Here is a 57,671-nt window from a genome sequence, read left to right on the forward strand (position 1 = left end):
GCGTGCGTCGACCGATTTCCTCCAGGGATGGAGACGCGTACCGGGGCTTCCCGGAGCTTCAAACGGAGTTGACGGCCGATGAGTCTCTCGATCGATTCGCTCAGCGTTCCCGCCCTCGACCTGAAGGCCCAATACCAGTCGATTCGTGACGAGATCGATCGAGCGCTCCGCGAGGTCGTCGAGAGTCAATACTTCATCCTCGGGCCCGAGGTCTCCAAGCTCGAGGCCGAAGTCGCGCAGTACAGCCAGGTGGCCCACGGGATCGGCTGTGCGTCGGGATCCGACGCGCTCCTCCTCCCGCTGCTCGCCCTCGGCGTCGGGCCCGGCGACGAAGTGGTGACGACCCCGTACTCGTTCTTCGCCACCGCCGGCGCCATCTGGCGTACGGGTGCCCGGCCGGTGTTCGTCGACATCGACCCCGTCTCGTACAATATCGACCCGACCCTGCTCGAGGCGGCGATCACCGACCAGACCAAGGTGATCATCCCGGTCCACCTCTACGGCCAGACGGCCGACATGGACCCGATCAACGCGATCGCGGCGAAGCACGGGCTCGCAGTCGTGGAGGACGCTGCGCAAGCCATCGGGGCCGCGTATCAGGGGAAGAGGGCCGGAGGACTCGGCCACGCCGCCGCGTTCAGCTTCTACCCCTCGAAGAACCTCGGCGGGTTCGGCGACGGCGGGATGGTCACGAGCAACGACTCGGACTTCGCGGCCAAGGTCGGCAGGCTCCGCGTCCACGGGATGGAGCCGAAGTACCACCACCACGAGGTCGGCTTCAACTCGCGACTCGACGCGATCCAGGCCGCCGTGCTCCGGGTCAAACTCCGACACCTCGACGCCTGGACCGAAGGCCGTCGGGCGGCCGCCGAACGTTATCGCGGACTCTTCGAGTCGAAGGACTTCGTCGGCGACGTCGTCCTGCCGACCGAACAGTCGGGATACTTTCACGTCTACAACCAATTCGTGATCCGCGTCCCGGCGGCGTCTCGCGATGCCCTCCGCACCTACCTCACGGCTCGTCGCGTCGGCACCGAGATTTATTACCCGATCCCGCTCCACCTCCAGGTCTGCTTCGCCTCGCTCGGACACGCCCCCGGCGACTTCCCCCACGCCGAGGCCGCCTCCCACGAGACCATCGCCCTGCCGATGTACCCCGAGCTCGCCGAAGCGGCGCAGCAGCACGTCGTCCGGTCGATCTCGCAGTTCTTCGAGGAACAGGCGAAGGCGGGTGAGCGGGCCGCCTGAAGGGATTATTCCTTCTAGGCCTTCGGCTGGCGTGAATCGCGAGGCGACGCGTCCCTTTATGGGACATGAGGCGTCCTCCGTACGCCCGAACCATTCCGACGAGACTCGCCCTCCCGACCGAGGGCGAGTCCCGAGCCTCGTCGCGGGGACGGTGTTTCGTTGGGCCGGAAAAAAGCCAGCGCAGCCGACGCGAAGTCTTCGTCCACGGGCCCCCCTGACGACGGCCCCGACCTCAACCCGAAATGGGTCGAGCGGATCCGCGAACGCCTCGTCGCCTGGTACGAGCACGCGCACCGGCCGCTCCCCTGGCGGGCCGATCGCGACCCTTACCGGGTCCTCGTCTCCGAAATGATGTTGGTCCAGACGACCGTCACCGCCGTGGTCCCTTATTTCGAACGGTTCCTCGCCCGCTTCCCAACGGTCAAGGCGCTTGCAGATGCGGACGACGAGGCCGTGCTCAAGGCCTGGGAAGGGCTCGGCTACTATCGCAGGGCACGACAGCTCCACGCGGCCGCTCGCGCCATCGTCCACGATCACGGCGGGACGTTCCCGGTCGATCCCGAATCAATCCGCGCCCTTCCGGGCGTCGGCCGCTACATCGCAGGGGCCATCCAGTCGTTCGCATTCGATCAGCCCGCCCCGATCGTCGAGGCGAACACCCAGCGCGTCCTCGCGCGCTGGTTGGCCTGGCGTGAGGACTTGAAGTCGACCCGGACCCAGGCGAGGCTCTGGGAGGCCGCCGGGCGACTGGTCCCTCCTCGTGGATCCGGGACGTTCAATCAGGCCTTCATGGAGCTCGGGGCCATCGTCTGCACGCCGAGGACGCCGATGTGCCTCGTCTGTCCGGTCGCCTCGGATTGTCGAGCCCGAGGGCTCGGGATCCAAGATGAGCTCCCGGTCCTCGCGCCGAAGCCGCCTCCGCTGGCGGTCTCCGAAGCGTGTGCCCTGGTCGTGCGTGGGAGCCAGATCCTGATCGTCCAACGAGGGGTAGGGGGGCTCTGGGAGCGATTTTGGGAGTTCCCGACCATCCATCTGGCCGGGGCCGACCCGGCCGGGCGATCGTTCGGAAGGCCCGTCACCCTGGAAGATGGGGTCCGACTCCTGACCGGCCTCGAAGTCCGCGGAGGCCCGATCGTCCAGACAATCCGATTCGGGGTCACCAAGCATCGCGTCCAGCTCGATGCTCATCGGGCCCGGGCCATCGGGGGCGAGTTGGAACCAGGTCCTGGGCTCGCCCGAGTCGTATGGGCCGACCTTAAGGATCTCGAGAAATATCCGTTCGGCTCCGCGAGTCGTCGCCTTTCGACCTGGGTCGCGACTCAGGGAGCCGGGCGGGAAACCGACACCGATGACGTCTCGTAGGCACAATCCTTGTCACCGGGCAAGGCTTTTCGCGTTACAGAAGGGTTCGTGTCGCTGAATTCGGGGATTCGCGATACGTTCATCGTCTCCAACGCATTTCACGGGGATTTGCGGAAACTAGGTAAAGAAAATGGGCCGGAATACCGCCGACCAGATCTCTGGGAAACGCTGAGGAGATTCCCTCCGGCCGCCTTGCTTGAGGTCGATTCGTATTTTAGAATGAGTCAGTTGGCGGACGGCGAGGGAGCGCAGGGATCTCTTCAAAGCCGGTGGATTCGGATGATGTTTCTCGATCGTTCGTTGGGGAAATGAAGCGCTCCTCCTGGTGAGGTTGCCATCAGAACTTTCCCCCACAATTCTTGACGTTTCCAATCATCCGAGCGTTCCACAGTTCGCTTGAGCCCGGCATTCGACACGTACCGTGCGGCGGCCTCTGCGCCGACGGGGTCTCTGCCCCATCGAGGGACGAAAGGACCAGGCATGCCATCGGGTAAGGACATCACGGGTGGTGGCTCGTCGGGCGGCGGGAAGCGAGGCGGCGGAGGCGGGAATGCGCCCTCGGGAACGACCGGTGGGTCGAAGAAGAACGCCTACTGCTCCTTCTGCCGCAAGAGCTATCGCGACGTCGGCCCGCTCGTGGAAGGCCCCGGCGATGTCTACATCTGCGGCGAATGTATCGAGCTCTGCCAATCGATCCTCGACCAGGAGCGGCGGCGACGCGGGGTCCCCAAGACCCTCTTCACCGACATCCCGACCCCTCGCGAGATCAAGGAACAGCTCGACGCCTACGTCATCGCCCAGGACCGCGCCAAAAAGGTCCTCTCCGTCGCCGTCCACAACCATTACAAGCGGCTCGTGGCCGGTGAGGACTCCGAGAGCTCGGTCGAGCTCGACAAGTCGAACATCCTCCTGATCGGCCCGACCGGCTGCGGCAAGACGCTCCTGGCACGCACGCTCGCCAGGATCCTCAACGTCCCCTTCGCGATCGGCGACGCCACCACGCTAACCGAGGCCGGCTACGTCGGCGAGGACGTCGAGAACATCCTCTTGAAGCTCCTGCACGCCGCGGACTTCGACCTCGAAAGCGCCCAGCGTGGCATCATTTACATCGACGAAATCGATAAGATCGGCAAGACCAACCACAACGTCTCGATCACCCGCGACGTCTCGGGCGAAGGGGTCCAGCAGGCCCTCTTGAAGATGCTCGAAGGGACCGTCGCGAATGTACCGCCGCAAGGGGGACGCAAGCACCCCGAGCAGCAGTACATCCAAATGGACACAACTAACATTCTGTTCATCTGTGGCGGGACGTTCGTCGGCCTCGACAACCTGATCGCCCGCCGCGTCGGCCGCAAGACGATCGGTTTTGGGAGCCAGACCGATGTCGAGCACGACGGCGAAATCGGGGCGCTGCTCGACCGCGTCACCTCGGACGACATCCTCGAGTTCGGGATGATCCCCGAGTTCGTCGGACGACTCCCCGTCACGTGTCCGCTCATGCCGCTGGACACCGACGCACTCGTTCAGATCATGACCGAGCCGCGCAACGCCCTGGTCAAGCAGTATCGCAAGTTCTTCGAGATGGAGGGCGCCGACCTCGAGTTCCTCCCCGAGGCCCTCCAGGAGATCGCCAAACGGGCCAAGGCCAAGGACACCGGCGCCCGCGGCCTCCGGTCGATCGTCGAGGAGATCATGCTCGACATCATGTACGAGCTCCCCGACCGCTCCGACAAAGAGAAGGGACGCTTCGTCGTCACCCCCGAAATCGTGAGGAAGGAAAAGAGCCTCTTCGACACGCCCCCCCTCCCGCTCACGCCCACCAAGGCCGAGCGGAAGAAGGAAAGCGCCTGAGCCTGATTGAGTCTGGAGTTCGAAACCCGGCTTTTTCTTCAAAGCCGGGTTTCTCACGCTCTCAGCGCCGACATCCCCTCCTGTTGGGTCGCCAACCCCCGCAACGGCCCGGTTCTTCACGAAATTGCTCGTCAACTCCGGCGGTGAAAAGTCCCGACCTACTTCGAGGGGAGGGCAACTCCTTGAGTACCATCGATCGACCGGACCATCGCATACTGCCTCCGCTCGAGGAAGGGCAACGTCTCGGCCAGCCCCTCTTCCACGAGCGTTACGAGGCGATGCCCCTCGGTACTTGGGCAGAGCTCATCGGAGGCGTGGTCTACATGCCCTCGCCACTGGGATATAAACATAGTTGTGTCGACAGGATATTGGGCTTCTGGCTTTGCCAATACGAGCAAGCGACGCCCGGCCTGACTGGGGCAGCCAATCTCTCCACCATTCTCGGGCCAGATTGCGAAGTCCAGCCCGATCAGCAACTCCAGATTCCACCGGCATGCGGTGGCCTCGCCCGTATCGTCGACGATTACGCCCATGGTCCTCCCGAATTGGTTATTGAGATCTCTCGATCGAGTCGGAAGCTTGATCTCGGGAAGAAGAAAGACAGCTACTTGAAAGCGGGTGTCCCGGAATACCTCGTCGTCTCGCTCGAGCCTGAAGAGATCTTCTGGTTCCTCCTTCGCGACGAGCAATACATGCGGACGGAGCCCGGTCCCGACGGCTGGTACCGATCCGAGCGCTTCCCCGGCCTCTGGCTCGATCCCCAGGCTCTTTTCCGCGAGGACATCGACGCGTTGATCGCGGGCCTCGAAGCGGGACTCGCCACTCCCGAGCATGCGGAATTCACAGCCAGAATCGCTGCAACTGCAAATCCTCGGGGCTAAAGCCTGCAACGTCAAGCGGACGTACGCGAAGTCGCTGGTGTCTTCGCCAAGTCGCGGAGAACGTCGAGCCCTCGCGCCAGGGTCGCGTCGTCGACGGCGTACGAGATCCGGAAGTGGGTGTCCTGTCGGCTGAAGACGTTTCCGGGGATGATCAGCAGGTTCCTGCGGATCGCCTCGGCGACGAACTCGGTGCCGGTGCCCCAGGGGGCTTTCGGGAACGCATAGAAGGCCCCTTCGGGGGCGGCCAGCTCGAAGCAGTCGCCCAGGGCTTCGACCACCGCGTCCCGCTTGCGGCGGTAGGCTTCGACCTGAGCGCGGAGATCCTGGTCCAGGGCGACGACGCCCGCGTACTGGACGTGGCTCGGGGCGCACACGAAGCTGAACTGCTGGAGCTTCGCCATCTCCTGGATCAGCCGGGAGGGCCCGTGGGCGAATCCGAGCCGCCAGCCGGTCATCCCGTAAGCCTTGCTGAAGCCGTCGACGACCATGACCTCGTCGTTCCAGGTCGTCGGCGTCGCGAAGGGATGGTCGTAGCAGAAGGACCGGTAGACCTCGTCGCTGATGAGCAAAACACCTCGTTCCTTGCAAAGCAGCGCCAACGCCTTCATCTGCTCGGCCGACGCGACGACGCCCGTCGGGTTGCCCGGCGAGTTGACCAGGATGCACTTGGTCCTCGGGGTGATCGCGGCGGCGACCCGCTCGACGTCGATCCGGAACTCGGGATAGGTGTCGACCAGGACGGTCGTCCCGCCCGCCAGGGCCACGAGGTTGCCGTACATGACGAAGTACGGGTCGAAGATGATCACCTCGTCGCCGGGATTCACCACCGAGCAGAGGGCCAAAAGCAGGCCGCCCGAGGTCCCCGACGTGATCAGGACCTGGCGATCGGAGTGGTGGAATTCTTCGTCGACGGCGGCCTGGAGCTTCCCCCTCAGCTCGGGGATCCCCTGGGTGACCGTGTAGGCGTTGCGGCCTTCCTCGATCGCGCGGATGGCCACGGCCTTGACCGGTTCGGGCACGTCGAAGTCGGGGAGCCCGATCGAGAGGTTGATCGGATCCTTCATGGCCTTGGCCATGTCGAACGCCTTGCGGATCCCCGAGGCTTCGATCAGGCGCATCCGGTCGGCGATCCAGGCGTCGTTCACTGTCGAACTCCGGCAACTTCGGCTTGGTTGGTTTCTGGGCCCCATCCTCGCACGGGGCGAAGGGTCGATTGTAACACGCCGGGTCGCCGGGCGCGGAGGGAAGCCAAGTTGTCAGGCATGAGGAGCTTCGCGTACCCTAGAGCGGTCTTCGTCGACGCCTCGCCCCGCCTCGAAACTCCGCCGAGTGGACTCCATGCTCCGAGCGTTCATGATCTTCGCCTCCACGGCCGGCTTGCTCCTTGCCGTCGCACTCGCGATCGGCCTCTCGGGGAGCGAGACCATGTCGGGTCGAGGGCGTTCCTTGCTCGGGCCCGATAGCTCGACCTCGGCTCTCTTGATGCTCCCGACGATTGGAACCCACGGCTTCGCTCAGTTCGGCTCGGCCATCATGACACGTCGAATCCTGAGGATGATGAGGGGGCATGACCTGCCCGACTGGATCGGGCCACATGCCTTCAAGAACGCTCGCAAGGCGATCCCATTCACCTGCGCGGCGACGGTCCTCACGGCACTATCGGCGTTCCTGGTCGCTGCCCGAGGGTTTGACACGTCCGGGGTCGTGGGTTTGGTCTCGGCCACGGTCTCATTCAATCTGGGAGCCTTCCTCGCCGAGTACGCGGCGATGGCGTCGCAGTCGCGTCTCCTGCGCGAGGTCAGGGCCTCGTCGAGACAACCGTGGGTCGTGGGCCCCAACGCCGGGGCTTTGGTTGCGGCGAAGTTGCCGATGGGGGAGGGCCGCTGATGTCGCCGCTCGGGGTTATCGTCTCGATCGTCCTGGTGGATCTGCTCGGGTTCAGCATCGTCATGCCCTTGCTCGCGCCATTCGCGGAGCAATATGGGATGAAACCCTGGCAGATCGGGTTGCTCTACGCGGCCTACCCGATGTGCCAGCTTGTCGCGGGCCCGATCCTGGGGAGGCTTAGCGACCGTTATGGCCGTCGCCCGCTCCTGATCGTGAGCCAGGCAGGGACCGCACTTTCGTTCGTGGGTCTCGGATTGTCGTCGGACTTCACGGTCATGCTCCTCTTCCGGATGCTCGACGGGGCGTCGGGGGGGAACATCCTGGTCGCGCAGGCCTACGTCGCCGACGTCACGACGCCCGAGAACCGTTCCCGAGGGATGGGACTCATCGGCATGGCGTTCGGCCTCGGGTTCGTGCTCGGGCCGTTGCTAGGAGGATTGATCCTCACGCTGCCGATCGACCCGAACCTGCGGCTCAAGCTCCCGTTCTTGGTCGCGGCCGCCTTCTCGACGGTGGCTTGGATCCTGGCCTATACGCGGCTTCCCGAATCACTCCCCGCGGACTCCGAGGCCCGGCAGGCGGCCCGGGTCGTGAGCTGGCGGGGGATCGTCGGCACCGTGTCACTGCCAGGGGTCGGCCGCCTGGTGATCCTCGCGTCGCTCGTCGTCCTGGGCTTCTCGGCCCTTGAGGGGACCTACAGCCTCTTCCTCCACCAACGGCTCCACTGGAGCCCGAGCGGGGCCGCGTTCGCGTTCGCGTTCCTGGGCCTCGTGAGCGCGGTCGTCCAGGGGGGGATGATCCGCCGCCTCGTCCCGCGCTACGGGGAGCCCCGGCTCATCGTCATCGGGGTCGCGGCCCTGTCGGTCGGACTGGCGGCCCTCGCGTTCGCCTCGAACGGCCCAGCACTCCTAGGGGCAACGCTGATCGTCGGCATCGGCCAAGGCCTGGCCAGCCCCACGATCTCGGGCCTCCTCTCGAGGATCACTCCGGCCGGCGAACAAGGTGCCGTCTTCGGCGTCGTCTCGATGGTCCAGACCTTCGCGAGGATGTCGAACTACATCGCGGCCAACCTTCTCCTCGCCCGCTCCGGCCCCTCCGCCCCGTTCCTGGAAGGGGCGGCCGTCGCCGCGATCGCGCTCGGCCTCGCGTTCGCGGTTCAGAAGAACGGCTCGATCCATGGCGAAGCCAACGCCCTCACGACCGAGGACGACGATCCGCGTCGAACGAGCAACGACACCGAGAGGCTCGAGGTCCGCTGAATGCCGCAGCTTCGAGACCCGGTGTTTTCTTCAACACCGGGTCTCGAAAGACGGGCTCAATCACGAGCCGGCGTTGGAGTTTCGAACCGACCGGGCGGGTCGGGGAGATCCCGGTCAAGGTATCCGCCGATCATGCTCGGGTCGGTGTAGGGGTACCGGCCGAGGACGGCCCGGACGGCATCGGGGTGGGTGATCAGGATCTCGACGGCATCGACGATCGACTGGGGCTTGGCGTACAGAAGCCGTTCGCTGAAGTTGCCCCCGGCTTGATCCGGCCGGTCGAATCGTTTCATGATGGCCAGGAGCCTGGCCTCGTCGGAGCCCTCGGCGACAGGCTTTCGCTCGGCGAGGGTTCGAGCCGCCACTCGAAGTCGATCAGGGGCCCTCTTTGCCCAGTCGAAGCTAGGCTCGTAGACCTTCCGCAGGGGGACCTTCGTCAAGCCCTGGCCCCAGAACCGGCCGAGCCAGGGAGCATTCTCGCGGACCCATCCCGGCACATCATCCGGGGGAAGCGGCCACTCCTCGCCCCACTCGACGAGCATCTGGAGCGCCCAGGCACGCGAGACGGCCACCGGGTCGGCTACCGTGGCTAGTCGCACGCCATCGAGTTGCTTCGGCTCGAGCGCGTACCACGGCTTCATGTCGAACAAGAGTCGGGTGATCGTCCAGGCCTTGGAGTCCTGGGTCAGGAGCCATGCGTAGGCGAGCTCATCCCACTTCGTCGAGCCGAGTTGGACGTCCCCCCGGAGCTTTCCCATCGCGTGCAGGTCTCCGAAAGTCGGAGGCATGCTCTTTTGGTTGTAGAAGTCGACGGCCGCTCCCTTGGGGAATTTGTGGTTGAGTGCGTCGAGCGTCTGGTCGTTGAACGCGTCGTACCAGTACGACAACTCGAACCCGGCCTTCCAGGCCCCCTTGGCCCCGCCGATCAGCTCGTTGTAGTACGAGAGCTCGAAGGGATGGACCTTCACGAGTTGCCACCCCGCCGAGCCGAGGACGAGGGTCGCGAAGACCGCTCGCGTCCAGCCGGGTCGCCCTCGGACGAGTCGGGCGAGGCCGTCGGCCACCCAGACGAGCCCCCACCCCGCGAACGCCGCCAGGAAGAAGAAGGTCGGCAGGAAGAGGCGGACTCCGTCGTGCGCGGGGGTCGCCAGCATCCGGAGCGCGGGGAGGGTCAGGAAGTGGGCGAGGAAGTAGATCGGGAGCCGATCCTGCCGCGCGTGGCGCAAGGTGTAGACGAGCCCGGCCACGCCCGCGAAGAGGATCCCCGCGGGGACCGTGATCGCCAGGAGGATCCAGGCGTTGTGCCAGGGGAGGCTATATTCGTAGATCTGCCCGAGATAAAGAATCTGGATGTCGGGCAAGGCCCCGCGCCTGGCGGTGCTCAGCATGTAGTAGTGCGCCAGCCTCGGCAATGCCTCGCGCCACCAGGCCGGGTTGCCGAGCCAGCCGACGATCGGGGCAAACGCCAGGATCGCCGTGAAGGTTTCGAGCGCAGGCCGCTCGGCTCCCCAAATCGGGCTCGATCGAAAGACTCGGCCGAGGAGTCGACGACCGACCCAAACGACCAACGGGAGCACCAAGATCCCCCCCGGCAGGTCGCTCGGGACCTTGGCAAAGAACAGGTTCGTCTGGCCGGGGGGCGGGAGTTGCCGGGCGATGCGGAGGATCTCGCGAAAGGCCACTCCCAACGGGATGAGCATAGCCCCCGTCGTCAGCACCCCGTCGACCCAGTCCGCCTTCCCGCCTCGCCTCGAGAACGTCCGGGGCAGGTGGCCCACGACCATCCAGGCAAAGAGCGGGAGAATGACGATCACGGCCGCCATCTTCTCGAGGAAGGCCAGGCCCAGCAGGATCCCCACGAGGACCCGCCAACGCCTCCCTTTGGCGTCGTGGAGCCCTTTCCAAAAGGCAACCGTCGTGGCCGCCCAGAGGAACAGGCCCGGCGTGTCGGTCGCCGCGATGTGGCCGTCCCCATAGACCCGGGGCATCAGGAGGAGCGAGCCCGCGAAGACGCCGGCAACCCAGGCGCCGTACCGCCTGGCGAGAAACCCGAATCCGATCGTGATCGTGAGCACGTACTCGAGGACCGTCGCCAGTCGCCTCGAGGGGGTGTCCTGCCACCAACGCCCGACGAGCGCGTGAGTCGCCAGGTTCATCTGCCCCGCGAAAGGCGGATGGAAATTGATGCCGTGGCGGCCGTACGGCCAGTAGTAGAGCAACGCATCCGGCTCGAGATAGGGGGAGGCGTCGTCCCAGGAACGCGCCGAGGCCAGGCCCTCCCACCACTGCGCCGACATCTCCTGGCTGTACCGATAGGCCGGCTCATCCCAGGTCAGGCCGATGTCCCCCGTCGTCGGCAAGGTCGCCGCGAGTGAGGCCGCGAACACCAAGGTACACGCGCCCCACCAGGCACGACCAGTCAGGCCTCGCATTGCCGGATCGGCATCAGTGTGAGTCATTCCAGAGTCGCTCGGGGAGGATGCCGAACCGGCCTTCTGATCCATGTCGCCCTCGTTGCTCACCAAATTTAAACTCAATCCAATTATCCCACTTACCCTATCTTAAAAAAGGGTTGCCTGTTGTTGACGGAATCTTTAACCTATCCTGTGGGCGGGCATTCATATTGCTCAAAGTGAGGACCATTTCCACTGGCTCCTCGGTTGGACCGCCTCAGATTGACCACTTTGACACTGGAGTCCTTCGAATGCGACGTTTCCTGACGACCTTTGCCCTGGCGGCTCTTTGCGGTGGTTTCCTGCTCTCGAGCGACGCCTCGGCGTCCTGCTTCAAGAAGAAGGCGCTCTGCGTGAAGTCGGCCCCGGTTTGCGCCCCCGCCCCGGTGGTCTGCGCCCCCGCTCCGGTTTGTGCCCCCGAGCCGGTCTGCGCCCCCGCCCCGGTCTGCGAGCCGGCTCCCAAGAAGTGCTGCGGCAAGAAGCTCTTCGCCGGCTTCTTCAAGAAGAAGCACTGCGCCCCCACGGTCGTGACCTGCGCCCCGGTCTCCACCTACGCCCCGGTCTATGCCCCGGTGGTCGTTCCCTCGGCCCAGGTCCTGCCGACCGGACAGGGCTCCTGAACCAAGCCCCAACACGGCGAGGAGTGGCCTTCTCTCCGAGGCCACTCACCGTCGCCCCGTCGATTGTGTCCGATCTCTCGCGGGCGATCCATCACCCGCTCCCTCCGAACCATCCCACCTCTGCAGGGCTGGTGACCTTCGCTCCGGGTCACCCAGGCACGGAAGCGACCCGACGACGCGGGGCCCACGGGCCTGTCAGGCAAGCACTTTCTTCAGGACGCGTCCGGCGACGTCGGTCAGACGTTCGTCGCGACCGTTGTGGAGGACGGTGAGCCTCTTGTGGTCGAGGCCCATCAGGTGCAGGATCGTGGCGTGGATGTCGTTGACGTGCGCCCGGTCTTCGATCGCGTTGAGGCCGATCTCGTCGGTCGCGCCGACGGTCGTCCCTCCTTTGACGCCCCCACCGGCCATCCACATCGTGAACCCGGTCGCATTATGGTCGCGCCCGCGTCCCCCCTTCTGACTGACGGGGGTCCGGCCGAACTCCGCTCCCCAGATGACGAGCGTCTCCTCGAGCAGGCCCCGCCGTTTGAGGTCGGTGAGGAGGGCCGCGACCGGCTGATCCGTCAGGCCGCACATCTTCTGGTGATTGGCGTCGATGTCGTCGTGGGCGTCCCACTGCATGGCGACCGGCCCGCCGCCGGAATAGAGCTGGACGAAGCGGACCCCGCGCTCGACAAGGCGTCGGGCGAGCAGGCAGCGTGTACCGAACTCGGCCGTTCGGGGGTTATCCAGGCCGTACAGCGACTTGGTCTCGGCGGTTTCACGCGACAGGTCGACCGCATCGGGCGCGGCGCTCTGCATCCGGAAGGCGAGCTCGTACGACTGGATCCGCGCCGAGAGCTCGGAGTCGGAGGGGTCGAAGCCCTCCTGGTTCATCGTGTTGAGCAGGTCCAGGGTCGCCCGCTGCTCGGCCGAGGAGAACTCGGCGGAGGGCCGCAGATTGACGATCGGGGTGGGGCCGTTGCGGAAGAGGGTCCCCTGGTATTGCGCCGGGAGCAGGCCGGCCCCCCAGCACGGGGCTCCGCCTTCGGGGGTCCCCTCGGGCTGCGTCATCACCACGTAGGAGGGCAGATCCTCGCTCTCAGAGCCGAGGCCGTAGGTGACCCAGCTCCCCAGGCTCGGATAACCCATGAAGATCCGGCCCGTGTTCATCTGATACATCGCCGGGGCGTGGACCACGCTATCGGCGACGCACGAACGGATCAGCGCAATCTCGTCGGCGTGCTGGTGCATGTGCGGCACGAGGTCCGACATATCCATCCCGGACTCGCCGTACTTGCCGAACTTGCGATGGCTCCCCAGGCAGAGAGGGTCATCCTCGAGGAATTCGCTATGGACCTTCCCGAAGCTCGGGGGCAAATGCTGCCCGTCGAGCTTGTTCAACGCCGGCTTCGGGTCGAACATGTCCATCTGGCTCGGGCCGCCAGTCATGAACAGGAAGATGCAGCGCTTCGCCTTCGCCGGGAAATGCCCCGCCTTCTCCGCCATGGGGTTCGGGTTCGGGTTCGGGCCCGGGCTCGAGCCCAGGGCCTGTCCCTCCGACTGGAGCAGGTGGGCCAGTCCGAGCATCCCGAATCCATTCCCCGCGCGTTTCAGAAACTCGCGACGGCTCGTCGGCATCCACCCGAACGGACCGGGACAGCTCGTGGGTCGCATCGGAATGATTCCGTGAGGAATGGAGGACGGGGTTTCACCAGAAATTTTCTTCAAGGCACATACATGAATTCGTTGCGATTGAGCATGGCGAGGGCGAAGTCGACCAGCGCCGCGGTGTCGGGATTTGCCAGGGCCTTCGAGCAAAGCAGGGCGGACTGGACGTCGAGGAAGGCGAGGGCCTGCTCGAGTTCCTTCGGCTTCGGCTCGCGGGCGAGGACGATCCGATAGGCCCGGCGCACTTCCTCATCCTTGCGTCCGGCCGACTCTCGGGCGACCCGCGCGGCGAGGGCCTTGGCCCGTTGGGCGGAGAAGTCGCTGTTGAAGAGGACCAGGGCCTGGAGCGCGTGGGTGCTCACGCCGCGTTGGGCACAGGCGGTCTGGGTGTCGGGGGCGTCGAACGCGTCGAACAAGGGGTAGCGGACGTTTCGCTTGCGGAAGAGGTAGAGAGAGCGCCGGAGGTGCTCCGTGGGATCGGGGGTCTCAGGCCAGAGGTCGATGACCTCGTGCTCGGTGAAGATCAGGTCCTCGACTTCCTTCTCGATCGGAGCGAGGACGCTCGGCCCTCCCATCTTGGGGTTGAGCTCACCCGAGGCGACGAGCATCGCGTCGCGGAGGCTCTCGGCTTCGAGCCGGCGCCGATTCATCCGCCAGAGCATCGCGTTGTCGGGATCCTCCGCCGATAGCTTGGGATCCGGCTCGCTCGACTGCCGGTAGGTGGCCGAGGTCACCATCAGCCGGTGGATCGGCTTAAGCTTCCAGCCCTGGGCAACGAGTTCGGTGGCCAGCCAGTCGAGGAGTTCGGGATGCGACGGGGCCTCGCCTCGGACGCCGAAATCGCTCGAGGTGGCGACGATCCCTCGGCCGAAGTGATTCAGCCAGAGCCGGTTGACCATGACTCGGGCCGTCAGCGGGTTGTCCGAACGAGTCAGCCAGCGGACCAGGGCCTGCCGCCTCCCGGAGGTTGAGGTGGTCGGGCGGATCGAGTCGGGGACGAAGGCATCGCTCGGTTGCGAGGCCAAAACCACGCCTGGGGGCCTCGGCTCAACGACTGGGCCGAGGTTCTTGATGTCGCCCCGCTTGGCGACCCGCGTCTCGGGGGCCTCGACCTTCTCGTCGAAGAGTGCCATGGCTTCCGCCGGCGGCCTCGGGAGCGTGACCTCGATCGCGTGGATTTCTCGCTTCAGTTGCTCCCGGACGGGGAAGTCGGTCGGATTGGCGGCGACGGCCGCGACGACATCCTCCCAGGGGACGGTCAACGTCTGGGCGATCCCCTCGGCCAGTCGCTTCTGCACGGGCGTCCGGTCTTTCTCGGGGATCGCCAGGATCGCCTTCTCGGCTTCGGTGAGCTTGCTGGTCCTCGCCTCGAGCAGCACCTTGCGATACGGGGCCTCGATGGCCGCCATCTTGGCCTGGAGGGGAGCGACCTTCGCGGCGATGTCCTTCTTCGTCGCCTCGAAGGCGTCGCGGTCGGCCTTGGAGGCGATCGGCTTGTCGACCATGTTCGCGCCGGCGAAGAACGCCTGGAGGCGGTAATAGTCGGTCGTCGGGAGCGCGTCGAACTTGTGGTCGTGGCACCGGCAGCAGCCGACCGTGAGGCCGAGGAAGACCGATCCGACCGTACCGGTGATCTCCGTCAGCTCCGATTGCCGTTTAACTTTCGGGTCAATGTTCCCCGCCACGATCTCGCGAGGTCCGCAGCGCCCGAAGCCCGTGGCGATGAGTGCAGAGGAGTCACCCGGGGCGACCTCGTCGCCGGCGAGCTGCAAGGCGATGAATCGGTCGTAGGGCATGTCGGCGTTCAGGGCGTCGACGACCCAGTCACGATAGCGCCAGGCGTCAGGCCGCTCGGCGTCGAGCTCGAACCCGTTCGACTCGGCGAAGTGGGCGAGATCAAGCCAGTGCTGGGCCCAGCGCTCTCCATATCGAGGGCTGCCGAGGAGGCGATCCACGACCCGTTCATAGGCCTCGGGCTTCGTATCCTCAAGGAAGGCATCCACCTCCGTCGGAGTCGGCGGCAAGCCCGTCAGGTCGAAGGTGACGCGTCGGATCAGGGCGATGCGGTCGGCCTCGGGCGAGTGCCGAAAGCCCATCTCCTCGAGCCCGGCGAGCACAAACCGGTCGATCGTGTTCTTGATCCAGCCTTCTTCCTTGACCGAAGGCGTCTCGGGACGTTTCGGGATCTGGTAGGCCCAGTGCGAACGCTGGTCGTCCTTGAATGTCTCGAGGGGGGCGATCGGCCCGACTTCGGAACGGCCGGGACCGGGGTCGGCGGCGAGGGCCGCCGACACGATCAACAGGCCGACGGCCGAGAACGGGACGAGCCATTTCCGGTAGTCACGAGCCATGAGAACGTCGCTCCCCGAATGGAGGACCGGCTGATTTCGAAATCGATTGGAAAACGGAGGGCGATCCCCACTTCGGAGAGGGCGTGGGGAGGCGGCCCCTGCGGGCCGGAGGGTCGTCGAACTCCCCATCATACTACGCCGACCGACCGGGGAAAGGAATCGAAATCGGCATAGAACCGATACGTGCTCCGTCCGGGCGGGGTTCAGATCAACTCGCGGATCGGCCTGCCATCGGCGTTGATCTGGATCGGGCGGCCATCGGGGGTCAGGTGGGTCGTGTCGAGCGGGATTCCGAGGCAATGGTAGAGTGTCGCCGCAAGATCCTCGGTGTAGTAGGGGGCTTCGGTCGGTTGTTCGCCGAGGGCGTTCGTCTGCCCGACGATCGTCCCCGGTCGGATCCCACCCCCGGCCAGAAGCGCGATCCCGGCGCTCGCCCAGTGGTCGCGCCCGGCCGAGGGGTTGACCTTCGGCGTCCGGCCGAAGTCGCTCATCATGACGACCAGGGTCGTCTCGAGCATCCCGCGGTCGGAAAGGTCCTGGAGTAACGCGGAGAAGGACGAGTCGAACCGGGGCAGCAAGGTGTTCTTGAGCGAAGGGAAGTTGTTGGCGTGCGTATCCCAGCCGCCGTCGGTCACCGTGACGAACCGGACGCCCGCCTCGACGAGCCGGCGGGCCAGGAGGCACCCCTGGCCCAAGGCGTGCGGCCCGTAACGATCGCGGATCCGAGGGTCTTCGCGGCCGATGTCGAAGGCGCGCTTCGCCTGGGGGGCCGTGATCAGGTTATACGCTTTCTGGTAGAACGTCCCCGCGGCCTCGAGCGCCGAGGAGTCCGACTCGACCTGGGCCTGCCACGTGTCGACGGTCTCGAGGACCTTCATCCGCCGGCCGAACCGCTCGCGATCGACCCCACCGGGCAAGCTCACGTCGCGGACGGTGAAGTTGGGGCTCGAGGGGTCGCCGGGGAGGACGAACGGGTTGTACTGATCCCCCAGGTATCCGGCCACGCCGCCGCCGAACCGCTGATCGACGTTGATGCCGACCTGGACGTACGGGGGCATGCTCGCCCGATCCCCCTTCTCGCGGGAGACGACCGAGCCGTACGCGGGATAGACGATCGACGGGTTGAACGCATGCCCGGAGAGCATGTAGGCGTCGGCCGTCCCGTGCGAGCCGTTCCTCGGGTTCAGCGACCGCAGGATCGAAAACTTGTCCTGGTGTCGCGCGAGCTTCGGCAGCGGGTCGCAGACCCTGATCCCCGGGACGTTCGTGTCGATCACGCCGAACTCGCCGCGGATCTCGGAGGGGGCCTCGGGCTTCGGGTCGAAGCTGTCGACGTGGCTGATCCCGCCCTGCAGCCACACCAGGATGCACGAGATGTCCTTCCCCTTCGACTCCGCCTTCGCCCGCCCACTCAACAGGTCCGGCAAGCCGAGCCCCAGGGCACCGAGAGACCCGACCCGCAGCATGTCGCGTCGAGTCACCCCGTCGCAGCTCCGGTTCGACCCATGGGCTAGCTCGAACATCGGGATCATCTCCCTTGGCAGGCTTCGTCGATATTCGGGCACCGACGATACCCCGGACGCTGTGCGCGGGCTATCGTCGTCCGATCCAAAGAAAGTTTAACATCAGATCGGCGGTCGGATCAAGGACGATGCCCAAGCATCTCTCGCGGGTCTCTCCGTGTTCAAGAATTGCAGCCGTCACGAGCCCCGCGCCTTTTTGAAGTCCAGAACGACCGGTGCGTCGAGGACGATAGGCCGGTTGCGGTTGGCCTTAAGGGCCGCGAGCAGGGCGTCGCTGAATGAGCGCCGGAAGGTCATGGGGGCGGCGAGGCCAGGAATCCTCCCCATGCGATGCCGAGAGCCTCGCCAGATGCCCAGGGCGACCGACTGCGGATTGGCACCGGCGGCCATCAACCGAGACCAGTACCTCAGTTCACGGAGGCTCGGGTCCCGACCGAAGTCGCGAAAGAGCGTCGAGACGAATGCGTCGCGGCCCCTGCCGAACCCTGACACCAGAGGAACGCCCGCCGGCGCCCGTTCAGAAACGCCCGCGTTGGGGTTGGTCGTCACTCGGGAAGGCGGGGATGCGGGGGGCGTAGGCTGGGGAGGATTTCCCGACGGCGACCCGGGATTGGTAGCGACCGCGTCGAGTAGGATCGAACTCCCGATGGGCTGCGCCCCTTGGAACGTGATCGTATGGGCACCGGCCCCTTGGTTGAAACCGAGTTCGACCGTTTCGTAGGACGTGCCCGAAGGCGTGATGCTCCCCACCAAGGCATCGTCGACGAACACGTTCAACGTTTGAGGCGACTGGTTATTGGAGGACTGGGCCGCGTAGAAGGTGAGCAAATACGGTCCGGTTCCCGTCGTCACCTTCTGGCTCATGCTGCTGGTCCCCTGGACGAAACCAACCTGCAGGCCCTGGGGAGGGGCCGGATTACTGCTGGTGTAGTCGCTGTTAGAGCCGTACGCGATGCCGGCGAGCCATCCCGTATTGGGTGGACTGTCGGTGAACGTCCAGTCCACCGTGTTCTGGGTCAATTGCGTCCCGTGGTTGAAGTTGCCGGCGAGACCCAGGACGGTCGCCCACTCGAACCCGCCGTCGCGGACCACGCCGACATTCGGGCTGCCGAATGTGTAGGCATAGAAACTCCCCGGTTGCGAGATCCGGGTGCTGTCCAGGCTCCCGCTGAGCGTAATCGTGATGGTCCCGTCGGCCGCCTTGGTCATGCTCAGGATCGAGAGCGTCTTGGCCGAGTCGATCCCCTCGCCGGTGACCTGGATGTTCTGGAGCGGGCCGATCTTGAGCAGCGTGTTGTAGGCATCCGGGCTGTTGAGGATGATGGTATTGCCCGCCTGCCCGGTCCCGAGCACCGTGCCGGTGAAAACCAAAGGGCCGAAGAACGCGTACGTCGAGCCGTTCGAAGCGTTTGCGAGCGGCATCGACAGGACGACCTGCGATTGCGCCACATTGGGCGAGATTTGAGTGAACTGGACCGCCGACCCCATCTGGACGCCGGGGCCATTGACCAGCGTCCCCACGGTGTTGTGGTTGTAGTCGAACTGGGCGATCTGATAGACCGCCTGCGGGTTCGACAGGCCTCCGAGTTGGCTCGACAAGGCAGGCGCCGAGGCGGCCGTGGTCGTGATGACGCCCCAAGGTGACGTCGGGGTATACGGGTCCTTGTTCGAGAGCCCGTTCAGGCCACCGACGCTGATGTCGATATGGTTCGCCCCACCCCCGTTGACGTTGCCCACGTCGTCATCGAGTGCGAACGCGTACGCGCTCAGCCCCAACTTTTCGTGGATAAACCAGACGAAGGGATCGAGATTATAGGCGTTGTAGTCGAGCCCGCCCGCCGACAAGGCCGGGTCGGGATACCACTGCGACGGGTCGGAGTAGAGGGGGTTCGTGAAGTCCGGGACCCCGCGCAACGCCGATTTGCTCAGGTCGGTGAGGAGATTCACCACGGACGTATTCGCGAGGGGCAGGTAGTCGAGCCCGAGGTTTCCGCCGATGATGTTGACCAGCAGCGGATCCCAAGGGTTCGCGGTCCCCGCCGGGACGCTCACGCTCCACGCGTTCAACACGGTGAAGACCGTTTGGGCGAACGCCAACGCGTAGGGCTGTTCGGCTTGCGTAAACGAGAGGTCGACGAGCGGCGTCAACTTGGGATCGTAGCCGACGATCGACCCGAACGCCGGCGTCGCGAAGTTGAACGACGTCGGACTGCCGGAGATCACCTCGCTCAACGTGATCGTCTTCCCGTCACCGGAAACGGCCAGGACGACGCACCCTGCGGGGACCCCGTTACCCGTCACGACCATGCCGGGGACCAACCCGGTGGCGGCGCTGCTCAGCGTGAGGATGTTGTCGGTCACGCGGCCGGTCGCGTTGTTCATCGCGGTCGACTGCACGTTGTTCGCGTAGTACTGCGCCCAGGAATACCAGAGGCCGGCGATGCCCCCGGCTGCATAGTCCTTCTGCGAAAGCGTAAAGCTGTAGACGAGCGTCGAAGCCGACGCCGGGACGTCTTGGTCGAGTTCTACCCCGATGATGTTCCCGTTGTTGTCGTAGTACATCCCCACGACCTTGCCCGCGGTCAGGGTATCCTTGCCCACGTTGTAGGTCACGGTGTACGAGACGTGATCCGCGACGTTCGGGGCGATGAGTTCGTTGAGGGCGAACGCATTCGCCATCGCGGCCGTGTTCAGGCCGAGGAAATGCCCCGTGCTCGCGTGGGCAGGATCGCCTCCGATCGAGAGCGAGACCGGGCCGGTTCCTCCGCTCGTCAGGGCATAGAGCGGCTCGTTGATGACCGACTTATCCGAGAATGACCTGAAATACTTGATATCGGCGGCGCCGCCGGGCACCGCGGGGCTGGCGAGGAAGAGGTTCTGGCCGGCCGGCAGCTTGATGTTGCCGTTGTCGACCGCAAGATAGCTGGGGTACCCCTGGCCGTTGAAGTAGGTCCCCAGATAGTTGTTGTTCCGGCCGGCCGGATTGCTGCCCGTGAAGGCGGCGAGCGCCGCCTGGAAGTCTTCGAGGCTCTGATTCGACCCGACCCATCCGAACGGCGCCGTCACGTTGCTATTCGGGATCGAGACGTTGCTCGCTTCCATGGCGACCGGCATGTTGATCGTATCGACGAACGAGATGTCGTAGTCGGCCGAATCGGTATCCGCTCCGTTGATCGCGTCGCCGAGGAGGTACTGGAAGCCGGTCGTCGTGTTGATCTGGGGGTCGTAGAACTCCCCTCGAAAGGTGACTTCGGTGAGTTGGAAAGGGGCGTCGTTGTTGGGAGCCTGCGGCGTCAGGGCATGGTACCACATGACCACGCCGTTGTTGGTGCTCGGAGACCCTTGCGTGGTGAGGGTGAAGTCCGGTTGTATGTACCGGTCCGTCTTGGAAATCGTCTGATTCGGCAGAGTTGTGAACGTATATCCTTGAACCGGAGTGTTCTGAACAATCCCGTTCCCCGGCAACTGAATGTAACCCGGATGGCTTGGATCGACCGTGACCTGGAAGCCGCTTGCGGGCAGACCGGGACCTGTCAGGATGAAGGTCCGGTTCGTCGGCAACGCGCCCGAGGCGACCGGCGATTTCCAGTTCGCCGTCGTCGGCTTGTATCCGTCCTGGGAGTCGAAGCTGTCGTAGGCGGGAGTGAAGTCAAGCTGGTTGAGGTTATCGGGATCGATGGAACCGTAGAACGTCGCCTGGGTGTTCGTGTCCTGATAGTAGAAGGGAGCACCTGGCGGTGAACCGCCGCCGGATCCGCCATACGTCGAGAACTGATCGGCGCCGTCGGTCGAGAAGATGATCCGCCCCGAATCCCAGAAAGCCAACGGAACCGTGATCGTGATCGCGGAAAGAGGGGGTAGCCCCGCGTAGTCAGCGGTGCCGTCGGTGTAGCCGATATAGCCCCGATATTCCTGGTTGGATGAGTCGAATGGATCGAACGCGCCGGTCCCTTCATAAGGGGAGACGGCCTGACGACTCACCTGGCCTTCGAGGAAGGCGTAGATCGTCTGCGTCGGACTGTTATTCGTGATCGTGATCGTTTTCTGATACGTCCCCGTCACTCCGTTATACAGCACCTTCCCGAGGCAATCGACGGTCGGCGAGGGCAACAGGTACGGGCCTCCGGTGGCGAGAAGACAACGGCTTTCCAGGAGCCAGCCGTCGAGCGTTCCTCGTGCCACCAGATTCGGGAGAAAACGGCGAGTCCGCCCCGAGACTTGAGAGCGACCCTTCCCCGAGGCATACCCGCCTAAAATCCACATAACTATTACTCAAACAGGATTCAATTCGGACAGTTTGCGTCGGCGGCTGCGGAGTGAGTCGACGTGGGCGAACCGAGAGCGCGAGGGTCGACCGGACAACTCGAGGGCCCTTGGTGTTCATCCGCGAACCATTTCGTGCACGATCACGAAACAATTCAGAACGCGAGCCAAGGGCCGCGAGACCCCGCAGACCCTTGCCTCAACGCCGGGCATGACGTGCCGCCCGCACGCCGTCGCTCGAATTTCTTCGATCGGGTTTATCCGCGTGTCGGATCACTCGCAAGATAAATTTACAAAACGTTGCCAAATCGCCCAAGGGTAAGGGACGGAAAGAAGCATCGCATGACTTCGATGCAGAGACGTAAACCGTTCGGGTCAAAATCACGTCACCACCCGATGGCTCTCCCTCGACAGCCTCTCGGGCCGCCCGGATTCATCACATCGCTCGGTCGGCCCCACGTTCCGCCTCGATCGTCGGCACGGACTCGTCCATCGACGATCGAGGCCGCTCATCCTTGTCCCTCAGGCGTGCGAGGTCGGGACGCAACGGTCGCAATCGCAGGCATCCGAAGGCTCGTCGCTGCCGAAGTAGTCGGCCATATGCCGCCAGCGGCAGGTCCGCAGGTCCGCATAATCGAGCATCCGCTGATGCTTGAGCCGGTCGTTCTCGTCGCGTTCGCGGTAGGCGCGGGCCATGCGTCCGAGGTCGTCGGGAGTGGTCTCACGGTGGAGCAAGGTGAGGCGACCCTTGTCTTCCTTCACGATCCCGCGCCGTTTGAAGAGGTTCAGGATCAGCTTGAGCCGCGTCTTGCCGACCGGCGAGACCGCGGCGAGGTCCGCGAACGTGGCGTCATCTCGCCCGTCGGTGATCCGCAGGAGGGCATGGTGGGCGTTGATCAGATCTTCGCCCGAAGGGTAACGGCCAGCCTGGAAGAACGCGTGGAGCCGCTTGTCGGAAGGGTCGAAGAGGAGCGTACAACGCGCCGGCGATCCATCCCGCCCGGCGCGACCGACTTCCTGGTAGTAGGCCTCGAGGGTGGCGGGGACGTGATGGTGGAACACGAACCGGATGTCGGGCTTGTCGATCCCCATCCCGAACGCGTTGGTCGCGACCATCGCCTTGACTTCGCCCTTCATGAACCGGTCCTGGTTCCGCTCCCGTTCGGAAGGCTTGAGCCGGCCGTGGTACGCGGCCACGTCGAGGCCTTCGGCGGTGAGGAATTCGGTGAGCTCGTTAACCGCCTTGACGGTCGCGGTATAGATCAGGCCGGTCCCCTCCGTGGTGCGGAGCAAGCGGCGGAGTTCCTCCCGTTTCGCATCCTCGCCTTCGGTCGCGAGGACGCCGAGCGAGAGGTTCGAGCGATAGACGCCCGTGTGGAAGACCTCGGCATCGGGGATGCGGAGTTGCCGCCGGATGTCTTCGAGGACCTCGGGCGTAGCGGTGGCCGTGAGGGCGAGCACCGGAGGGTGTCCGAGGGCGTCGATCGCCTCGCCGAGCTGCGCGAACTCGGGGCGGAAGTCGTGGCCCCACTCGCTGACGCAGTGCGCCTCGTCGACGACGAACAGGTCGATGAGGACTCGGCCAAGGATCGCGCGGAACTCGGGATCGGCGAGGCGTTCGGGGGTCGTGTAGACGAACTCCTTGCGGTTGGCCGCGATCGCCTCCAGGGCTTCACGCGCCTCGCGAGGGGTGAGCGTACTGTTGACCGCGACGACGTCGATCCCCTTTCCCGAGAGCGCGGAGGTCTGATCCTTCATGAGGGCGATCAGGGGGCTGACGACGACGGTCGTCCCTTCGAGGGCGAGCGCCGGGAGTTGGAAGCAGAGGCTCTTGCCCGATCCGGTGGGCATCACGACGACGGTATCCTTCCCCTCCATCGCCGCGTGGACCACCTGCTCCTGACCGGGGCGGAATTTCCGGAATCCGAAGTGCTCACGCAATGTCTTCGACAAATGTTCGCGATCGGCTGGCGTGACGGATGCCATCGGCGTTCATTCCCCCCTGGTATTCAGCTTCGCAGACGAGAGGCTCGACGGGGCAACGTCCCGAGGCGGGTCCTCAGGGCTGGTCTCGGCGGCACCTCGCACATGGACAGGTGTGGGCCAGCAAATCGTGAGCCATGAACCTGGATCGATGCACGAGGATCGCCTCCCCCGGGGCGCTACCGAGACCACGCCGGACTCGACGGCTCGTGCGACCGAACGAATTGAGGGAACGCCCTCGAATTCATGACGCCGGATTCTTATATTCGGGGAGGGTCACGCAAACCCGGCCGTCCTCGAGGGGACCAGGTCGGTCGCCTCGCCAGGACGAGGCCGAAGTCATCGAAGCGCCTCGGCGCCTTCACGGTCGCTCCACCACTCGAGAGGTCCTACGAGATGCGCCCAGAACTCGGACGAGCGCTCCTCCTCTTCGTCGCGACGGTCGTCGCGGCGTCCCGTCCCCCCCAGGTGCGGGCCGACGAGCCCCAGGCCCCGAGACGCCCGGCCGACCCCGGCCAGGACCGAGAACGGACATGCTTCCAGACGCACGCTCGTTGGGATCCCAAGCTCCAGATCCGCTCCGACGTGGCGATCTGCTACGGGGTCGACGCGAGCCTCCCCGAGCGGGTCAAGCAGTGGAAAGCCCAAGGGTACATCCCGCACCTGATGACGGGCGTCTCCTGGGGCCAGTATCAGGACTACCTCTACGGCCGCTTCGACGGGATCAACCACGTCGACGAGGCCCAGATGGACCGCTTCGGCAAGGTGATCTCGCACGGCGGGGACGTTTATTACATGTCCCCGGGCGAGAACTACGGGAAGTTCCTCTGCCAAGGGGTCAAGAAGGCGATGGACGCGGGGGTCGAGGCCGTCCACCTCGAAGAGCCCGAGTTCTGGGTCCGAGGCGGCTACGGCGCCGGGTTCCAGCGCGAGTGGAAGGCGTATTATCACGAAGACTGGATCCCGCCCCACACCTCGCCCGACGCCCAGTACCGCGCCTCGCAGCTCAAGTATTACCTCTACCGACGGGCCTTGAAACAGGTCTTCGACTTCGTCAAGGCCGAGAACGCGCGGACGGGCCGCCACGTGAAGTGCTACGTGCCGACACATAGCCTGATCAACTACGCCCACTGGAACATCGTGAGCCCCGAGTCGAGCCTGATCGAAGTCGGCGCCGACGGGTTCATCGCGCAGGTCTGGACCGGGACCGCGAGGACGCCGAACGTCTACCAGGGGACGCGTCGCGAGCGGACCTTCGAGGCCGCCTTCTTTGAATATGGCGCGATGATGAACGTCGTCCAGGCGACGGGCGGGACCGTCTGGTTCCTCAACGACCCGATCGAGGACAACCCCGACCACTCCTGGGAAGACTACCGGACCAACTGGGAGAGCACGTTGACCGCATCGCTGCTCTGGCCGCAGGTCTGGCGGTTCGAGGTCATGCCCTGGCCCGAGAGGATCTTCCGGGGCCGCTACCCGACCGTCGACCGCGCCCATCGCAAGCGAGGCGAACGCGTCGTCCGAGAGCCGATCCCGGCCGCATACGGCACCGAGATGATGACCGTCGTCACGGCCCTCAACGACATGGACCAAAAGGACGTCTCGTGGGACTGCGGCACGCGGGGGATCGGCGTGGTCGTGTCCGACTCGATGATGTTCCAGCGCGGGGAGCCGACCCCCTCGGACCCCGACCTCGGCTCGTTCTACGGCCTGGCGCTCCCCCTGGTCAAGCACGGGATCCCCGCCGAGCCGGTCCAGCTCGAGAACGCGCCAATCCCGGGCGCCTTGACTCCCCAGAAGGTCCTCCTCATGACCTACGAGGGGATGAAGCCGATGTCAGCGAAAGTTCACGAGGCGCTCGCCGAGTGGGTCAAGCAAGGGGGGGCGCTCGTCTTCCTCGGCGACGACGGCGACCCCTACAACGGCGTCCGCGCCTGGTGGAACGACAACGCGACGGCGATGTCGTTCAAGGCCCCCCGCGAGCACCTGTTCGAGCAGTTGGGGCTCGCCAGGGACGAGAAGCCGGGGACCCACAAGATCGGCAAGGGCGTCTTCCTCTACGACGCGACCAGCCCCGCCGCGTTGACCCACCGGACCGACGGCGCCGACTATCTCCGGGGCCTCGCCCGGAAGGCGAGCGAAGCCGTGGGCCTCGAATACAAGGAAACGAGCCACCTGGTCCTCCGCCGAGGCCCCTACGTCGTCGGCGCCGGGCTCGACGAGTCGATCCCCGGGCCCGCCCACGTCCTGCGCGGCCGGTTCCTCGACCTCTTCGACGCCAAGCTGCCGGTGCTCGAGGAAGTCACCCTCGCGCCGGGGAGCCGTCGCCTCCTCATCGACCTCGACAAGGTCAACGCAACGGAACCCGCGGTCCTGGCCTCCGCCTGCAAGACACTCGGAGCCCAGAAAACGCCCGAAGGGGCCTTCCAGTTCCACGCCGAAGGGCCCGCCAACATCGAGGCGGTTATGCGGGTCGCCTTGCCCGAAGCCCCGAAGGAAGTCACCCTCGACGGCCGACCTCTGGCCGCCGACGCCCGAGAGTGGGATGCGAAATCCAGGACCTTGCGCCTTCGCTTCCCCAACGCCCCCGAAGGACATCAGGTGAGCATCCATTGATAATCTGTCCCGAAACCTGCTCTTTCTGAAAAACCGGGTTTCTGACGCCCTCGACAACGACAACCCTCTCGGGACGTCTTCGTGGATTCCCACAGAAACCCGTTTAGCTCATGGAGCGAAATCGGTGCTGAGATCCGTGTAGGGTGGGCACTGCCCACCGGCATTCCGGAAGGCTCGGTGGGCAGTGCCCACCCTACGAAATGCGACGGATCACGACGACATTCCTAACCCTCAAATGGGATCACCGATTTCGCTCCATGTGCCAACCTGTTTTAAGGAAAAAACAGTTCTCGGGAGAGACACCGCGGCACTTGGATAGATTTGCTACTCATCGGAGCAGAGCCTATCCCAACCGGCTGGACTCCGGACGGGTCTCCGATCCCCGCCCGGACGCGGCTGCCCTCGGGTCAGCCCTTGGGCGGGTAGGGGTCATGGCCGAAGCTGTTCCGTTCACGAATCTGCCCATCCTGGCCATGGATGAGCAACTCCGAGTGCTGATTGGTGGCGATCTGTGTCGCCGCGTTTATCGCCTGGGTCTGCGTCGGGTGGACGCTCGTGGCTCGGCTGTTCCCCTCGCCACGGACGGCCCAGCCGCCCTCGTGCGGGACGACGTGTTGGTTCTTGCCCATGTCAGTCCTCCTCGATCGAAAGGTGTTTTGGGGCATCTACCAACGTAGATTTCATGCAAAACCCGCACCATGTCGAGGGATGAGAATAAACCAACACCTTCACTTCATCTGATTTCGCTCTTGACAGGTGCCGAAAATACTATACTTTCGTATATAGACACGGGAAGATAGACGTCGGATCGCGAAGGCGTCTGCGCATTTTCCCGTCCGCCCTAACGGATTCGGGCCTTGGGAAGGGATATGCACTCGCCTCGATGGATCGGGAACGGGTGACATCCTCCCCATCGGAGCTCTCCGGGGAGCCTGGGATGAACCGCTATCAGCTTGCCAAGATCGTGGATTGGGCAGGGACGCTCGACACTCGCAAGCGGATGCAGAAGGTGGCCTATCTGCTCCAGGTGGCCGGCTGTCCCCTGGGTGCCGACTTCAATCTCCACCACTACGGCCCCTATTCGCAGGAGGTCGCCCGGCTCACCGACGCGATGGTCCAGGCCCACATCCTCGACGAACGGGCCGAGTCGAACATGGTCGGGCAGCGGTTCTCCTACTGCTTGAATGAAGTCGCCCGGAAAAACCTGGCCGACTTCGAGGCCACGCCGAGGGGGACCGTCGCAGCGGCGGAGTTGGCACCGCACGAAGACCTGGCCCGTCGACTCTTCCTGGCCGACCTCAAGGACCTCGAGTACGCCTCGACGGCCGTCTTCTTCCGCAAGCAGGGCCACGAGTGGGTTGAGGCCGTCGAGAAGATGTGCCGGTTCAAGGGCCTGACGCCGAGGGGGCGAGTCGTGGAGCGGGCCGACGAACTGGCCCGGCAGATCGCCGGATGAGCGGGGCCGATCATGTCTCTGAAGATCGTCCGTGACCCGCTCTACAACTACATCAGCATCGATCAGAAGAAGGATCGATGGCTGATCGAACTGCTCGACAGTCCCGAGATGCAGCGGCTCCGCCGCATCCACCAACTCGGCGTCAGCTACCTGACGTATCCGGGGGCCGACCACAATCGGCTGGCGCACAGCCTGGGCGTCGCCTACCTGATGCAGCAGGCGCTCGACCACCTTGGCCGCATCTCCGGCGACGACACCGCGACCGGTCATGGGCGTGCCCCCGTGCTGGTGGCCTCACTGATCCACGACGTCGGGCACGGCCCCTTCTCTCACGTCTTCGAGCCGTGCCTCGGGATCGACCACGAGGAGTGGTCCGGGGCGATCGTGCTCTCGGAGGAGACCGAGGTCAACAAGGTCCTCCGACGTCACTTCGACCCGACATTCTCCCGGCAAGTCGCCAACCTGATCGACCCGAACAACCACGACCAGCCCGCCTGGCAGAAGTATCTCCTCTCCAGCCAACTCGACATGGACCGTCTCGACTACCTGCGGCGAGACAGCCTCTTCACCGGCGCCGGCTACGGTCAATTCGACTGGTATCGCCTCCTCAGCACTTTCGAGTTCTACGAGGACGACGACGGCGGCCGTGATATCGTATGGGCGGAGAAGTCCCTGCTGGCCATCGAGGAGTACATCGTCTCCCGCCATCATATGTATCAGAACGTCTACCTCCACAAGACGACACGAGGCTTCGAGGCGATGCTCCACGCGCTGTGGCGTCGGGCGCGATCGTTCTACGACCAGGGCGAGGATGCTGCCCTCGTGCCCGCCATCCGGGAGTTCTGGGACGCCCAGGCCAGTCCAGGCTCAGGGCCGACCGTCCCGCAATTCCTCGCCATCGAAGAGTTCACCGTCCTGATGCAAATCCAGAACTGGATGGCCCACCCCGACAAGGCCCTCAGCGACCTCGCCCGGCGCTTCCTGAACCGCGAACGGTTTGCGATGATCGAGGCCCCCGAGTTCAAGGATCCTCTCGCCCCCGATTGCGACGGGTGGGAGGCCGCCCTGAAGGCGTTGGTGCGTTCGAGGTCGGAATATGACCCCGTCGAGATGTTCTGCCTCCGAGACCGGGTGAAAGCGAAGTATCACCAGCCCTACTTCCCGGAGAAAGAGAGCGACGAGCAGAGCGTCAAGAACGCCATACGAGTGGTCATCCCGGGCGAGTCGAAGCCGGTCGAGGTCTCCAACCTCCGCGATCGACTGACCCCGCTGACCCAGGCGCCGTCGGATCGAGTCCGCTATTACTTGCCCAAAGACCTGCAAGCAGACGCCAAACAGCTCAGGGACGAATGGAAATAAACCCCCGAGACCGAGCCAAATATCAACTAAGTCCAGTTTCATCAACAAATGATTTTTATCATCATCCACTCCATATTAGAACGTCCGATCGTTGCTTGATTTGTGGGAGGCACCTTGGCGAACGTGGCGTTGCGGGGGGTCTCGAAGGCGTACTCGGGCGGGATCCGAGCGGTCTCGGAGCTTGAGCTCGAGGTCGGCGACGGCGAGTTATTCGTGGTCGTCGGGCCGTCGGGCTCGGGGAAGAGCACGCTCTTGCGGCTGATCGCCGGGCTGGAGTCTCCGGGGGAGGGGACGGTCTGGATCGGCGACCGACGGGTCGACCCGCTCCCTCCCGCGGATCGGGACGTGGCGATGGTCTTCCAGAACCCGGCCCTGTATCCCCACCTGACCGTCTTTGACAACCTGGCGTTCGGGCTCCGCGCCCGGCGCTGGCCGAAGGCCTCGATCCAGGCTGAGGTCGCCTCGGTTGCCGGTCGCCTGGGACTCGACGACTTGCTGGGACGCCGACCCAGGACCCTCTCGGGCGGGCAGCGTCAGAGAGTGGCGCTCGGGCGAGCGATCGTCCGCCGGCCTTCGGTCTTCCTGCTCGACGAGCCGTTCTCGAGCCTGGACGCGCCGCTCCGGGCCTCGATGCGCGCCGACCTCGTCGAACTCCATCGGACGTCTCCGACCACGACCATACTCGTCACCCACGACCAGGCCGAGGCACTGGCCATCGGCGACCGGATCGCGGTGATGGATCGCGGGCGGATCGTCCAGGTCGGCTCTCCCGCGGACGTCTATCAACGCCCCGCGACGCGCTTCGTCGCCGAATTCATGGGCCAGCCGCCGATGAATATTCTCCGATGTGCAATCGAGACATCGAACGACGAGACAATGATGCGATTGATTGGAGTCGACGAGGGTCCGGTCTGGAACGTCTCGAAGTCCTCGAAGCCCCTCACGGGTAGACACGCCGGCGCCATCGATATCGGGATTCGACCCGAGGCGATCACTCTCGTTGGGGAGGGCCTTGAAGACGCGGCCGACTCCACCTGCCGTCGGGCGATGACTCGGGTAAAACGACTCGAGCGCCTCGGCCACGAAACCATCGTGACCGTGGCGCTCGGGGCTTATCTGTTGAATCTTCGCCGCCCCCCCTCGGCCTCACCGGCCGTGGGAGATCAGCTATCGATCGGCCTCGACCTGGCGCACGCCTCCTGGTTCGACGTGGAGTCGGGTAAGGCGTGCCCCTTGATCGAGCTCGTCGCTACTTGACGACCGGCGCGGCGAGGGTCGCGTCGACCTTGACCCCTTCGACGAGGTTCTCGGTCGGGTTGAGGACGAGCCGTTCGGACCCTTGCAGGCCCTGGATGACCTCGACCTCTTTGCCGTAGTCACGGCCCAGCTGGACGACCTGGTAGTGCAAGGTCTTGTCCGGGCCGACGGAGGCAACGCGGATCCCCTGGGTGTTGATCACCAGGGTGTTCGCCGGAACCAGGAGGGGACGTCCGCCCGCCTCGGCGAATCGCACTTTGACATACATGCCGGCGTACAGGTCGCCATCGAGGTTCGGCAGGAGGACCTGGGTGAGGAGCGTGCGCGTCGCCGTATCGATCGCCCCGGCCGTGCGTTCGACCCGGCCGATGAACGCCCGGCCGGGGTACTCGCGGACGAGGACCTCGACGGCCTGCTTGGGCGTGATGGCCGTGACATTCGCCTGGGGCACGCTCACGAAGACGCGGAGTTGGTCGGTCTGCGAGAGCCGAAACAACGGCTTGGCCATCCCCGCGCTGACGAGGTCGCCGTTGTCGATGTTGCGTGCGGTGATGACACCTCGATACGGGGCCACGATATTCTGGAACTTCTGGAGCTCGGCCAGCCTCCGGGCGCTGGCGTCCTTCGCCGCGATATCGGCCTCGGCGGTCGAGAGCGTGGCCTGGGCAACCTTGTACCCGGCGCTATTCTCGTCGAGGAGCTGTTGGGTCTCCGCCCCTCGGGCGAGGAGCATCTGCGACCGCTTGAGGTTGAGCCGGGCGAGGTCGAGCCGGGAGGCGACCAGGTCGCGATAGGCTTTCGATTGCTCCAGGGTCGCCTGGGCCTGCTTCAACTCCTGGTCGAGCTCCGGCGTGTCGATCTCGGCGAGCACGGCGCCGGGCTCGACGGTATCACCGATGTCGACGAGGTAGCGACGGAGGTAACCGTCGGTCCGGGCGTAGATGTCGGTATCCTGGAACGGCCGGATCTCGGCCGGCAGGGTCAGGTCGGCCGGCTTGTCGCGGTGGTAGGGAACGGCCACGTTGACTCGGGGAGCACTCGCGATCGCCTCCGCGGTCTCCGCCAGCAAGGCGGTGCGGTGCTCGACGCGGGGGAGCTTCCCGGCGTAGTACAGCCCGCCCAGGACCGCCCCGACGACGAGGAAGAGCCCGATGAACGGCAGGATGCGAAACGAGCGGCGGGCGGGGGGCCGAGGACGTTCGATGACCTCCCGGGCTCCGACGTGTTCGCGATCCGAGACGAGATTCGCCGTGGACACGGGATTAATCCTCCTCCGTCTGGAGTGTCGGCGCCTGGCGCCGGAGTAGGCTGTAGACGACCGGGACAAAGAACAAGGTGGCGAAGGTGGCGACCGTCAGGCCGCCGATCACGGCTCGGCCGAGCGGTGCGTTCTGCTCGCCCCCTTCGCCGGCGCCGAGGGACATGGGCAGCATGCCGATGATCATGGCGAGGGCGGTCATCATGACGGGCCGGAGTCGGGTCCGGCCGGCGGCGAGGGCCGCGGTGCGGGCGTCGTCACCCATGAGGCGACGGCTGTTCGCGAACGTAACCATCAAGATGCTGTTCGCGGTCGCCACGCCGATGCACATGATCGCCCCCATCAGCGAGGGGACGTTGACCGTCGTCTGGGAGACGTAAAGCATCCAGATGATCCCGGCGATCGCGCCGGGCAGGGCCCAGAGGATGATGAACGGGTCGAGCCACGACTGGAAATTCACCACCATCAGCAGGTAGACGAGCATGACGGCGAAGACCAGCCCGAAGGCCAGGCCCTTGAACGACGACCGCATGCTCTCGACCTGACCGCGGACGACCAGGTTCGAACCCTTGGGAAGCTTCGTCCGCAGGTTGGTGACGGGGTCGACGGGCCCGGCGATCTTCTCGACGATCTTGTCGAGCTCGGCCGCGACCCCGCCGAGGTCGCGGCCCTGGACGCTCGCGTAGACGTCGAACACCGGCTGGACGTTGTAATGGCTCACGACCGCGGGCCCCTGGCCCCGCTCGACGTCGGCCACGTTGATCAGGAGTTGGGCCGAGTTCGCCGGCGCGTTCGGGGCGATGATCGGCGTGTTGTTGAGCGCCTCGATCGAGTCGAGGAGGTGCTGCGGCGTCTGCACGGCCACCGGGTAGTTCACGCCGTTCTTGGGGTCGATCCAGTAGTTCGGGGCCGCCTGGCCGCTCGAGCTGAGCGAGACGAGGAGACTGCTCGCCACGTCGCGCTGGGTCATCCCGACCTGGTCGGCCCGGACCCGGTCCACGTTCACAAGGAGCTTGGGCGAGTCGACGATCTGGTGGAGGTGGACGTCCACCGCGCCCGGGACCTTGGCGAGTTCCTTCTCGATCTTGCGGGCGATGACATAGTTCTCATCCCGGCGGTTGCCGCTGATCTGGATGTCGATCGGGGCGGCCAGCCCGAAGTTGAGGATCTGGCCCACAATGTCGGCCGGCTGGAAGAAGAACGAGGCGTCGGGGAAGTCGTGCGTCAGGGTTTTGCGGAGCTTGGCGATGTACTCGGCCGTCGGCCCGTGCTCCTCCTTCATCGCGATCAGCATCTCGCCGTCGCCCGAGCCGACGGTCGACGAGTCGCCGTAGGCGAGGTTGATGCCGTTGGAAGGGAGCCCGATGTTGCTCAGGATCGTCTCCAGCTCATGTTTCGGAATGATCTTCCGGACGACCTTGTCGACCTCGAGGAAGAGCTTCTCGGTCTCCTCGAGCCGGGTCCCGGACGGTGCCCGAACGTGGAGGCGGATCTGGCCGGCGTCGACCGTGGGGAAGAAGTCCTGCCCGAGCTCGCTGAAGAGGAGCGACGTCCCCCCGACGAACGCCATGAAGGCCACGCAGACGAAAGCCCGGTGGTCGAGGGCCCAGGCGAGCATCCGCGTATACACGTTCCGGAATTTCTCGAACACATGATTAAAAGCCCGGTGGATCCGCCAGAAGATATCCCCTTTCATCGGGGGCTTCGGGTTGCCGAACTCGTCGAGCTCGGGGGTATGCTCGACGTGGATCCCTTCCTCCTCGAGCTCGTGCGCGTTCTGGCGGTAGAGCTCGACCTCCTTGCCGAGCAGGTAGTTGATCATCGTCGGCACGAGCGTCCTGGAGAGGAAGTAGGACGCCATCATCGCGAAGACGACCGCCATCCCCAGCGGAGTAAACAGCGACTGGGCCGCACCGGACAGGAACGAGACGGGGATGAAGACGATGCAGATCGCCAACGTCGAGACGAACGCGGGGACGGCGATCTGCTCGGCACCGTCGAGGATCGCCCGTTTGAGCGGCTTGCCCATCGCGAGGTTGCGGTGGATGTTCTCGATCTCGACCGTCGCGTCGTCCACGAGGATCCCGACCGCGAGGGCGAGGCCGCCCAGGGTCATCGTATTGATCGTGTGCCCGAGCGCCGCGAGGATCAGGATTGAGATCAGGATCGACAGCGGGATCGAGATCGTGACGATCAAGGTGCTCCGCCAGCTCCCCAGGAAGAGGAGGATCATCAGCCCGGTGAGCACGGCGGCGATCACCGCCTCGTGGAGCACCCCCTCGATCGAGGCCCGGACGAACACGGATTGGTCGAAGAGAAAATCGGTCCGGAGCGCGTCGGGGAGGCTCCCCTTGATCAGGGGCATCGCCGCCTTGACCCGCGCGACGATGTCGAGCGTCGACGCCCCGCCCGACTTGAGGATCGTGAGCAGGCTCCCCCGCTCGCCGTCCTTGTTGACGATGTTGGTCTGCACCGCACCGCCGTCCCGGACGTTAGCCACGTCGCGAATATGGATCGTGGTCGCCCCGACGTGCTTGATCGGCAGGTCGTTGAGCGCATCGAGGACTTCGGGGCTGCTATTGACCTGGACCTGATAATCGCGCCCCCCGATCTTCGCCGTCCCCCCCGGGAGGATCAGGTTCTGGGCGTTGATCGCGTCGGAGATGTCCGCCGGCGAGAGGTTGTTGGCGTAGAGCGCCTGCGGGTCGAGGTCGATCATGACCTGTCTCGGCTTGCCACCCAAGGGGAGTGGGACCTGGGCCCCTTGGACGGTCGCCAGCCGGGTGCGGATGAAGTTCTGGCCGAGGTCGTAGAGTTGCTGCTCCGAGAGCCCCTCGCCGCTGATCCCCATCTGGAGGATCGGGACGTTCGAGGCGCTGAAGCGGACGATGAAGGGGGGGGTGATCCCCGGCGGCAGCACGCGGAGCACCGCGTTGCTGATCGCGTTCACCTGGGCCACCGCCGCCTCGATCTTCGCGCCCGGCTGGAAGAAGACCTTGATGACGCTCACGCCGATCAAGGACTGCGACTCGATGTGCTCGATGTCGTTGACCGTCGTCGTCATCCCGCGCTCATGGACCGTGACGATCCGCTTCTCCATCTCCTCGGGCGACATCCCGGGATAGGTCCAGACGACCGCGACGACCGGGATGTTGATCTCCGGAAAGATGTCGATCGGCATGCGCAGGAGCGTCACGCCGCTCAGGAGGACGATCAAGAGCGACATGACCACGAACGTGTAAGGCCGGCGCAAGGCGAGGCGTACGATCCACATGGCGACGGCAGACCTTCCTGGGCGCGGAGGCCCCGCCGCGGAGAGGGTGCGGGGGCACACCGCTTACGTTAAGAGTTGTCGATACGATTCGATTTCGGTCTCGATCTCGGCTCAGGCTGGCGATCGACTCTGCGAGGCGGGCATCGCGACTGAACGCAAATGTCAAGATTTCAGGACAGTTTCAAACATAAAAAACAAGAAATCTTCCAGAGGTTCGTAACTTTTCGCGACCTTCATCCGCAGGAGCGCCCCCTCCCAGCTATTCAGGCAGAAGCCGGCGAGGCGGTCGACGTCGAGGTCGGCACGCAACTCGCCGGCCGATTGGGCTTCTCGGAAGCAGCGGGCGAACTTCAAACGATACTGGCTCAGGACCTCTTCGAGTCGTTCTCGGAAGGCCTCGCTCTGGTCGGCGAGCTCCTGGCCGAGGTTGCCGAAGAGGCACCCCTTGCGATAACCGAGGTCCTGGTGCCTCCGGCACGCCCCCTCGAAGAATCGTCGCAGACGGACCAAAGGCTGGTACTCGAGGTCATCCAGGTGCCGGTCGAGGTTTTGCAGCCTCGCCTCGGCATGGTGGTCGATCATCTGAAGCCCGAAGTCTTCCTTGCTCTTGAAGAAGTGGTAGAAGGAACCCTTCTGGGCCCCGACCGCCTTGAGGATCTCGTCGATCCCGCAGTGGTTGTACCCCTTCTCCAAGATCAGGTTGATCCCGGCCTCCAGGAGGTCCGTCCGGGTCGTCACGGCCTGTCGGCTCGCCTTCGTGGCATTCATGCGAGAATACTAGACCGCTTGGTCAACTGGTCAAGTGGCGTACACACAACAACGGACAATCGCCGACGTATTTACGTCGCCAAATGAGGGGGATTGCCTACCTATAAATCGCCCCGGAGCCGTTCTCGAAAGCTCCTGGTGCAGCGTCCACGCGACAAGCTTGGGTCGTCCGTGCAGATACCTTCGCGCGAGGAGGATCCCCCGGTGAGTGGGGCACTCTTGCCCCGCGGCTTTCGCGATCACCGTGGGCGGTGCACTCTTGCCCCGCGACTTTTGCCTACCATCCCCCCGGTAGACGGGTCACCCTTGCCCCGCGGGTTTTGACTCGGCTCCCGCAGCAAGAGCGGGGCAAGGGTGCCCAGCCTACCGGGGGGATGCTACTTGCCGTGTCGTCGATGGGACTCGGCCGCTTCGGGAGCGTCGCCTCGGGTGGGCCATCGACGATCGACAGGGTTTCCCCGTGGCGTCGAGGCCACCGATCGGGGATGATGAATTTCGAGTGAACGCCGTTCCGGGAGGCCCCACCGTTGAATCTGACCACGACCGTGCGACACCAGCGCTTCAGCTTCGCCGACCTCCGCGAACTCTTCGCCAAGGCGAACGAGGAGAAGTCCGGCGACCGGCTCGCCGAGGTCGCCGCCGGGTCGGAGAGCGAACGGGTCGCGGCCAAGCGGGTCCTCGCCGACGTCAACCTTGCCGAGATCGTGGCCAATCCGCTGATCGACCCCGACGAAGATGACGTCAGCCGCCTGATCCTCGACGGCCAGGACCGGGAGGCGTTCGCCCCGATCGCCGGGCTGACGGTCGGCGAGTTCCGCGAATACCTGCTCGACGACAGCGTCGAGCAGGATTTCTCGAAGCTCCACCGGGCGGTCACCCCCGAGATCGCGGCGGCCGTCGCCAAGTTAATGAGCAATAAGGACTTGATCCTGGCGGCGAGCAAGCCTCGGATCGTCACCCGGTGCCGGAACACGATGGGCGAGCGCGGGGTGCTCGGGGTGAGGGTCCAGCCGAACCACCCGAGGGATGACCTCGGCGGGATCCTCCTGGCGGCCCTCGACGGGCTGCTGCTCGGTTGCGGCGACGCGATGATTGGCGTGAACCCCGTCTCCGAGTCCGTGGAGATGACCGCGGCCATCCTCCGTGCGGTCGATCGCTTGATCGAGGCGTACGACATCCCGACGCAGGCCTGCTGCCTGGCCCACATCAGCACCCAGCTCGCGGCGATGGACCGCGGGGCCCCGGTCGACTTGCTGTTCCAGTCGGTCGCGGGGACCCAGGCGGCCAACGCCAGCTTCGGCGTGAGCCTGGCGATGCTCCGCGAGGGGCACGAGCGGGTCCGTGAGCACCACCGCGAACGCGACGTCGCCTGGGCCGGCGACCACGCCATGTACTTCGAAACCGGGCAGGGGAGCGCCCTCTCCGCAGGAGCTCATCACGGGGTCGACCAGCTTACGCTCGAGGCCCGGGCCTACGGCGTCGCCCGCGAGTTCGACCCGTTCCTCATCAACAGCGTGGTCGGTTTCATCGGCCCCGAGTACCTCGCCGACGAGCGGCAGATCACCCGGGCGGGCCTCGAAGATCACTTCATGGGCAAGCTCCTCGGCCTGCCGATGGGCTGCGACGTCTGCTACACGAACCACGCGGACGCCGACCAGAACTCGGCGGATAACCTCCTGGTGCTGCTCGCCGCCGCCGGGTGCAACTACGTGATCGGGATCACGTGCGCGGGGGACGTGATGCTGAACCATCAGTCGGTCAGTTATCACGACATCGCGGGGGTGCGGAAGCTGCTGGGAATGAAGCCCGCCCCCGAGTTCGTCGAGTGGCTCGAGACGCGTGGGATCTTCCGCGACCGAACCCTCCGCCCCTCCGAAGGCCCCGACCATCGCCGGATGCTGCAGGGACTCCGACCCATCCTCGAGGCCGTCGGATGAGTCGGGAATCCAGGGAGCTCGACCCCACGCCCGAAGACCTCGCCGCCCTGATCGACGCGGTGCGGTCCCTGACCCCCGCGCGAGTCCTGGCCGGGAGAATCGGGACGTCGTATCGGACCGAGACCCAGCTCGCACTCCGCGAGGACCACGCCGCGGCCGTCGACGCCGTCCACGCCGAGATCGACCTGGTTCGCGACCTCGGCGCCGAGTTCGTCGACCGCTGGACGCTCGCCGAGGTCCGCACCCGGGCCCGTACCAAGGCCGAATACCTCCTCCGCCCCGACCTTGGCCGTTCGCTCGACGACCAGGCCGCCGAGGTGCTCGCGGAGTTCCCTCGCCAGGCCGACATCCAGATCGCGATCGGCGACGGGCTCTCGGCGACGGCGGTCGCCGCCCAGGTCCCGGCGCTCCTGCCTTTGCTCGTGGCAGGCGTCGATCGTCTCGGCCTCCGATGCGGCCGGCCATTCTTCATCCGCAACTGCCGCGTCGGCGTCCTCAACGACATCGGCCGGCTCCTCGCCCCGACCGTCGCCATCCTCCTCATCGGCGAACGCCCCGGGCTCGCCACCGCCGAGAGCCTCTCGGCTTACCTCGCCTACCGCCCCAAACCCGGACAAACCGACGCCCACCGAAACCTGATCTCGAACATCCACACACGGGGCACCTCTCCCCGCGATGCCACGGACCGCATCCTCCGGCTGGCGAACCAAATGATCCGCCTGGGGGTGGGCGGGGTCGAGATCAAGGAGCAATTGCCGGAAGAGCATTTGGCCACGGATGAAACACGGATTGAACACGGATGATTCAAGATCGAATTCAAAACTTTTAAGTGTTTAAATTTAACCTTCCTGTTTTTCTTATTCGTGTTCAATCCGTGACTAAATAATCCCCCTCCCCAACGCATCAGACGAGTTCCCCCCGATGAGTGAGTCCGGCGAGAGAGAATCGACCGAAGAATTGATCACGGAGGATGCCCGGCTCTTGCGAGGGCTTGGCTACAAGCAGGAGCTCGACCGACAGCTCGGGGGGTTTTCGAACTTCGCGTTGTCGTTCTCGATCATCTGCATCCTCGCCGGGGGGGTGACGTCGTTCCACCTCGGGATCAGTGGCGTCGGCGGGGCATCCATCGGGCTGGGGTGGCCGCTGGTCTCGGTGTTCGCCCTGGCGGTCGCGGCAACCATGGCGCAGGTGGCGTCGGCGTTTCCGACGGCGGGCGGGCTTTATCACTGGGCGTCGCTGCTGGGCGGGCGCGGCTGGGGATGGGCGACGGCCTGGTTGAACCTCGCCGGGCTGATCACGGTGATTGCGGCGGTGAACGTCGGGACGTGGACGTTCGTCGTCGGCTCGATCGGCCCGCTCGCAGGGCTGGAGGATACCTCCATCGTCGCCCGGATGGCCCGGACTCCGCTAGCCCAGGCGATTGCGGTGGCTCTGATCACCGGGTCTCAGGCGATGCTGAACCATCGCGGGATCCGCCTGACGACCCGACTGACCGACCTGAGCGGGTACCTGATCCTCGGCGTCACGTTCGTCCTGACGGCGGCAATGCTCGGGTTCGCCCCGAGTCTGGAGCCGGGACGGCTCGTCTCCTTCGCGAATTTCAGCGGAGTGGCCGGGGGCAACGTCTGGCCCGAGACCGGCCAACTCGTGCGATTGTTCGCCCTGGGGTTGCTGCTGCCGGCGTATACCCTGACCGGCTTCGACGCCTCGGCGCACGCCGCGGAGGAGACGGTGGGGGCCGCGAGGGTCGTGCCGCTCGGGATCATCCGCTCGGTCGCGGTGGCGGGGCTGGCCGGTTGGATCCTACTCGCGGCGGTGGTGATGGCAGTGCCCGACCTCGGCGAGCTGGCCTCGAAGGGGGACCGGGCCTTCCCCTGGGCTTTGCAAGCGGTGCTCCCTCGCGGGCTCGACGCCGGCATCGGGATCGGGATCGCGCTCTCGATGTATGGTTGCGGCCTCGGCGCGGTGACCTCGGCGTCGCGGATGGTCTTCGCCTTCGCCAGGGACGGGGGGCTGCCGTACTCGAAGGCGCTCCGCCGCGTCAGCGCGAGCTCGCAGGCGCCGGCGGTCGCGATCTGGACCGTCACGGCCTCGGCCTGGGTCTTCACCTTGTGGACCCCGTTCTACTCGACGATCACGGCGGTCTGCACGATCTTCCTCTACATCTCGTACGTCCTCCCCACCGCGCTCGGGGCCTGGGCATTCGGCAGGACCTGGACGAGGATGGGCCCGTGGGACCTCGGGCGTTGGTATCGGCTGCTCGCGGTCGTGAGCGTCTTGGGGTGCCTGGCCCTCATCGTCATCGGGATGCAGCCGCCAAACGAACGGTCAGCCTGGGTCGTCGGAGGGACGCTGGCCGCGATGGCCGTGGTCTGGCTCGGGGGCGAGCGTTTACGGTTCGCCGGCCCTCCCACGTCCTCGTGGTCGATCGGATCGGATTCGGCCGCGACCGGGCCTTCGGCTCCGTCGGACGAAGGCCCGGAGTTGACGCCAATCGAGGCCTGACCCTGCCCGTTCCCGAAACGTGGCGGCCATTCCGCGTTGCCGAAAGGCTCGAACCAGTCTCGGATTGCCGAAGCTGGAGGGACGGGATAGCCTGGTTGTGGCCCGATCGAGGTTTCGATCCGGCCGGGGTCGCCCCGGGGACGTTGGTGCGATGCGCGATTTGCTAAGACGGTTGACCGACGCCCTCGAACAGGGTCGGGAACAGGTGATCTGCCAGGTGGTCGAGACCCGAGGGTCGACGCCTCAGAAGGCGGGTGCGCTGATGGTCGTCGACCCTGACGGCGGCCAACTCGGGACGCTCGGCGGCGGTTGCGTCGAGGCCGAGGTCAAGCAGAAGGCGATTCGACGCATCGGCCAGGACGGGACCGACGTCCACTCCTTCCTCCTCGACCACGACTACGCCTGGGCCGACGGCCTGATCTGCGGCGGTCGGATGGTGATCGCCGTCGAGGCGGTCCGAGGACCGGAGCCACTCGCCTATTACCGGGCCTACCAACGCCTCCTCGACAAAGGGGACGGGTTCACCGAGGCCGTCGCCATCGAGCCCGACCACTCCCGCATCGAGGTTGGATCTCGAGTCCTCTTCGATCACGAGGGGCAGGTCGTAACCGCTCGGGTCGCGGACCCGGGACTGGCCGTCCATTTCGGTTCGGTGTCGCCGCTTCCGGACCGTCCCAGGCCAAGCGTCCGGGAAGGCGTCGCCTTGCTGCCGACGCTCCCTCGCGTCCGGCTCGTCATCGTCGGAGCCGGGCACGTGGGGCAGGGGGTCGCCCACCTCGCAGCCCAGGCCGACTTCGAGGTCTGGGTCGTCGACGATCGCCATCAGTACGCCAACGCCGAGCGGTTCCCGACCGCCCACCGGATCGTCGTCGGCCCGATCGACGACGTCCTGCCGAAGCTCGAGATCACGCCCCAGACCTACGCCCTCATCGTCACCCGCGGCCACGGCCATGATGAAGAGGCGCTCTACCACCTGGCCCCGACTCGGGCCCCCTACGTCGGCCTGATCGGCAGCCGTCGCAAGATTCGGTTGATCTTCGAGAGCCTCCGCCAGGCCGGGCTGCCCGACTCGGTGCTCGATCGGGTCGCGGCGCCCGTGGGGGTCGACATCGGCTCGCAAAGCGTCCCCGAGATCTCCATCAGCATCGTGGCCGAACTGATCGCGAGGCGGAATCTGGGGCCCAAAGGCATGGCGCCCCGTGTGAATCTCGTGCCTGAACGATCGACCACGCCCTCGCCGGACCCGACTCCCGCATGATTGCCGCCATCGTCCCCGCGGCCGGCCGAAGCGAGCGGATGGGCCGCCCGAAGCTCATCCTCCCCATCGGCGACCTGACCCTCATCGAACGCGTCGTCGGGGCACTGAAGGACGGAGGAGTGCGACGCGTTGTCGTCGTCACGCCCCCCGCCGATGCTCCCGGCGCGGCCCTCTTGACCGAACGCGCCGAGGCCTCGGGGGCCGAGACCGTCGTCCCGGCCGAACGGCCCATCGACATGCGTGCCTCGTTCGAGCTCGGGCTCAAGCGGCTCCAGGCCGAGGCCTCTGACCCATCGTGGATCCTCCTCGTCCCAGCGGACAGCCCCGGGATCACCTCGGGGGTCGTGGCCCGACTTCTGGACGCCGCGGAGACCGCGCCGGAGTCGATCCTGGTCCCGACCTATCAAGGCCGACGCGGCCATCCCATCGTCCTGCCTTGGCCGATCGCTCGCGAGGTCGAAGAGTTACCGCTCGGCGCCGGGATCAATGCGCTCGTGGCACTGCACGTCGCCGATGTCGTGGAAATCGACGTCGACGAGCCCGGCGTGGTTGACGACCTGGACACCCCCGAGGACTATCGACGTTGGGCCTCGGAGGCCGAAGCCTGAGCGATTGATCGGGCTCTCAACCGAGGGGCGTCCACGGGATCGGGGATTCCCCGTTTCTCAGTCATACCGACCTTCGGCGTCGAGGAGGATAGGGATGCGGGTGTCCGTCAAACTCTTCGCGATGGCCAAGCAACGGGCCGGCCAGGGCGACGTCACGGTCGACGTGCTCGAGCCGGCCACGGTCGCCGACGTTCGAAGGGCGCTGGCGACGGCCTTTCCCGAGCTCGCACCCTTTGTCCCCAACTTGATGATTGCCGTGGACGCGGAATACGCGGGAGACCAGGTCCCGGTTACCGAAGCGTCCGAGGTCGCCGCGATCCCTCCCGTCAGCGGCGGCCAATCGCGGCAATGATTCTTCACATGAGATCCTGACGATGATCGAGATCACCGAAGGCCCGATCGATCACGCGGCCTTGACCGAGAGCGTGCGGTCGAACCTCGCCGGGGCCGTCTGCTCGTTCCTGGGGACCGTCCGCGAGATGACCGGCGACCGCCGCACCGCCTCGCTCGAGTACGAGGCCTACCCCGAGATGGCCCTCAAGAAGATGGCCGAGCTCGAAGACGAGGCCCGCAAGCGCTGGCCGATCCTCGAGCTCGCGCTGGTACACCGCGTCGGCTCGCTCGACCTGGGCGAGGTGAGCGTCGTCGTCGTCGTCAGTTGCCCGCATCGGAACCAGGCGTTCGAAGCCTGCCGATGGCTGATCGACACCTTGAAAGAGGTCGTCCCGATCTGGAAGAAGGAACGCTGGGCCGACGGGACCGCGGAGTGGATCCATCCCGGTCTCGACCCGAAAGTCTGATCGATCGAGTCGAGTTCGTTCCGAAGAAGTGATCAGCCGAAGTGAGGAGCGGAGGGGGGCCGACTGAGGTTTCGGAGGGATGGACGCGGCGAGCCGTTCACGGACTCGCCGAAGACTCGGCCCTTCCAAAGTTCGGGTTCAGTAGACGGGGCAAAGCGAGCGAGGAGCACAGCATCCCGCGAGGAACCTCTTCACGTTGAGAGTCGGGACCGCGAAATGAGGCGCCGGTACGGCGACGCGCTCCCGGACACACTCCTGCCGATTCGTCTCCAGCAGCTCGAAGAGGTGACCACGGAGCGACTTCGCCTCTCCCAAGGTCAGGTCGGGGTTGCAGAGGTTTTCCATGAGCCGCTCCAGTGCCTCGACGCGGGGGGCGTGCTCCTTTTGGTTTTGCATCACTTCACCTTTCTCAATCGCTCAACGGACAGGTCGCTGACTTCCAGCCGGTTCACCGCGGAAGTCGCACCCCCCAGACGCAAATCCGAGACCGGAGGTTCGCGAGGTTCATCCAACTGGCGTCCGCTTGTGCACGACTCATGATTGAGTCAGGGGTTGTGTCAATGAGCGGGCCAACCCTACACCGGATCCGGCCGGATGCCCCGAGGGGTCCTTCCTACAAGACATCGCCGCTTCTTGTAGGAATCGCCCCCGAGGGTCGTCGGCAGGGTTGCCGGGATCCTTTGCGAACATTATGCGGGCCCGGCAAGGGCCAACGCGACGAATGCCACGAACGCCAAGCCCTTGGTTGGGGCCGCCTCGGGTCCAAACCCGTTTCAAACGAAAGGTTTAGAGGATGGCGTGGAGCACGGTCCCGCGGCTGATGGGATGAGGCCGGCCCAGTCGATCCTGGATCTCGGATTGCGGTTCGTGGCCGAGGCAATGGAAGAGGGTCGCGGAGAGATCCTCGGGCCGGACCATACCGTCCTGAGGGAAAGCCCCGATCCGGTCCGACGCGCCGAAGGCCTGGCCACCGACCACACCGCCCCCGGCCAGGGCGACCGAGAAGACCGAGCCCCAATGGCCTCGCCCGCCGTTGACGTCGAGCCGGGGACTTCGCCCGAACTCGGCCATGCAAACGACCAGGGTCTCCTCGAGCAGCCCCCTCGACTCCAGGTCTTCGAGGAGCGCGGAGTAGGCCCGGTCCATCGGTGGCATCAGGACGCCCTTGAGCCGCTCCGACTCGCGGGAATGGCTGTCCCAGCAGGGGTTGGTCGGCGGCTCGTCGGGACCTCGGTACCAGTTGACCTGCACGAGTCGGACGCCCGACTCCACCAGGCGACGCGCGAGCAAGACCCCCTGGCCGAAAGGACTCGGCCCGTATCGCTCGCGGACGGACTCGGACTCGAGGTCGAGGCGGAAGGCGCGTCGGGTATCCGGGGACTGGAGGAGCTCGAACGCCCGGCGCGTGTGACCGTCGAAGACTCCGGCCGCCGGGAATCGCCCAGCATCATCGAGCCCTCGACCGAGTTGGTCGAGCAGGCCGCGACGGCTCGCCATCCGGGTCGGGTCGAGGTCGGCGGGGAGGTCGATCTCCTGGATCCGATACCCCTGGGATGTGGGTCGAGCATTCAGCAACCAGGGATCCATGACTTTGCCGAGGAATCCGGCGTCCTGCCCAGGCCAGGTGGTCCCCCCCGTATTCATGATCTTCTGCGGCAAAGTCGCGCTCGGCGGGAGCGCGGATCGGCCCGAGGAGAGGGCCCCGACCACGGCCCCCAGGCTCGGAGAGTCGTTCGGCGCACCGGGGTTCACGTCCTCGACGTTCGTCGGCTGATGGGGCCGACCGGTGAGCATGTAATAGCCGCTGGACGAATGGGCGTGGTCGCCCGTCGACATCGCGCGGAGGACGCAGACCTTGTCGGCGACGCGGGCGGTCGCGGGCATCAACTCGCTGAACGACAGGCCCGGGACCCGCGTCACGATCGGGCGGAAATCCCCACGGACCTCCGACGGAGCGTCCGGCTTCGGGTCCCAGGTCGAATGCTGGGGCGGGCCCCCCATCAGGAATAGGAGAATGCACGACTTCGCCCGACCGAACGAAGAATCCCCGGCGTTCGACGACGGCCCCCCGCCAAGCGACCCAGCCAACGCAGGCAGGCTCAAGCCGGAACCGACAAGGCCGAGACTTCCGATCCGGAGCACTTCGCGACGGTTCAGGCCGTCACAGAGGCGGGAGCCGGGTCCGAGGAACCGGATCATCGTCTCCTCCTCACACCAAGACATCAGACCCCAAAACCCCTTGCGAGACTGCGGATCTTAGCACCAATAGGTCACCTCGACAACCTTCGCCTCTCGGTCTCAAACTCGTAACCTGGACGCCTTCGATCGCCTCCCGAGTAAGATGACCAGTCTTCCCCGGCTCCTTTAAGAGTTGGCTGGCAAGGAGGGCGATCACGGTGTGTCCTCCCCCAGCGCGTGCACGCACAATCTCCGACAACGCCGGGCGGCGTCTCGCAGAGATTCTCTGGGCTATGCAATCGTCGCGACGATGCCGGGGAGACTCACTCCCCCTCAAGGCCGTTCGCAAGATCACGGAGTCGATGGATCGCAAGCGTCACATCATCGGGCGCTCGTCAATCTTGGCGTACCCATGCTTCGGAGACGCGGATCATTCCTTCCTGAGCGAGCACACAATCTTCAGGCGGGTCAAAGGTTAAGGGTGATAGGACTCGTGAGATTCCGGGCTCGACTTCAAGCGACCGACTTCCTTGGGTCGTGTCGTGGTCGTCAATGATCAGGGGTCGCGGGTAGTTCCGGGATAGCCGAGATGGTCGGTATGACCGGGATCTCGAGGTCGCTCAAGGTTGCGGGTTCACCGTTCGGCTTGCCTGCGGAGTCTCGGATTAGGCCAGTCCAACGGCAGGCCGAGCACTTGTAGCGGCGGCACGCGATGACATGACTGACGATTCGGTCAACGGACCCGCGAGGGATGCGTCGGGGCGTGTTCGCATTCCCACAGCGAGGGCAACGGCGCTCGCGAAGACGGAGAGAACGGAGGGAGATTGCCAAGTAACAGAAGGCGACGGCCATGCAGAGAGCTGCGGTCGTAGTGAGCACGGATAGTGGCATGACGAGCACTCACGGCAATGAGATCGAGGACGATTCGGAAGGGGGAGAGGCGGTTAGTCAGACAAGTCCGTCAGGTTATCCAGGGGAGGGGCCGGTGACTTTCGGGAGAGGTGGACTCCACCGCCCTCGCAAACCATACTGAGGTCTGGCCACAAACCAAAGAGAAAAATAGCAACATCGTCGAATTTATCTCTACCAGACTTTTGATCTCAAGTGGGTAAACAAAGGTTGGTTCTGGAGTTACTGCTCCGAGCAAGGCCCGTACGGTGCCGAACTTTTCCCGGAATTCTAGACTCGGCCGCGGCCGCTGGGCCATTCTTCAATCCACCACATAGCGGCCCGGCCGGCTTAATTCGGGCCGATGGCAGGGCCCGTCGAAGCCACTCAGATATCGGACTGATGTCATAACCAATGTCCTGGACAACAACATCATCCCGCAGGTGATCGCACGAGGTCCATTGACCCCCATTTGCCAACCGACCCGAGGGAAGCGAGAATCCTCGGGTGGGCCGGCGATCGGCCTCGCTGAAGCGATCGATTGGAGAACGGTGAAATGATCCGTCCCACGACCCCCGAGGACACTCCGGCCCTTGTCGAGCTCGCGCAGAAGACAGGCGTCTTCAAATCGCTAGAGATCGTTGCCCTTCGGGAAGTGCTTGACGACTACCACGAAACCGAGCAGCAGAACGGCCATCGGTCGATCACCGAGGATTGCGGGGGAAAACCGATTGGCTTCGCCTACTACGCGCCGGCGTCCATGACCGACCGCGGGTGGTACCTCTACTGGATCGCCATCGACAAGCCCCTCCAGGGCCAGGGAACCGGTTCTCGGCTCCTGGATTCCGTCGAAGCGGAGGTCCGGAATCAGGGCGGCCGCATGCTTTTGATCGAGACATCCTCAACGCCTCACTACGAGCCGACGCGGCGGTTTTACGTCAAGCATGGGTATGTGGAAGTTTCTCGCCTCGACGACTTCTACGCCGATGGCGACGCCCTCGTCGTGTTTGGGAAGCGATTTCTCCCCAAAGCCGACTGACCCCGGTCCTCTCCGCATGGACCATCCGCACGCGCGAAGTCATCCCGATCGCGGAGCACGCCATCGATGGAGCATGGGGGGGATCACGCAACCAACCAGCGGAAGGTATCAGAGGCGAGATCCTCGCGCAGGTCATCTTGAGGGGCGCTTTCCTGAGATTGGTATCGAATCAGAAACGATTTCCCTTGTGGACTTTCACCGGCTCGACTAATACATCATATTTAGGAGGATTCGGAGTCTGCGATCGGCCTGGTCGGCCGTCCTGACTCCGGGTCTCCTCAAATCCTCTCATCGAGCATCGTTCGATTCGTCATCCCGGAGGCTGCTCATGCGCACGCGACGCGTCCGTGTCCGTCCCGGATTCACGCTCATCGAGCTACTGGTCGTCATCGCCATCATCGCAGTTCTTATCGCCTTGCTGCTGCCCGCCGTGCAGGCCGCCCGCGAGGCCGCCCGCCGCGCCCAGTGTGTCAACAACCTGAAGCAGATCGGACTGGCCCTGCACAACTACAACGACGTGGTGGGGAGCTTCCCCCCCGGCGGGATCAGCGACAAGAACTGGACCGGCACGTGGTGGAGTTGGCCTTCGTTCATCCTGCCGCAACTCGAGCAGGGGAACGTCTACAATTCCATCAATTATTCACTCTCCAATATCAACCAGTCCAATGACAATGCGGCGAACGACCCCCAGATGACCATCTGGCGATCGGTGATCAAGACCTATCTCTGCCCCTCCGACTCCGCGGCCGGCACCGGGCTCGTGCCCAACCTCTCCTGGTTGACGGCGGGTGGGAACTGGGCGTTCATCGGCACCCAATACACGGCGGCCGCCACCTGCTACGTCGGGAACTGGGGCGACATGAAGACCGGCAACAACACGTTCGACCTCTACTCCGGCGAGAGCCCGGTCGGCACGGCGCCGGCGTGGGGTTGCCAGGGGACCTTCCGGGGTATCTTCGGCGACTGCAGCGACGGCAGATCCACCGGCCTCCGCGATATTACCGACGGGACCAGCAACACTCTGCTCGTCGGCGAGTCGTCGCCGAACATGAATGGTGCCCTCGCCTGGGTCAACGGCGACGGCGTCTGGGCGACGACCGTCGTCCCCCTGAACTGGAAGGCCGACCTCAAGGACGGCCAGGTCGACCCGACGGACGGCTCGACCTGCAACCTCTCCCAGCTCAATAACTTCACCCAGGCGCTCCATTGCTGGCGAAATCAGACGATCAATTGGGGATTCAAGAGCTATCACCCGGGGGGCGCGAACTTCACCTTCGGCGACGGCTCCGTTCGGTTCCTTAAGCAGTCGATCTCGCCGAGGGTCTATAACGCGCTGGGCACCAGGTCCGGGGGAGAGGTCGTCTCCGCCGACGCCTACTGAGTGACCGGGGCCGGACGGGCGAGTTTCGCGACACGCTCCTGGCCCCCCTCGGCTTCGATGCTCGGGCCTGTCCAGCACCCTCGCCTCCGGAGGAGCCGACCTTTGAGAATGCTTCGTCCACATGCCCTGCACCGGGCCGAGGCGATCGCGGCGGTCGCCGTCGTGACCGTCCTCGGCTGCTGGTCCGACAATGGCCTGAACCTGGCCAGGGTCTCGGGGAAGGTGACCGTGAAGGGGCAGCCCGCCACCAAGGGGACCGTCTTTTTCATGCCCGACGAGTCGAAAGGGACGGTCGGCCCTGCCGCGGTCGGAAGCCTTACCGCGGACGGTAGTTTCGTGATGTCCACCGAGAGCGCAGGCGACGGGGCCTTGGTGGGGCAACACATGGTCGGGATCACGGTCCTCGAGCCCGTCTCCAAGTCCGAAGCGGAAGAGATCGATCCCACCAAAGACGGCGCGGGGTTCATGAAGGCGAAGGCCCAGGCGGCGGTCCGTACCGCTCGGAGGACCGCCCGGGCCAATGAGCCGCTTTTCACCGACAAGGGGGGGAAGAAGTACCGCTACCTCGTTCCCGTCAAACTCTCGAGGCCACAAGAGTCCGGCGTCTCGGTCCAAATCGTAGGCTCCCGCACCGTCAACATCGATATCGACGAGTCGGGAAACGCCCACATCTCCCCCTGACGGACGCCGGAGCGTTGACGATCGACCTCGAGGTCATGTCGCGGCCGTTTGTTCCGATGTGCGCGGCTTGGCGGACCGGATATACTTGGGGACAGGTTCAACCTGGCCCCGACTGGGCCGCGAAGGCACGCATGACTGTACCCAAGACCGACCGCCTCATCGACTCGTTCGGCAGGGTCCACAACAACCTGCGGATCAGCGTCACCGACCGCTGCAACATTCGTTGCGTCTATTGCATGCCGGAGTCGGTCGAATTCCTCCCGAGCCGAAGCCTCCTCGAATTCGAGGAGATCGAGCGGTTCGTCCGGATCGCCGCCTCCCTTGGAATCGACAAAGTTCGACTCACCGGAGGCGAGCCTCTCGTCCGCCGGGAGCTTCCCAAGCTGGTCCGCAAGCTCGCCGAGGTCCCCGGGATCAAGGACATCGGCCTCACGACCAACGGGATCCTGCTCGCGCCAGTCGCGCAAGAGCACTGGGACGCGGGCCTGCGCAGGATCAACATCAGCCTCGACACGATGGATCCGGACAAGTTCTTCGCCCTCACCCGCAGGACGGGCTTCGAACGGGTCATCGAGGGGATCCACGCGGCGAAGGCGGCGGGTTTCGAGCCGGTGAAGCTCAACGCGATCGCGATCAAGGGGATGAGCGAAGAGGAGATCCTCCCGCTCGCCCGGTTCGCGAGAGAGCATGCGCTGGAGCTGCGGTTCATCGAGTACATGCCGCTCGACGTGGTCGACGCCTGGGAGCGGGGGAAGGTCCTGCTCGCGAGCGAAATCTTCGAACGTCTCACCGCCGAGTTCGGCCCGCTCGTCCCCGACCCGCACCAGGATCCGAGGTCACCGGCCCTCGACTATTCCTATGAGGATGGGGGCGGTCGTATCGGGCTGATCGCGTCGGTGAGCCGGCCGTTCTGCATGAGCTGCAACCGGCTCCGCCTGACGGCCGACGGCAAGCTGCGGAACTGCCTCTTCTCCCTGGAAGAAGCCGACGTCCGAGGTCTCCTCCGCGGAGGCGCCTCGGACGCCGAGCTCGCTCAGGTACTCCGTGAGAGTGTCGCCGGGAAGTGGGAAGGCCACGAGATCAACACCGCGCGATTCATCAAACCCGAGCGGCTGATGCACTCGATCGGCGGGTGAATGACGAGCTTGGGCCCGAGACCACGCCACCTCGCCGGCCTTCGACCCGGCGTGGCGAGGTCATTCGTGCATCGACCCTTGGTAATCGAGGATCCCCGCGCGGGCCAGCCAGGCGTCTCTGAGCGCAAGGACGACCACGAGGAACAACCCCGTCCCCGCGCCAAGGAAGAGCCCCGAGACCACGCCGAGCCCGAAGCCGAACTCGGTCGGGTCGAAATTCACCACGCCATTGACCCCGGGGGATCGCAACCAGGCCACGAACGAAGGCGCGAACCGCCCGACGGCGGCCCCGACGACCCCACCCGCAGCCCCGGACGCCATGGTACAGGCCATCACGGCCACGATCGCCTGCGGCAGTCGGATCATCGCACCTCCTTCGGGCGTCTCGCCGACATCGAACCAAGGAGGACGGCCTTCGTCGACCGTCGACTTACGCGGAGAACTCTTGCTGGCGGACTTGGTACCGTCGGACCTTCGCATGGTCGACCTGATAGCCGAGGCCCGGACGACTCGGGACGTTCAAGACGCCGGGGGCCGCGAGTTCCAGGAGCGGCACGACGCAGTCGTCCACGAACCAACGGGCGCTGGGCTCGATGTCGGTCGGATAGCGGCAGTTGCCCAGGGCGGCGAGGTGGATCCCCTGGGCCCGGCCCACGCCGAGCTCGGGCATGGTGCCGATCCAGCAAGCGATCCCTTGGCCATGGCAGAGGTCATGTACGGCCAGCGCGGGCCCGAAGCCGCCGAGACGCTGGAGCTTGATGCAGACGATCTTCCCCGCCCCTCGGCGGATCGCCTCGGCCGTGCGCCCGGGCGAGGACGCCGAGTCATCGAGGCAGACCGGAGTCGCCACGGCGCGCTGGAGTGTGGCCATGCCGTCGAGGTCGTCGGCCGCCATCGGCTGCACGAACATCAAGAGGTCGAAGTCATCGAGGGCACGGAAGACGTCGAGCGACTCCGCCGTGTAGGAGGCCCCAGCGTCGACCATTAGCGGGATCTCGCCGAAGTGTTGCCGCACGGCGCGGACGAGTTCGACGTCGCGACCGGGCTCGATCGCGATCTTGACCCGGCGGTATCCCTCCTCCAGATGGGTCTCGATCGCCTTAAGCATCTCGACGACCGTCGGGTAGAAGCCGATGGCCAGTCCGGACTCGACCCGCATCGCAAGTTGGTCGCTCGATGCGCCAAGCATCTCGGCGATGGTGGCGTGCCGGGCCTGGCCGAGCAGGTCCCAGCATGCGGTCTCGGCCCCAGCTACCGCGTACGGGCGACTCCCCGACCAGCTCGAGGCCAGCGACGAGATCTCCTGGACGTTCGCGAACGAACGACCGACGAGACTCGGGGCGATGCGTTCGGCCAGGTCGTCCCAGCACGGGCCGAGCGTGTCACCAGGAGGCCCACTCCCGACACCCATCGGGGAACTCTCGCCGAGTCCGATCCCGTCCCTCGTCTCGATCGACACCAGGATCGCGTCCTTGACGGCGACGTCTCCGCAAGAGGCTCGCAGCGGCTCCTTCAAGGGGATCTGGAGATGGGTCAAAGTGACACGCTCAACCGGTCCGGTCATGGTCACTCCTCCACTCGGCATACGCGAGTCCTTCCCTCTTCGAGCATTAGACCACGCGGCCGAGGAACAATCGACAATCCCTCTGACGTGATCGGTGTCGCCTTGACGACACGACCCGCCCCGCGACGGAGTGGCCCCACCGGTCCTCCGATGATGTGACCGATACCCGCATTCCCGATACGGCTCCGGATCCTCTCCCACAAGTCTTGATTTTCCAGCCACTTGGGATCGACCAGGGTTGCCGCCCTCGAGGTGTTCTCGCTAGACTGGAGCGATCGCACCAGGGATCAAGTTGGGAAAGTCCTCTTTGTCTTGTGGATCCATCCTATGGGCCAACCGGATACGAATGCGCCTTGGTATCGCGACGGCCTGGCCTTCGAATGCACCCGCTGCGGGGCCTGTTGCACCGGAGCCCCAGGTTTCGTCTGGGTCGACGCGGACGAGATTGCTAGGCTGGCCGAATTCCGCGGCGAGACGCTCCAGCGCTTCTCCAAGGCGTTCGTGCGCCGGGTTGGTGACCGCTACAGCCTGATCGAGAAGCCCGGCGGCGATTGCATCTTCTGGGAAAAAGGGAAGGGGTGTACCGTGTACGCCGCCCGCCCAGTCCAATGCCAGACCTGGCCCTTCTGGTCCGAGAACATCGAGTCTCCCGAGTCTTGGGAAGACGTCGAAGGTGCCTGCCCCGGTTCGGGGCGGGGACGGGTCTTCACCGTCGAGGAGATCCAGGCCGCGGCCGCCCGGATCGAGTCATGAGCGAGGAGGCGTGCGACGACTGGGACGTCGGGCCCTTCCGAGACGCGTTGCTCGCCTTGTATGCCGATCTCGACGCCGAGATCGCCCGCCGCGCCCCGGTCTGCGAACTGAGCGGGCGGTGCTGCCGGTTCGTGGAGTACGACCACACCTTATTCCTCACCGCCCCCGAGGCGGCCCTGCTGGTGGCCGAGGCACCCCCACCATCGGGTCCTCTCGACGAAGGGGCGACCTGCCCCTGGCAAGATGCGAACGGTCGTTGTGGCGCGAGGGAAGCCCGCCCCCTGGGATGCCGGGTCTTCTTCTGCGACCCCAACTATCTCCCCCAGGCCCCGGAGATTACCGAGGACTTCCTCGGGCAATTGCGCGAGCTAGTTGACCGGCTCGGCCTGGCATGGAATTATGCTCCCCTCCATGATCACCTCCGGCGAGCCTTGGCTGGGGGCAAGTTCCCGAGATCGCCGCGGGACGATCGCATGTAGAGGACAGTCGTCGACAAGGACTCGGCGGCACGCTCCCCTTCGAGGACCCCTCCTGGGCAGGGATCGGCTCCGTGGTGGCCTTCGGCGAAGGCACCTCGCGACAGGCCTTGGGCTAATTTTGACTTGACACTACTCCAAGCCACCAATACAGTTGAGCCAATCGACGCGAGGACAGGACCGGCCCTGCAGGGAGTTTGTCGTCGTGACTAAGAAAGAAATCGTCAGGAAGATCTCCGAAGACATCGGTCTGACCCAACTCAAGACCAAGGACATCGTCCAGCGGACCCTCGACGCAATCATCCACACTTTGGTCTCCGAAGGACGTATTGAGCTGCGGAACTTCGGTGTCTTCGAGGTCAAGCGACGGGCCCCTCGCAAGGCGCGCAACCCCCGGACGGGCGACAAGGTCTTCGTGCCTTCGAAGAACGTGGTCACGTTCAAACCGGGCAAGGAGATGGAAGAACTGGTCCGAAAGATGAATCCGGAAGATCTTCCCTTATTGGAAGACGACTCGGATGCCGATGAAGAAAGCAACGGACCTGTTGAGTCGGCCATCGAGCCCGGGGCTAAATCGCCCACGGGAGCCGATACCCTGGATTAAGCCGAGTCCCGCGACGCTTCGATCGTCGTCGGGACCCGGGGACCTGGGCTCGCGATGGCTGATCGACGCGGAAGGAATCGGGATCGGGCCGGAGGGCCTGGTCGAGGGTGTGAGCCCTCGGGACCAGACTCGCGCGATGGACCGCGCGGCCGGACCGATCCGATCGGTTACCGAAGGCGGGAGGATCCCCCAATGCGGAAACCTTTGGCGGCCATGGCGCTCGTGGTCGCAACCCTCGCCATCTGGAGCGAGGGCTGTGCCCCGGTCCCCCTGCCGCACTACGCGGCTTACGGCCCTCGACGAGCGGAAGAACTGCTCGTCGACTCGGAAAACCTCCGAATGATCGGCGACGAATGGGAGCGGTTCTGGTTCCTCGACCAGCCCTCGCACATGACGCCGTTCCGGACCCACGGCGGCCTCGGTCCCTGATCGGATCGTACCCTCGCCACCGTCCACTCGGTCACCACGGCCGGGCCTGGCTTATTGCCTCGCCCGGCCGTCTTCGTTTGATGACACGAGCTGCTCGTGCCCTGAAGGCGTGAGCCGACCGTTCGCCACCGCCTCGTCGCCAGGTCGCGATCTCGATCAGGGGGTCAGATGCTGATTGAAGAACGAGTCGACCGCGGCGACGTAACGCTCGGGATCTTCGCGGTAGGCATGGACGTGCTCGACGCCCGGCAAGGTGACCGAGCGGCAAGTTGAACCTGCAGCCTGCGCGAGCTGATAGGCCTGGCTGACCGGTACGATCGAATCCGCCTCGCCGTGGATCAAGAGCAGGGGACGGTGTCCCCAGCGCCTGGCCGACCGGATCGGAACGAGGTCGTCGGTGCGCACCCCGAACGCGAACCGCGCGGCGGTGAGGATCCCCGGATTGAACCACCTCGGCAGGTGGCTGTGCCGGGAAAGTTGCGCATCGAGCAACTCCGGAAGACTGCCGTAAGGGCTGTCGACCACCGCGACCCGGATGTTCGGGTTTTGCGCCGCCTCCATCAGGAGAGTCGACGCCCCCATCGAGTATCCGAGCCAGCCGATCCGGTCCTGCGAGAATCCTTCGTCGCGGGCCCAGGACAGGACCGCGCGGAGGTCGCCCCGTTCGCGGCGGCCCATGAACAGCCTCGAGGGATCGCTCTGCCCGTGCCCCCGAAGGTCGAACATGAGGATGTCGTAGTTGCAGGCATGAAGGTCGCGCCCGAGCGTGGCCATCTCGAGCCGAGACTCGCCCATCCCGTGGATCAGCACGATCAAGTGGCGCCGCTCCTCGGTCGGGAAGTACCAGCCGCGGAGGGTGAGGCCGTCGGAGGTCCGGGTCGACCATGACGTCACGTCCGAGCTGATCTTCCTCGGGTCGACCCCGAGGATCCGATTGTTGGGGCGGGTGAGGATGTCGGCAGCGAACAACGAGATCGCGAGATAGGCCGTGCCGCACAGCAGGAGGGTCGATCCGACGGCCCACTTCGCGAACCTGGGCATCCGCCTCGGTCGACTCGCGGTCGAATCCATACGAACCCTCCCCGTCGCGTCCACGGGGCGCGACGGCGCCCCGAAAAGCCAGCCTAGAAAAAACCGAGGGACGCTGCAAGCAAGCCCGATTACCTGTGGGCGCCGACGTCGTTGGGTACCGACCTGATCGCGGGAGGCACCTATTATCCGCCGACGGTCCCGGTGGGCCCCGTGGACTGGCCCTTCGCGCGGAGTCGTCCCGCCAAGGCTCCCAAGCCGCACGGGATGGCGAGAGCGATTGAGGCGACGAAGAAGCCTCCGTAGATATCGGCAAAGACGTAGTTGTCGGCCTCGTAGTTCACCGCGCGGAAGAGGAGCGAGTTCGCCTGCTGGGCGGGCGCGGCCGTCCCTCGCTCCGTCAACGAGGCCGTCACCAGGGCGCGACGGTCGTCCTGCTCGGTCGGCTGGATATATCCTCGGTCGGCGACATACGAGTATTCGAGCTGATGGGCGACGAGCAACACGGTCACGAGGGCCCCGACGCTCAGCGCCCCTCCCGTAAACTGGGCGACCGGCAAGAACGGCCGGATCATCGCCTCGCGCGAAGGGTCGGGGCTCGAGCGGGTCGTCATCGCCAGGAGCACCAGCCCGCTCCCGAATCCCATCAGGAACCGAGGGGGGGCGAGCTGCCAGTGCTGCGGGGCGGCGAACCAGTTGAACTCGACGACGTTGAGCAACCTCCAGAACGGCCAATTCAACGTATTCCAATGCGAAAGTGCCATCCCCCCCGCGAGGACCAGCAGGCCGAGGCACGCCCCGGTGTAGCCGGGCGACCGCCGAGGCCAGAAGAGCCTTCCTACCCCGAGGGCCGCCGCGGAGCCGATCGATAACGAGCAGACCAGCCACGACCGCATCAACGGGCTGAAGTTGATGAGCAGCCCGCCGTAGACCCCCATGTCCGAGGCATTGAAGTACTGCACGAACCCGCCATACGTGATCAGTCCGAGACGCGGGAGCGCCTCGCGCAAGGCCAAGGGATCGACGGACGGCCATGCGAGCCAGAGCGCCAGGCAGAACGAGACCGAAGCGACGACCGACGCCACGACGATCGTCGGCCCCTCGAGCCAGCCGTAGAGTTGCCCCCAGTGCATGATGTGCCAGACCGCCAGGGCTCCGACCGCGACCACGGGCAAGGGTCGCAGCGAACCCCGCTCCTTCAGGCTGGGCATCCCCGGTACCCGATCGGGGTCGGGCGCCTCGCCGATCGAGAGCACCGCGGCGAGCGCGAGGATCGCGAGCACCGCTTCGAAAACGAACCCCCCTTCCCATGAGTACCAACCGTACCCGTCCGCGGCGAAGGCGACGATCACGGGTCCCGCGGCCGGCAGGACAATCCCCGCCCAGGCGACGTAGGACTCGGAACCGGGATGAAGGATCCGAGGCGCCAGGGCGATCACAAGGCCGGCCCCCACACCCGCGACCACCCGGCCGGACTCGGCGAGCCCGGTGACGTCGACGGTGAGGGCCATGTTGCTGATCGCCCCGAGGGCGAGCAGCCCCAGGCCGAGGACGACGCAGGGATAGCTGCCGAACCGCCGGGCGGCGTGGGAGGCGGCGAGGATGGTGATCACGATCGTGAACAGGAAGATCGAATGGAGACCGTAGCCTTGCGCGGTGACCCATCCTCGGGCGGCGTTCATCTCCCGGAAGTTCATCGTGTGTCCCGCGGTCGTCAGCCAGGCTGCGGCCAGCGCGAACGCCGGCCGCGACGCGAGCAGGGCCGTCCAGGCCCGACTCATCATCCCGATCCGAGGGCCCTCCGCGTCCTCAATCGACCTCGCCATGCAGGAGCGTCCTTCCCGGTTGCGTCTCGTTGATCCAGCCCAGTTCCAGCCCTTGAGGCGTCTGGATCGTGACGGTCGGTCGAAGGGACGACTTCGGCAAGAGCCGGGACAGTTCGTCGAACGCCTTCGCCGCCATCGCCTCGCGGTCCTCGCGCGAGAGTGACGGCCAGCCGGGGCCCGTGATCATGACCGCGGGGAGCCGGTTCTCCTTCTGATACGTCCCGATGCCGTAGGGGAGGAGCGTCGGGGCCGGGGGGAGGACCTGGATGGGTCCGAAGACAGGCTCGTCCCCGGCCGTCTGGCTGCCGGCCCAGGCGATGAAGGCTCGGGCGGCCGTCGCCAGAGCAGGGTCGAGGATCTTGTCCCGAGTATACGCGGGCTCGAGGCTGGCCGACGGCTCCCCGGCGGGACGCCGCTCACACCCGGCGACCGCGATCAAAAGCACCGCGACGAGCGAGAATCGAGACCAGGCGGGTGCGACGCTCATGGGTGGTGTTTCCTCGAGGATCGCTTCGAAGGGTCCGCCGCGGGGTGGAGCGAGAGGGGAGGGGAGGGCTCGATCGGGCGGTACGAGAGGGTCCCGACCGTGATCCGGAAGGTATCCCCGGGCTCCAGCGTGGCCTCGCGACCCGGCATGAGGCTGGCGTAGCCGATCCCCGTCAAGAGGCCCACGCCGGCCCCTCCGGCGATATAGAGGGGGTGTCCCTGGCCGGCCTGCGCCCCGAGGCTGGCCCCGACTCCCAAACCTTCCGCGGCGAAGAGGGACAGGAGGACCCTTCGCCGCATCTGGACGTTGAACCGGCGGTCCTCCAGGTCGAAGACCCAGGGGACCATCCCGGTTCGGCCATCGGGCCGCTGGACGAGCTGCCCCAGCTCGATGACCACGCGCCCGGGCTTCGCGAATCGGCGGGGGGGATCGACCTGGACGATCGTCCCTCCAACGAGCGCCGGCGGCACCTGCCTCGGCTCCGCGACCTCCGCGACGACCCGATCCCCCTTGGAAACCCCGTTCCTCCCGCTGAGGAGCCGCTCGCCGGGGCTAAGCCCGTCGCACGGGATCACCTGGCGGATGCGAAGGGTCACGGCCTCGCCTGAACGGAGCAGGGCGGCCTGCGACGGTGCCGGGGGAGGCTCGGGGACGGCCGGCGCGATCGGGGCCTCCGACTGGCCGAGCGCCAATCCGGTTGGTTCTCCGGCAAGGAGCAGGCTCAGGAGCATGGGGATGTTCCCCCTAGGCGACAGCCTCATGCCCTCACT

General features: G+C 65.4%; 46 protein-coding genes (1 of these 46 only partly in view). 26 read left to right on the forward strand and 20 right to left on the reverse strand.

The genetic code is table 11. The annotated features are described in order from the left end of the window. The first annotated feature begins 78 nt into the window (after window positions 1-78). From ACYOEI_RS02680 to ACYOEI_RS02695, 4 genes are all read left to right on the forward strand, one after another. Window positions 79-1,248 carry a DegT/DnrJ/EryC1/StrS family aminotransferase gene (locus ACYOEI_RS02680; RefSeq protein WP_462847726.1) on the forward strand — a complete coding sequence of 390 codons (1,170 nt, stop codon included), beginning with the start codon at window positions 79-81 and terminating at the stop codon, window positions 1,246-1,248. A 159-nt stretch (window positions 1,249-1,407) separates the two neighbouring features. Beyond that, window positions 1,408-2,610 carry an A/G-specific adenine glycosylase gene (gene mutY / locus ACYOEI_RS02685; protein WP_462847727.1) on the forward strand — a complete coding sequence of 401 codons (1,203 nt, stop codon included), beginning with the start codon at window positions 1,408-1,410 and terminating at the stop codon, window positions 2,608-2,610. Window positions 2,611-3,090: 480 nt separating this feature from the next. Then, on the forward strand, window positions 3,091-4,461 hold the full coding sequence (gene clpX / locus ACYOEI_RS02690; protein ID WP_462847728.1) for an ATP-dependent Clp protease ATP-binding subunit ClpX: 1,371 nt from the start codon (window positions 3,091-3,093) through the stop codon (window positions 4,459-4,461). A gap of 182 nt (window positions 4,462-4,643) precedes the next feature. Continuing rightward, window positions 4,644-5,342 (forward strand): Uma2 family endonuclease, encoded by a 699-nt coding sequence (locus tag ACYOEI_RS02695; RefSeq protein WP_462847729.1) that lies wholly within the window; start codon window positions 4,644-4,646, stop codon window positions 5,340-5,342. An 11-nt stretch (window positions 5,343-5,353) separates the two neighbouring features. On the opposite strand, the gene ACYOEI_RS02700 is transcribed toward ACYOEI_RS02695, so the two are convergent. Next, the gene (locus ACYOEI_RS02700; RefSeq protein ID WP_462847731.1) at window positions 5,354-6,487 is read right to left on the reverse strand and encodes a pyridoxal phosphate-dependent aminotransferase; all 1,134 of its coding nucleotides are present in this window, start codon (window positions 6,485-6,487) and stop codon (window positions 5,354-5,356) included. A 193-nt stretch (window positions 6,488-6,680) separates the two neighbouring features. Between ACYOEI_RS02700 and ACYOEI_RS02705 the strand changes: the two genes are divergently transcribed. Together ACYOEI_RS02705 and ACYOEI_RS02710 are read left to right on the forward strand one after the other, a co-directional pair. Next, window positions 6,681-7,229 carry a hypothetical protein gene (locus ACYOEI_RS02705; RefSeq protein WP_462847732.1) on the forward strand — a complete coding sequence of 183 codons (549 nt, stop codon included), beginning with the start codon at window positions 6,681-6,683 and terminating at the stop codon, window positions 7,227-7,229. Then, window positions 7,229-8,488, forward strand: coding sequence for an MFS transporter (locus tag ACYOEI_RS02710; RefSeq protein ID WP_462847733.1), 1,260 nt, complete (start codon window positions 7,229-7,231; stop codon window positions 8,486-8,488). Before ACYOEI_RS02705 ends, ACYOEI_RS02710 begins: the two co-directional genes overlap by 1 nt. Before the next feature lie 56 nt (window positions 8,489-8,544). Here ACYOEI_RS02710 and ACYOEI_RS02715 read toward each other — a convergent pair whose 3' ends face one another. After that, window positions 8,545-10,920, reverse strand: coding sequence for a glycosyltransferase family 39 protein (locus ACYOEI_RS02715; protein WP_462847735.1), 2,376 nt, complete (start codon window positions 10,918-10,920; stop codon window positions 8,545-8,547). A 272-nt stretch (window positions 10,921-11,192) separates the two neighbouring features. Here ACYOEI_RS02715 and ACYOEI_RS02720 point away from each other — a divergent pair, with 272 nt between their 5' ends. Further along, complete coding sequence (locus tag ACYOEI_RS02720) at window positions 11,193-11,561, forward strand: hypothetical protein (RefSeq protein ID WP_462847736.1); 369 nt, start codon at window positions 11,193-11,195, stop codon at window positions 11,559-11,561. Between the two features lie 195 nt (window positions 11,562-11,756). Here the strand turns inward: ACYOEI_RS02720 and ACYOEI_RS02725 are convergent, their stop codons facing one another. From ACYOEI_RS02725 to ACYOEI_RS02745, 5 genes are all read right to left on the reverse strand, one after another. After that, window positions 11,757-13,220, reverse strand: a complete 1,464-nt coding sequence (locus ACYOEI_RS02725; protein WP_462847737.1) for a DUF1501 domain-containing protein — start codon at window positions 13,218-13,220, stop codon at window positions 11,757-11,759. Window positions 13,221-13,270: 50 nt separating this feature from the next. After that, complete coding sequence (locus ACYOEI_RS02730; RefSeq protein ID WP_462847738.1) at window positions 13,271-15,565, reverse strand: DUF1549 and DUF1553 domain-containing protein; 2,295 nt, start codon at window positions 15,563-15,565, stop codon at window positions 13,271-13,273. Window positions 15,566-15,768: 203 nt separating this feature from the next. Next, window positions 15,769-17,088 (reverse strand): DUF1501 domain-containing protein, encoded by a 1,320-nt coding sequence (locus tag ACYOEI_RS02735; RefSeq protein ID WP_462847739.1) that lies wholly within the window; start codon window positions 17,086-17,088, stop codon window positions 15,769-15,771. Between the two features lie 177 nt (window positions 17,089-17,265). After that, the gene (locus tag ACYOEI_RS02740) at window positions 17,266-21,270 is read right to left on the reverse strand and encodes a hypothetical protein (RefSeq protein WP_462847740.1); all 4,005 of its coding nucleotides are present in this window, start codon (window positions 21,268-21,270) and stop codon (window positions 17,266-17,268) included. A 603-nt stretch (window positions 21,271-21,873) separates the two neighbouring features. After that, a complete protein-coding gene (locus ACYOEI_RS02745; RefSeq protein ID WP_462847741.1) occupies window positions 21,874-23,337 on the reverse strand; it encodes a RecQ family ATP-dependent DNA helicase in 1,464 nt (487 codons plus the stop codon). Window positions 23,338-23,730: 393 nt separating this feature from the next. On the opposite strand from ACYOEI_RS02745, the gene ACYOEI_RS02750 reads away from it, so the two are divergent. Beyond that, window positions 23,731-25,950: a hypothetical protein gene (locus tag ACYOEI_RS02750; RefSeq protein WP_462847743.1), complete on the forward strand. Its 2,220-nt coding sequence runs from the start codon at window positions 23,731-23,733 to the stop codon at window positions 25,948-25,950. A 407-nt stretch (window positions 25,951-26,357) separates the two neighbouring features. On the opposite strand, the gene ACYOEI_RS02755 is transcribed toward ACYOEI_RS02750, so the two are convergent. Beyond that, on the reverse strand, window positions 26,358-26,579 hold the full coding sequence (locus ACYOEI_RS02755; protein WP_462847744.1) for a DUF2188 domain-containing protein: 222 nt from the start codon (window positions 26,577-26,579) through the stop codon (window positions 26,358-26,360). A 308-nt stretch (window positions 26,580-26,887) separates the two neighbouring features. On the opposite strand from ACYOEI_RS02755, the gene ACYOEI_RS02760 reads away from it, so the two are divergent. From ACYOEI_RS02760 to ACYOEI_RS02770, 3 genes are all read left to right on the forward strand, one after another. Then, window positions 26,888-27,406, forward strand: coding sequence for a hypothetical protein (locus ACYOEI_RS02760; RefSeq protein WP_462847745.1), 519 nt, complete (start codon window positions 26,888-26,890; stop codon window positions 27,404-27,406). 12 nt (window positions 27,407-27,418) lie between these two features. Beyond that, window positions 27,419-28,765, forward strand: a complete 1,347-nt coding sequence (locus ACYOEI_RS02765) for an HD domain-containing protein (protein ID WP_462847746.1) — start codon at window positions 27,419-27,421, stop codon at window positions 28,763-28,765. 123 nt (window positions 28,766-28,888) lie between these two features. After that, on the forward strand, window positions 28,889-30,022 hold the full coding sequence (locus ACYOEI_RS02770) for an ABC transporter ATP-binding protein (protein WP_462847867.1): 1,134 nt from the start codon (window positions 28,889-28,891) through the stop codon (window positions 30,020-30,022). On the opposite strand, the gene ACYOEI_RS02775 is transcribed toward ACYOEI_RS02770, so the two are convergent. The 3 genes from ACYOEI_RS02775 to ACYOEI_RS02785 form a co-directional block, all read right to left on the reverse strand. Next, on the reverse strand, window positions 30,015-31,280 hold the full coding sequence (locus ACYOEI_RS02775) for an efflux RND transporter periplasmic adaptor subunit (protein WP_462847747.1): 1,266 nt from the start codon (window positions 31,278-31,280) through the stop codon (window positions 30,015-30,017). The two genes, ACYOEI_RS02770 and ACYOEI_RS02775, sit on opposite strands and share 8 nt — an antisense overlap. Window positions 31,281-31,284: 4 nt before the next feature. After that, window positions 31,285-34,554, reverse strand: a complete 3,270-nt coding sequence (locus tag ACYOEI_RS02780) for an efflux RND transporter permease subunit (RefSeq protein WP_462847748.1) — start codon at window positions 34,552-34,554, stop codon at window positions 31,285-31,287. Between the two features lie 162 nt (window positions 34,555-34,716). Further along, on the reverse strand, window positions 34,717-35,322 hold the full coding sequence (locus ACYOEI_RS02785; RefSeq protein ID WP_462847749.1) for a TetR/AcrR family transcriptional regulator: 606 nt from the start codon (window positions 35,320-35,322) through the stop codon (window positions 34,717-34,719). 527 nt (window positions 35,323-35,849) lie between these two features. Here ACYOEI_RS02785 and eutB point away from each other — a divergent pair. The 7 genes from eutB to ACYOEI_RS02820 all read left to right on the forward strand — a co-directional run bounded on the left by eutB (window position 35,850) and on the right by ACYOEI_RS02820 (window position 42,430). Beyond that, window positions 35,850-37,259 (forward strand): ethanolamine ammonia-lyase subunit EutB, encoded by a 1,410-nt coding sequence (gene eutB / locus ACYOEI_RS02790; protein ID WP_462847750.1) that lies wholly within the window; start codon window positions 35,850-35,852, stop codon window positions 37,257-37,259. Continuing rightward, window positions 37,256-38,062, forward strand: a complete 807-nt coding sequence (eutC, locus tag ACYOEI_RS02795) for an ethanolamine ammonia-lyase subunit EutC (protein ID WP_462847751.1) — start codon at window positions 37,256-37,258, stop codon at window positions 38,060-38,062. Before eutB ends, eutC begins: the two co-directional genes overlap by 4 nt. Before the next feature lie 118 nt (window positions 38,063-38,180). Further along, a complete protein-coding gene (locus ACYOEI_RS02800) occupies window positions 38,181-39,764 on the forward strand; it encodes an amino acid permease (RefSeq protein ID WP_462847752.1) in 1,584 nt (527 codons plus the stop codon). 151 nt (window positions 39,765-39,915) lie between these two features. Further along, window positions 39,916-41,022, forward strand: a complete 1,107-nt coding sequence (locus ACYOEI_RS02805; RefSeq protein ID WP_462847753.1) for an XdhC family protein — start codon at window positions 39,916-39,918, stop codon at window positions 41,020-41,022. Continuing rightward, window positions 41,019-41,630, forward strand: coding sequence for a nucleotidyltransferase family protein (locus tag ACYOEI_RS02810; RefSeq protein WP_462847754.1), 612 nt, complete (start codon window positions 41,019-41,021; stop codon window positions 41,628-41,630). Before ACYOEI_RS02805 ends, ACYOEI_RS02810 begins: the two co-directional genes overlap by 4 nt. A 94-nt stretch (window positions 41,631-41,724) precedes the next feature. Then, window positions 41,725-41,982, forward strand: coding sequence for a MoaD/ThiS family protein (locus ACYOEI_RS02815; protein ID WP_462847755.1), 258 nt, complete (start codon window positions 41,725-41,727; stop codon window positions 41,980-41,982). A gap of 22 nt (window positions 41,983-42,004) precedes the next feature. Next, entirely contained in the window at window positions 42,005-42,430 is a 426-nt protein-coding gene (locus tag ACYOEI_RS02820; protein ID WP_462847756.1) for a molybdenum cofactor biosynthesis protein MoaE, read from the forward strand. Between the two features lie 138 nt (window positions 42,431-42,568). Here the strand turns inward: ACYOEI_RS02820 and ACYOEI_RS02825 are convergent, their stop codons facing one another. Together ACYOEI_RS02825 and ACYOEI_RS02830 are read right to left on the reverse strand one after the other, a co-directional pair. Beyond that, a complete protein-coding gene (locus tag ACYOEI_RS02825; protein ID WP_462847758.1) occupies window positions 42,569-42,826 on the reverse strand; it encodes a hypothetical protein in 258 nt (85 codons plus the stop codon). Window positions 42,827-43,216: 390 nt separating this feature from the next. Then, window positions 43,217-44,629: a DUF1501 domain-containing protein gene (locus ACYOEI_RS02830; protein ID WP_462847759.1), complete on the reverse strand. Its 1,413-nt coding sequence runs from the start codon at window positions 44,627-44,629 to the stop codon at window positions 43,217-43,219. A gap of 1,423 nt (window positions 44,630-46,052) precedes the next feature. Here ACYOEI_RS02830 and ACYOEI_RS02835 point away from each other — a divergent pair. The 4 genes from ACYOEI_RS02835 to moaA all read left to right on the forward strand — a co-directional run bounded on the left by ACYOEI_RS02835 (window position 46,053) and on the right by moaA (window position 49,733). Further along, entirely contained in the window at window positions 46,053-46,535 is a 483-nt protein-coding gene (locus tag ACYOEI_RS02835) for a GNAT family N-acetyltransferase (RefSeq protein WP_462847760.1), read from the forward strand. A 328-nt stretch (window positions 46,536-46,863) separates the two neighbouring features. After that, window positions 46,864-47,916, forward strand: a complete 1,053-nt coding sequence (locus ACYOEI_RS02840) for a DUF1559 domain-containing protein (RefSeq protein ID WP_462847761.1) — start codon at window positions 46,864-46,866, stop codon at window positions 47,914-47,916. Window positions 47,917-48,024: 108 nt separating this feature from the next. Further along, a complete protein-coding gene (locus ACYOEI_RS02845) occupies window positions 48,025-48,597 on the forward strand; it encodes a hypothetical protein (protein ID WP_462847762.1) in 573 nt (190 codons plus the stop codon). A 131-nt stretch (window positions 48,598-48,728) separates the two neighbouring features. Then, entirely contained in the window at window positions 48,729-49,733 is a 1,005-nt protein-coding gene (gene moaA, locus ACYOEI_RS02850) for a GTP 3',8-cyclase MoaA (RefSeq protein ID WP_462847763.1), read from the forward strand. A gap of 60 nt (window positions 49,734-49,793) precedes the next feature. Here moaA and ACYOEI_RS02855 read toward each other — a convergent pair whose 3' ends face one another. Both ACYOEI_RS02855 and menC read right to left on the reverse strand, forming a co-directional pair. Continuing rightward, complete coding sequence (locus tag ACYOEI_RS02855; protein WP_462847764.1) at window positions 49,794-50,099, reverse strand: hypothetical protein; 306 nt, start codon at window positions 50,097-50,099, stop codon at window positions 49,794-49,796. Between the two features lie 64 nt (window positions 50,100-50,163). Continuing rightward, window positions 50,164-51,297, reverse strand: a complete 1,134-nt coding sequence (gene menC, locus ACYOEI_RS02860) for an o-succinylbenzoate synthase (protein WP_462847765.1) — start codon at window positions 51,295-51,297, stop codon at window positions 50,164-50,166. 327 nt (window positions 51,298-51,624) lie between these two features. On the opposite strand from menC, the gene ACYOEI_RS02865 reads away from it, so the two are divergent. From ACYOEI_RS02865 to ACYOEI_RS02880, 4 genes are all read left to right on the forward strand, one after another. Then, window positions 51,625-52,050 (forward strand): YkgJ family cysteine cluster protein, encoded by a 426-nt coding sequence (locus ACYOEI_RS02865; RefSeq protein WP_462847766.1) that lies wholly within the window; start codon window positions 51,625-51,627, stop codon window positions 52,048-52,050. Continuing rightward, window positions 52,047-52,529, forward strand: coding sequence for a hypothetical protein (locus tag ACYOEI_RS02870; RefSeq protein ID WP_462847767.1), 483 nt, complete (start codon window positions 52,047-52,049; stop codon window positions 52,527-52,529). Before ACYOEI_RS02865 ends, ACYOEI_RS02870 begins: the two co-directional genes overlap by 4 nt. A gap of 202 nt (window positions 52,530-52,731) precedes the next feature. Then, on the forward strand, window positions 52,732-53,130 hold the full coding sequence (locus ACYOEI_RS02875; protein ID WP_462847768.1) for an HU family DNA-binding protein: 399 nt from the start codon (window positions 52,732-52,734) through the stop codon (window positions 53,128-53,130). A gap of 192 nt (window positions 53,131-53,322) precedes the next feature. Next, window positions 53,323-53,559 (forward strand): hypothetical protein, encoded by a 237-nt coding sequence (locus ACYOEI_RS02880; protein WP_462847769.1) that lies wholly within the window; start codon window positions 53,323-53,325, stop codon window positions 53,557-53,559. A gap of 156 nt (window positions 53,560-53,715) precedes the next feature. On the opposite strand, the gene ACYOEI_RS02885 is transcribed toward ACYOEI_RS02880, so the two are convergent. From ACYOEI_RS02885 to ACYOEI_RS02905, 5 genes are all read right to left on the reverse strand, one after another. After that, entirely contained in the window at window positions 53,716-54,630 is a 915-nt protein-coding gene (locus tag ACYOEI_RS02885) for an alpha/beta hydrolase (RefSeq protein WP_462847770.1), read from the reverse strand. 143 nt (window positions 54,631-54,773) lie between these two features. Beyond that, window positions 54,774-56,414 carry a hypothetical protein gene (locus tag ACYOEI_RS02890; RefSeq protein ID WP_462847771.1) on the reverse strand — a complete coding sequence of 547 codons (1,641 nt, stop codon included), beginning with the start codon at window positions 56,412-56,414 and terminating at the stop codon, window positions 54,774-54,776. Further along, complete coding sequence (locus ACYOEI_RS02895; RefSeq protein WP_462847772.1) at window positions 56,398-56,901, reverse strand: hypothetical protein; 504 nt, start codon at window positions 56,899-56,901, stop codon at window positions 56,398-56,400. The genes ACYOEI_RS02890 and ACYOEI_RS02895 overlap by 17 nt, the downstream gene beginning before the upstream one ends. Next, window positions 56,898-57,662 carry a hypothetical protein gene (locus ACYOEI_RS02900; protein ID WP_462847774.1) on the reverse strand — a complete coding sequence of 255 codons (765 nt, stop codon included), beginning with the start codon at window positions 57,660-57,662 and terminating at the stop codon, window positions 56,898-56,900. The genes ACYOEI_RS02895 and ACYOEI_RS02900 overlap by 4 nt, the downstream gene beginning before the upstream one ends. 4 nt (window positions 57,663-57,666) lie before the next feature. Then, window positions 57,667-57,671: the final stretch of a TolC family protein gene (locus ACYOEI_RS02905; protein ID WP_462847776.1), read on the reverse strand. It continues 1,660 nt past the right edge of the window; 5 of the gene's 1,665 nt are visible here — the last part of the coding sequence; the start codon falls outside the window, past its right edge; it ends in the stop codon at window positions 57,667-57,669.

The organism is Singulisphaera rosea, from assembly GCF_054877945.1.

Coding starts and splice junctions, on each gene's coding strand:
- ACYOEI_RS02680 (WP_462847726.1), top strand. CDS start 79: ATGAGTCTCTCGATCGATTCGCTCAGCGTTCCCGCCCTCGACCTGAAG.
- clpX (WP_462847728.1), top strand. CDS start 3,091: ATGCCATCGGGTAAGGACATCACGGGTGGTGGCTCGTCGGGCGGCGGG.
- ACYOEI_RS02705 (WP_462847732.1), top strand. CDS start 6,681: ATGCTCCGAGCGTTCATGATCTTCGCCTCCACGGCCGGCTTGCTCCTT.
- ACYOEI_RS02710 (WP_462847733.1), top strand. CDS start 7,229: ATGTCGCCGCTCGGGGTTATCGTCTCGATCGTCCTGGTGGATCTGCTC.
- ACYOEI_RS02715 (WP_462847735.1), bottom strand. CDS start 10,920: ATGCGAGGCCTGACTGGTCGTGCCTGGTGGGGCGCGTGTACCTTGGTG.
- ACYOEI_RS02720 (WP_462847736.1), top strand. CDS start 11,193: ATGCGACGTTTCCTGACGACCTTTGCCCTGGCGGCTCTTTGCGGTGGT.
- ACYOEI_RS02725 (WP_462847737.1), bottom strand. CDS start 13,220: ATGCGACCCACGAGCTGTCCCGGTCCGTTCGGGTGGATGCCGACGAGC.
- ACYOEI_RS02730 (WP_462847738.1), bottom strand. CDS start 15,565: ATGGCTCGTGACTACCGGAAATGGCTCGTCCCGTTCTCGGCCGTCGGC.
- ACYOEI_RS02735 (WP_462847739.1), bottom strand. CDS start 17,088: ATGTTCGAGCTAGCCCATGGGTCGAACCGGAGCTGCGACGGGGTGACT.
- ACYOEI_RS02745 (WP_462847741.1), bottom strand. CDS start 23,337: ATGGCATCCGTCACGCCAGCCGATCGCGAACATTTGTCGAAGACATTG.
- ACYOEI_RS02750 (WP_462847743.1), top strand. CDS start 23,731: ATGCGCCCAGAACTCGGACGAGCGCTCCTCCTCTTCGTCGCGACGGTC.
- ACYOEI_RS02755 (WP_462847744.1), bottom strand. CDS start 26,579: ATGGGCAAGAACCAACACGTCGTCCCGCACGAGGGCGGCTGGGCCGTC.
- ACYOEI_RS02760 (WP_462847745.1), top strand. CDS start 26,888: ATGAACCGCTATCAGCTTGCCAAGATCGTGGATTGGGCAGGGACGCTC.
- ACYOEI_RS02765 (WP_462847746.1), top strand. CDS start 27,419: ATGTCTCTGAAGATCGTCCGTGACCCGCTCTACAACTACATCAGCATC.
- ACYOEI_RS02780 (WP_462847748.1), bottom strand. CDS start 34,554: ATGTGGATCGTACGCCTCGCCTTGCGCCGGCCTTACACGTTCGTGGTC.
- ACYOEI_RS02785 (WP_462847749.1), bottom strand. CDS start 35,322: ATGAATGCCACGAAGGCGAGCCGACAGGCCGTGACGACCCGGACGGAC.
- eutC (WP_462847751.1), top strand. CDS start 37,256: ATGAGTCGGGAATCCAGGGAGCTCGACCCCACGCCCGAAGACCTCGCC.
- ACYOEI_RS02800 (WP_462847752.1), top strand. CDS start 38,181: ATGAGTGAGTCCGGCGAGAGAGAATCGACCGAAGAATTGATCACGGAG.
- ACYOEI_RS02805 (WP_462847753.1), top strand. CDS start 39,916: ATGCGCGATTTGCTAAGACGGTTGACCGACGCCCTCGAACAGGGTCGG.
- ACYOEI_RS02810 (WP_462847754.1), top strand. CDS start 41,019: ATGATTGCCGCCATCGTCCCCGCGGCCGGCCGAAGCGAGCGGATGGGC.
- ACYOEI_RS02815 (WP_462847755.1), top strand. CDS start 41,725: ATGCGGGTGTCCGTCAAACTCTTCGCGATGGCCAAGCAACGGGCCGGC.
- ACYOEI_RS02820 (WP_462847756.1), top strand. CDS start 42,005: ATGATCGAGATCACCGAAGGCCCGATCGATCACGCGGCCTTGACCGAG.
- ACYOEI_RS02825 (WP_462847758.1), bottom strand. CDS start 42,826: ATGCAAAACCAAAAGGAGCACGCCCCCCGCGTCGAGGCACTGGAGCGG.
- ACYOEI_RS02830 (WP_462847759.1), bottom strand. CDS start 44,629: ATGATCCGGTTCCTCGGACCCGGCTCCCGCCTCTGTGACGGCCTGAAC.
- ACYOEI_RS02835 (WP_462847760.1), top strand. CDS start 46,053: ATGATCCGTCCCACGACCCCCGAGGACACTCCGGCCCTTGTCGAGCTC.
- ACYOEI_RS02840 (WP_462847761.1), top strand. CDS start 46,864: ATGCGCACGCGACGCGTCCGTGTCCGTCCCGGATTCACGCTCATCGAG.
- ACYOEI_RS02845 (WP_462847762.1), top strand. CDS start 48,025: ATGCTTCGTCCACATGCCCTGCACCGGGCCGAGGCGATCGCGGCGGTC.
- moaA (WP_462847763.1), top strand. CDS start 48,729: ATGACTGTACCCAAGACCGACCGCCTCATCGACTCGTTCGGCAGGGTC.
- ACYOEI_RS02855 (WP_462847764.1), bottom strand. CDS start 50,099: ATGATCCGACTGCCGCAGGCGATCGTGGCCGTGATGGCCTGTACCATG.
- menC (WP_462847765.1), bottom strand. CDS start 51,297: ATGACCGGACCGGTTGAGCGTGTCACTTTGACCCATCTCCAGATCCCC.
- ACYOEI_RS02865 (WP_462847766.1), top strand. CDS start 51,625: ATGGGCCAACCGGATACGAATGCGCCTTGGTATCGCGACGGCCTGGCC.
- ACYOEI_RS02870 (WP_462847767.1), top strand. CDS start 52,047: ATGAGCGAGGAGGCGTGCGACGACTGGGACGTCGGGCCCTTCCGAGAC.
- ACYOEI_RS02880 (WP_462847769.1), top strand. CDS start 53,323: ATGCGGAAACCTTTGGCGGCCATGGCGCTCGTGGTCGCAACCCTCGCC.
- ACYOEI_RS02885 (WP_462847770.1), bottom strand. CDS start 54,630: ATGGATTCGACCGCGAGTCGACCGAGGCGGATGCCCAGGTTCGCGAAG.
- ACYOEI_RS02890 (WP_462847771.1), bottom strand. CDS start 56,414: ATGGCGAGGTCGATTGAGGACGCGGAGGGCCCTCGGATCGGGATGATG.
- ACYOEI_RS02895 (WP_462847772.1), bottom strand. CDS start 56,901: ATGAGCGTCGCACCCGCCTGGTCTCGATTCTCGCTCGTCGCGGTGCTT.
- ACYOEI_RS02900 (WP_462847774.1), bottom strand. CDS start 57,662: ATGAGGCTGTCGCCTAGGGGGAACATCCCCATGCTCCTGAGCCTGCTC.